The sequence below is a fragment of the Njordella calcicola genome (assembly GCF_056494125.1).
The window spans coordinates 7,092,599-7,150,269 of record NZ_CM151396.1; the positions used below are offsets into that span (position 1 = coordinate 7,092,599).

General features: G+C 52.1%; 45 protein-coding genes and 1 pseudogene. 30 read left to right on the forward strand and 16 right to left on the reverse strand.

Annotated features, from left to right (window positions below; all coding sequences use genetic code 11):
• Nucleotides 1-116: 116 nt before the first annotated feature.
• From SH302x_RS27415 to SH302x_RS27440, 6 genes are all read right to left on the reverse strand, one after another.
• Nucleotides 117-1,097 carry a hypothetical protein gene (locus tag SH302x_RS27415; protein ID WP_479366336.1) on the reverse strand — a complete coding sequence of 327 codons (981 nt, stop codon included), beginning with the start codon at nucleotides 1,095-1,097 and terminating at the stop codon, nucleotides 117-119.
• A 67-nt stretch (nucleotides 1,098-1,164) separates the two neighbouring features.
• The gene (locus SH302x_RS27420; protein WP_479366337.1) at nucleotides 1,165-1,677 is read right to left on the reverse strand and encodes a hypothetical protein; all 513 of its coding nucleotides are present in this window, start codon (nucleotides 1,675-1,677) and stop codon (nucleotides 1,165-1,167) included.
• 56 nt (nucleotides 1,678-1,733) lie between these two features.
• Nucleotides 1,734-2,786 carry a DUF1573 domain-containing protein gene (locus SH302x_RS27425; RefSeq protein WP_479366338.1) on the reverse strand — a complete coding sequence of 351 codons (1,053 nt, stop codon included), beginning with the start codon at nucleotides 2,784-2,786 and terminating at the stop codon, nucleotides 1,734-1,736.
• Between the two features lie 391 nt (nucleotides 2,787-3,177).
• Complete coding sequence (locus SH302x_RS27430; RefSeq protein WP_479366340.1) at nucleotides 3,178-3,738, reverse strand: class I SAM-dependent methyltransferase; 561 nt, start codon at nucleotides 3,736-3,738, stop codon at nucleotides 3,178-3,180.
• A 2-nt stretch (nucleotides 3,739-3,740) separates the two neighbouring features.
• Nucleotides 3,741-5,057 (reverse strand): glycosyltransferase family 4 protein, encoded by a 1,317-nt coding sequence (locus tag SH302x_RS27435; protein WP_479366341.1) that lies wholly within the window; start codon nucleotides 5,055-5,057, stop codon nucleotides 3,741-3,743.
• A gap of 36 nt (nucleotides 5,058-5,093) precedes the next feature.
• Nucleotides 5,094-7,322: a serine/threonine-protein kinase gene (locus SH302x_RS27440; protein ID WP_479366342.1), complete on the reverse strand. Its 2,229-nt coding sequence runs from the start codon at nucleotides 7,320-7,322 to the stop codon at nucleotides 5,094-5,096.
• Nucleotides 7,323-7,705: 383 nt separating this feature from the next.
• Between SH302x_RS27440 and SH302x_RS27445 the strand changes: the two genes are divergently transcribed.
• Nucleotides 7,706-10,873 carry a GDSL-type esterase/lipase family protein gene (locus SH302x_RS27445; RefSeq protein ID WP_479366344.1) on the forward strand — a complete coding sequence of 1,056 codons (3,168 nt, stop codon included), beginning with the start codon at nucleotides 7,706-7,708 and terminating at the stop codon, nucleotides 10,871-10,873.
• 115 nt (nucleotides 10,874-10,988) lie between these two features.
• On the opposite strand, the gene SH302x_RS27450 is transcribed toward SH302x_RS27445, so the two are convergent.
• Both SH302x_RS27450 and SH302x_RS27455 read right to left on the reverse strand, forming a co-directional pair.
• Entirely contained in the window at nucleotides 10,989-11,570 is a 582-nt protein-coding gene (locus SH302x_RS27450) for a hypothetical protein (RefSeq protein ID WP_479366345.1), read from the reverse strand.
• Between the two features lie 170 nt (nucleotides 11,571-11,740).
• On the reverse strand, nucleotides 11,741-12,328 hold the full coding sequence (locus tag SH302x_RS27455) for a Uma2 family endonuclease (protein WP_479366346.1): 588 nt from the start codon (nucleotides 12,326-12,328) through the stop codon (nucleotides 11,741-11,743).
• 101 nt (nucleotides 12,329-12,429) lie between these two features.
• On the opposite strand from SH302x_RS27455, the gene SH302x_RS27460 reads away from it, so the two are divergent.
• Both SH302x_RS27460 and SH302x_RS27465 read left to right on the forward strand, forming a co-directional pair.
• Nucleotides 12,430-13,047, forward strand: coding sequence for a hypothetical protein (locus tag SH302x_RS27460; RefSeq protein WP_479366347.1), 618 nt, complete (start codon nucleotides 12,430-12,432; stop codon nucleotides 13,045-13,047).
• 545 nt (nucleotides 13,048-13,592) lie between these two features.
• A complete protein-coding gene (locus SH302x_RS27465) occupies nucleotides 13,593-13,751 on the forward strand; it encodes a hypothetical protein (RefSeq protein ID WP_479366348.1) in 159 nt (52 codons plus the stop codon).
• Here the strand turns inward: SH302x_RS27465 and SH302x_RS27470 are convergent.
• A complete protein-coding gene (locus SH302x_RS27470) occupies nucleotides 13,746-13,955 on the reverse strand; it encodes a zinc-ribbon domain-containing protein (RefSeq protein ID WP_479366349.1) in 210 nt (69 codons plus the stop codon). The two genes, SH302x_RS27465 and SH302x_RS27470, sit on opposite strands and share 6 nt — an antisense overlap.
• Before the next feature lie 14 nt (nucleotides 13,956-13,969).
• The gene (locus SH302x_RS27475; protein ID WP_479366350.1) at nucleotides 13,970-14,899 is read right to left on the reverse strand and encodes a lipocalin-like domain-containing protein; all 930 of its coding nucleotides are present in this window, start codon (nucleotides 14,897-14,899) and stop codon (nucleotides 13,970-13,972) included.
• A gap of 264 nt (nucleotides 14,900-15,163) precedes the next feature.
• Here SH302x_RS27475 and SH302x_RS27480 point away from each other — a divergent pair, with 264 nt between their 5' ends.
• The 12 genes from SH302x_RS27480 (at nucleotide 15,164) to SH302x_RS27535 (ending at nucleotide 33,284) form a co-directional block, all read left to right on the forward strand.
• Nucleotides 15,164-20,674, forward strand: coding sequence for a CHAT domain-containing protein (locus SH302x_RS27480; RefSeq protein WP_479366351.1), 5,511 nt, complete (start codon nucleotides 15,164-15,166; stop codon nucleotides 20,672-20,674).
• Between the two features lie 312 nt (nucleotides 20,675-20,986).
• Nucleotides 20,987-21,478, forward strand: coding sequence for a hypothetical protein (locus tag SH302x_RS27485; RefSeq protein WP_479366352.1), 492 nt, complete (start codon nucleotides 20,987-20,989; stop codon nucleotides 21,476-21,478).
• A 31-nt stretch (nucleotides 21,479-21,509) separates the two neighbouring features.
• On the forward strand, nucleotides 21,510-23,414 hold the full coding sequence (locus SH302x_RS27490) for a M48 family metalloprotease (RefSeq protein ID WP_479366354.1): 1,905 nt from the start codon (nucleotides 21,510-21,512) through the stop codon (nucleotides 23,412-23,414).
• A 62-nt stretch (nucleotides 23,415-23,476) separates the two neighbouring features.
• Nucleotides 23,477-24,028 (forward strand): hypothetical protein, encoded by a 552-nt coding sequence (locus tag SH302x_RS27495; RefSeq protein WP_479366355.1) that lies wholly within the window; start codon nucleotides 23,477-23,479, stop codon nucleotides 24,026-24,028.
• 51 nt (nucleotides 24,029-24,079) lie between these two features.
• Complete coding sequence (locus SH302x_RS27500) at nucleotides 24,080-26,680, forward strand: serine/threonine-protein kinase (protein WP_479366356.1); 2,601 nt, start codon at nucleotides 24,080-24,082, stop codon at nucleotides 26,678-26,680.
• A gap of 11 nt (nucleotides 26,681-26,691) precedes the next feature.
• A complete protein-coding gene (locus SH302x_RS27505) occupies nucleotides 26,692-27,447 on the forward strand; it encodes an RNA polymerase sigma factor (RefSeq protein ID WP_479366358.1) in 756 nt (251 codons plus the stop codon).
• 295 nt (nucleotides 27,448-27,742) lie between these two features.
• Complete coding sequence (locus SH302x_RS27510; protein WP_479366359.1) at nucleotides 27,743-28,582, forward strand: YciI family protein; 840 nt, start codon at nucleotides 27,743-27,745, stop codon at nucleotides 28,580-28,582.
• 2 nt (nucleotides 28,583-28,584) lie between these two features.
• Nucleotides 28,585-28,938, forward strand: coding sequence for a YciI family protein (locus SH302x_RS27515; RefSeq protein WP_479366360.1), 354 nt, complete (start codon nucleotides 28,585-28,587; stop codon nucleotides 28,936-28,938).
• A gap of 62 nt (nucleotides 28,939-29,000) precedes the next feature.
• Nucleotides 29,001-29,378 carry a VOC family protein gene (locus tag SH302x_RS27520; protein ID WP_479366361.1) on the forward strand — a complete coding sequence of 126 codons (378 nt, stop codon included), beginning with the start codon at nucleotides 29,001-29,003 and terminating at the stop codon, nucleotides 29,376-29,378.
• 1,180 nt (nucleotides 29,379-30,558) lie between these two features.
• Nucleotides 30,559-31,452: an RHS repeat domain-containing protein gene (locus SH302x_RS27525; RefSeq protein ID WP_479366362.1), complete on the forward strand. Its 894-nt coding sequence runs from the start codon at nucleotides 30,559-30,561 to the stop codon at nucleotides 31,450-31,452.
• A 35-nt stretch (nucleotides 31,453-31,487) separates the two neighbouring features.
• On the forward strand, nucleotides 31,488-32,720 hold the full coding sequence (locus SH302x_RS27530; RefSeq protein ID WP_479366363.1) for an ISL3 family transposase: 1,233 nt from the start codon (nucleotides 31,488-31,490) through the stop codon (nucleotides 32,718-32,720).
• Between the two features lie 198 nt (nucleotides 32,721-32,918).
• Nucleotides 32,919-33,284, forward strand: a complete 366-nt coding sequence (locus SH302x_RS27535) for a hypothetical protein (RefSeq protein ID WP_479366364.1) — start codon at nucleotides 32,919-32,921, stop codon at nucleotides 33,282-33,284.
• Between the two features lie 286 nt (nucleotides 33,285-33,570).
• On the opposite strand, the gene xdhC is transcribed toward SH302x_RS27535, so the two are convergent.
• Genes xdhC through SH302x_RS27550 form a run of 3 tightly spaced genes read right to left on the reverse strand, consistent with a single transcriptional unit; the run spans nucleotide 33,571 to nucleotide 38,187 of the window.
• Complete coding sequence (gene xdhC / locus SH302x_RS27540; protein WP_479366365.1) at nucleotides 33,571-34,362, reverse strand: xanthine dehydrogenase accessory protein XdhC; 792 nt, start codon at nucleotides 34,360-34,362, stop codon at nucleotides 33,571-33,573.
• 4 nt (nucleotides 34,363-34,366) lie between these two features.
• Nucleotides 34,367-36,754 carry a xanthine dehydrogenase molybdopterin binding subunit gene (gene xdhB / locus SH302x_RS27545; RefSeq protein ID WP_479366366.1) on the reverse strand — a complete coding sequence of 796 codons (2,388 nt, stop codon included), beginning with the start codon at nucleotides 36,752-36,754 and terminating at the stop codon, nucleotides 34,367-34,369.
• On the reverse strand, nucleotides 36,751-38,187 hold the full coding sequence (locus SH302x_RS27550; protein ID WP_479366367.1) for a xanthine dehydrogenase small subunit: 1,437 nt from the start codon (nucleotides 38,185-38,187) through the stop codon (nucleotides 36,751-36,753). The genes xdhB and SH302x_RS27550 overlap by 4 nt, the downstream gene beginning before the upstream one ends.
• Before the next feature lie 143 nt (nucleotides 38,188-38,330).
• Here SH302x_RS27550 and SH302x_RS27555 point away from each other — a divergent pair, with 143 nt between their 5' ends.
• From SH302x_RS27555 to uraH, 7 genes are read left to right on the forward strand one after another with little or no spacing between them, the layout of a single operon-like run.
• Nucleotides 38,331-39,575 (forward strand): allantoate amidohydrolase, encoded by a 1,245-nt coding sequence (locus SH302x_RS27555; RefSeq protein WP_479366368.1) that lies wholly within the window; start codon nucleotides 38,331-38,333, stop codon nucleotides 39,573-39,575.
• Between the two features lie 32 nt (nucleotides 39,576-39,607).
• Nucleotides 39,608-40,366, forward strand: a complete 759-nt coding sequence (allE, locus tag SH302x_RS27560) for a (S)-ureidoglycine aminohydrolase (RefSeq protein ID WP_479366370.1) — start codon at nucleotides 39,608-39,610, stop codon at nucleotides 40,364-40,366.
• Entirely contained in the window at nucleotides 40,363-41,613 is a 1,251-nt protein-coding gene (locus SH302x_RS27565) for a M20 family metallo-hydrolase (RefSeq protein WP_479366371.1), read from the forward strand. Before allE ends, SH302x_RS27565 begins: the two co-directional genes overlap by 4 nt.
• Nucleotides 41,614-41,624: 11 nt before the next feature.
• Nucleotides 41,625-42,470, forward strand: coding sequence for a factor-independent urate hydroxylase (gene pucL, locus SH302x_RS27570; RefSeq protein ID WP_479366372.1), 846 nt, complete (start codon nucleotides 41,625-41,627; stop codon nucleotides 42,468-42,470).
• A 27-nt stretch (nucleotides 42,471-42,497) separates the two neighbouring features.
• Nucleotides 42,498-43,841, forward strand: a complete 1,344-nt coding sequence (allB, locus tag SH302x_RS27575) for an allantoinase AllB (protein ID WP_479366373.1) — start codon at nucleotides 42,498-42,500, stop codon at nucleotides 43,839-43,841.
• The gene (gene uraD, locus SH302x_RS27580; protein ID WP_479366375.1) at nucleotides 43,838-44,344 is read left to right on the forward strand and encodes a 2-oxo-4-hydroxy-4-carboxy-5-ureidoimidazoline decarboxylase; all 507 of its coding nucleotides are present in this window, start codon (nucleotides 43,838-43,840) and stop codon (nucleotides 44,342-44,344) included. Before allB ends, uraD begins: the two co-directional genes overlap by 4 nt.
• Entirely contained in the window at nucleotides 44,341-44,688 is a 348-nt protein-coding gene (gene uraH / locus SH302x_RS27585) for a hydroxyisourate hydrolase (protein ID WP_479366376.1), read from the forward strand. Before uraD ends, uraH begins: the two co-directional genes overlap by 4 nt.
• A gap of 455 nt (nucleotides 44,689-45,143) precedes the next feature.
• On the opposite strand, the gene ade is transcribed toward uraH, so the two are convergent.
• Nucleotides 45,144-46,772 carry an adenine deaminase gene (ade, locus tag SH302x_RS27590; RefSeq protein ID WP_479366377.1) on the reverse strand — a complete coding sequence of 543 codons (1,629 nt, stop codon included), beginning with the start codon at nucleotides 46,770-46,772 and terminating at the stop codon, nucleotides 45,144-45,146.
• Nucleotides 46,773-46,884: 112 nt separating this feature from the next.
• Between ade and SH302x_RS27595 the strand changes: the two genes are divergently transcribed.
• Complete coding sequence (locus SH302x_RS27595) at nucleotides 46,885-48,066, forward strand: pyridoxal-phosphate-dependent aminotransferase family protein (protein ID WP_479366378.1); 1,182 nt, start codon at nucleotides 46,885-46,887, stop codon at nucleotides 48,064-48,066.
• A gap of 504 nt (nucleotides 48,067-48,570) precedes the next feature.
• On the opposite strand, the gene SH302x_RS27600 is transcribed toward SH302x_RS27595, so the two are convergent.
• Nucleotides 48,571-49,617: a protein-tyrosine phosphatase family protein gene (locus tag SH302x_RS27600; protein WP_479366380.1), complete on the reverse strand. Its 1,047-nt coding sequence runs from the start codon at nucleotides 49,615-49,617 to the stop codon at nucleotides 48,571-48,573.
• A 127-nt stretch (nucleotides 49,618-49,744) separates the two neighbouring features.
• Between SH302x_RS27600 and SH302x_RS27605 the strand changes: the two genes are divergently transcribed.
• The 7 genes and pseudogenes from SH302x_RS27605 to SH302x_RS27635 all read left to right on the forward strand — a co-directional run bounded on the left by SH302x_RS27605 (nucleotide 49,745) and on the right by SH302x_RS27635 (nucleotide 55,491).
• The gene (locus tag SH302x_RS27605; protein ID WP_479366382.1) at nucleotides 49,745-50,731 is read left to right on the forward strand and encodes an aldo/keto reductase; all 987 of its coding nucleotides are present in this window, start codon (nucleotides 49,745-49,747) and stop codon (nucleotides 50,729-50,731) included.
• A gap of 332 nt (nucleotides 50,732-51,063) precedes the next feature.
• On the forward strand, nucleotides 51,064-51,993 hold the full coding sequence (locus tag SH302x_RS27610) for an alpha/beta hydrolase (protein ID WP_479366384.1): 930 nt from the start codon (nucleotides 51,064-51,066) through the stop codon (nucleotides 51,991-51,993).
• Between the two features lie 11 nt (nucleotides 51,994-52,004).
• Nucleotides 52,005-53,327 (forward strand): glycoside hydrolase family 99 protein, encoded by a 1,323-nt coding sequence (locus SH302x_RS27615; protein WP_479366386.1) that lies wholly within the window; start codon nucleotides 52,005-52,007, stop codon nucleotides 53,325-53,327.
• 78 nt (nucleotides 53,328-53,405) lie between these two features.
• A pseudogene (locus tag SH302x_RS27620) lies at nucleotides 53,406-53,555 on the forward strand (RHS repeat-associated core domain-containing protein); the annotation flags it as partial.
• Nucleotides 53,556-53,564: 9 nt separating this feature from the next.
• Entirely contained in the window at nucleotides 53,565-54,311 is a 747-nt protein-coding gene (locus tag SH302x_RS27625; RefSeq protein ID WP_479366387.1) for a hypothetical protein, read from the forward strand.
• Nucleotides 54,312-54,313: 2 nt separating this feature from the next.
• Entirely contained in the window at nucleotides 54,314-55,306 is a 993-nt protein-coding gene (locus SH302x_RS27630) for a WG repeat-containing protein (RefSeq protein WP_479366389.1), read from the forward strand.
• Entirely contained in the window at nucleotides 55,291-55,491 is a 201-nt protein-coding gene (locus SH302x_RS27635; protein WP_479366390.1) for a hypothetical protein, read from the forward strand. Before SH302x_RS27630 ends, SH302x_RS27635 begins: the two co-directional genes overlap by 16 nt.
• A gap of 1,696 nt (nucleotides 55,492-57,187) precedes the next feature.
• Here the strand turns inward: SH302x_RS27635 and SH302x_RS27640 are convergent.
• Nucleotides 57,188-57,487 carry an endonuclease domain-containing protein gene (locus SH302x_RS27640; protein WP_479366391.1) on the reverse strand — a complete coding sequence of 100 codons (300 nt, stop codon included), beginning with the start codon at nucleotides 57,485-57,487 and terminating at the stop codon, nucleotides 57,188-57,190.
• Nucleotides 57,488-57,671: the final 184 nt, after the last annotated feature.

The following is a 57,671-nucleotide window of genomic DNA, read 5'->3' on the forward strand; positions in this document are numbered from 1 at the left end:
TGGCGAGCTTTGCGCCTCTGCGTGAACAGCTTCAGTCCCAGGATTTACCTTGAAGCTAGCGCTGCCCTAAGCTTTCCGGTGGTGGCGATGGGCGAGAAGTATATTTAAATCCGCGATTACTTCTGCTCCAAGAACTTACGCATGCTGGTTTCGCTTTCGAGCACGGCGGCTTCATCGGGCCACTGAAGTTCTTCGGCGTTGAATTGAAGCCACTGGAATTCGGTGACATGCAACTCGTGGCCAGGCTCTTCGATTCCTGTGTCACGGTCTATGATTCGAGCCATTGTTTCGGTCTCCATTTTTCGGGTTCGGCAGAAGCCAGCAACCTTCTCAAGCGTATTTCTATGCGTCAGATAGACTCTGTTTTCGCCATTTTTTCGTTGGAATATGTTGGACTTTGTAGGTAACACAAAACCGGGGCTATAAAAGATAGTGCCGAACATCCCGTCCTCTACCTGCGATCCGGACAAAACACGGATGGTTCCATCCGGGAAGGTCTGCAAGGTAGGCTGCTCCTTGGACCGCGTCTTTAATCGCCGGTGTAGGTCGATCTGCTCATTGCAAAAATCAATGGGCGACGAGTGTGAATACTCTCCCAGTGCATGAGCCAGTCCGTAGTATTCAATACGAGGAATCATGCTCTCGGCTAGAACCTCCCAAAAGACGCCAGGACGGTGCGAATCCGTATACGGAGTCGGATCCATCACTCCTTTGCCATCGCGAAACAAGCAGTAGGTTAGGTAGCTTGATTGCTTACGTTCCACGCCCACATACTTTTCTTCCAGTTTAACCATCAAGCATCGCTCTGTTTCGTAATTGATCAACAACCGCATGGTAGAAGTGTATTCTTCTTCAAGATCAGTTCGTTTTGGATCGTCTGGTGCTGCGATAATTCTCACGTTGCAGATGACTTCGGCGTTCTTAAACTCCAGTCGACTGAGCAGGGCGGCTTCCGTCAAGCTGAAGGCATCTTGGCCGCGACAGTGCGAGGCAGACGCTTGCAACAAGGAAAGCAAATAGATAGAGTAAGCTAGGATCTTTTTCGTCATGTTAACGCCCCCCTTAGAGAGCAGTTCCTTGTTTGTGAAGTCGTTCATGTCCCGTTGCTCTGCGAAGTAGTAAATCTCGTCTGGGAGACCTCGCTAGTCGAACCGCATTGTGACACTAGCCACCATAGCCGTCACCGTAGATGCCGCCATAACCATTGCCGTAGCCACCGCCATTATCACCACCGCCGTTGTAGTCCCCGCACCAGGGATGCCCTTGCGGGATATGCTCATCAATGTTTGCCGGTTCGACAGCAAGTGGGACTGGCCGGCAATGAAGAATTTGAGGATGATTGTTACCGAACGGTTCGCACCGGCAACGTTGCTTTAAGCCACAATAAATCGGAGGAGTGTCGGCCTTGTCGCGTTCATTCAATCCGCCTAAATCGCTATTTGCTTGCTGAGCGTCACGGACCTCGTTAGTCGTTTTAGATTTGTATAACCAGCCGCAGGTGTATCCAGGGTCAATTCCTGAGCATCGTTCTAATCTCATGTCATCCGGCTCGCTGGTTGCACACGTCGGAGCAATGTCCTGACAATTGAAAGGCACGTTAATATAGCACCAGTCAGCCTTTGAGGTGCTGCACATAGCTGACGCTGCCAGAAGCGATAACCCAATGAAAGTACGCATAGCGGTCTCCTTCGAGAAGTTTAGGGCCGAGACCCACGGTTAGAACAAACAGTCGACTACAAATCCAAATCCAAAGTGTGTTCAAAGACGCGATCCGAAGTCTCGATGATGATGTCGATTGAACGGGAAGTTATCGCCGCTTTCGGATCACGTGCCGATATTTCCAATCGATAGATCCCGCTGGTAATGCGTTTGGTCTCAATCTGGAATGTTTTCGATTCGTCGTAGATCTGGAGCAATTGGATCTCTGCCGAGTCGTCCGCTTTGGATTTGCCGTGGTTGAGTCGTAGGAAAGCGGTTGCGTACTTTTTTCCAGTCTCTGGATCGGTAGCAAAAGATAGCAGGCTAGGGGAAACGGAAAATGGCCGCTTCCTAGCCAGAATAACCGTCAGTTTCTCTTTGCGCGGATTGTCTTTGGTAAAGAGTCGCATCTCGCCAAGGATCGGTTCGTTCTGGATCAGTTGCTGGTTGACCCACAGACGCGCCACAGGCTGTTGATCCGAGAGTAAAATCTTAGAATCAACAATGGGCAAGGTCGCATCATATTCCAATTGAACTGTCCGCAGGTCGACATCATCCGTAATCTTCAAGGGGATTTCGAAGTCGAAGGCTCGCGACGCATCGGGCTGCTCTTGTGCTTCCAAAGTTACCGATCGCGACTTGAACGCAACGACATTCAATAGTTTTCCGCTAAAGATGAATTCCAGCCGTGTGACCTTGCCTTCGCAATGGATAGTGGTCGAAATCCCACTTCCATCACGGAAACGCTCTGCTGGGAATTTGATCAATGCATAGCTGAATCCGCCGTCAGGTACCACTTCTTTTGGCACTTGGATGTCGGTGCACTTGCAACTGGCGCTGACTTCTTTCAGCGATAGTGGTTGTCCCGATGTATTCTTGATTTTGATAAAGCATTTCGCATCGGCTTTGAAATCAACTTTGCCGAGAAAAAAGGGACTCATGACGACTTCGCTATTGGACTGCGAGACTTCGCAGTCAAACGTGAAATCAACAGTCGGCGTTTTCGGCGGCTGAGGGATCTCTTGGCCGCTGGACGGTAACGCCTGGACCAATACCAGTAATCCGAGGAGAAGGATGCTCTTTGCCATGCGTTCTACCCTGCACAAGCGAAGCTTTTTAGAAGATTTTTGTCATTGTACAGAGAGAGAGAGAGAGAGAGAGAGAGAGAGAGAAGGGGGGAGCGGAAAATTGCGTAAAATTTGTTGAAGGTTTCGTTAAACCGCGTTGGGCATCGCCCCGCGTTTGTTCTTGCCGGAACTTCGTAAAGCCAATCATTCAATGTCTGACAGGGTTAGTGATGTTGGCTGGTTTCATGCGGACGCAGTTCCGGCTGGGTAGGCTTTACTTGTTCCGGCCTACGTCGGTAGGTCGTGACGCGGCCCGATGGGCACGCGGTTAAACGAAATAGGCGACAGATTAAGCGAAGGCAGGTGAAGTGATGTAGCGCATGCTGTCCGTGGACTGGATGTCAATGAGTACTTAATTGCAAGTCGGTTTCCAGAGGGCAACCACGGTGGGAACTGCTGGCGGAAGTTGTGTGTCCTGTTCGCTGAGCAAGATCCGGAAGCCTAAACTGGATAGCCGCTGGGCACTCCATACAGAGCGATGCGTCTCGTAAGGATTGCCGTGTGCGGGGCCTTGAGCCATTGTCATCGCAGGGGTTATGACCACACAACATCCATCGCATGCGACCAATGGTTGGACCGCCTGCAGTACAAAACTTGCCGTGTCGTCGTCAAAGTGTTCAATCACATCTCCTAACAAAACCATGTCATATGTTTCTTGATGATGAGCCACAAACTGTTCGATGGTTTGGTTGAAGATCATGTCATACAATTGCCACGTCGGGTTGCGATATTCGCTCCACACTTCGACGCCCACGATAAAAGTCTTCCAGGGTTGAACACCCAGATCGATCCATTGTCGCGCGGTGGCACCCAGCATGCCAAAACCCATGCCTAGGTCCAGGATCCGTCGAGGCTTTCTCGCGATCATTTCCGCAGCGATTGTTGGAATTGCCGCATAGCTTCCAATGGGCATGGTTAACTGGCCCTTTCTGCCAGCGCGTTGCGTTGCTCGGACCACAACTTATGCAGCAAGTCTTCATACTGTTTGGCCATCGTGCTTGCGTAGCCACTTTGTTCTGCAAGCAGATGACCGTGATTCACAAGGCTGCGGCGAAGGCTGGGTGACATTTGAAGTTTGTGGATGGCTTGAGCGATCGAATTCGCAGTAGGCTGGACGATCAAGCCATGCACAGCATCTTCCACAAGGTCAGCGATCATGCCATAGTTAGTGGCAATGACCGGTACGCCACACAGCATCGCTTCCATTGCGACTAGCCCGTAGCCTTCGAGAGCCGATGGCATGACGAGAGTATCCATCGCGGCATAGAGATCGCCGAGGTGGTCGCGGTCGTCAACGAAGCTGAAGCGGCCCGGTAGCTTTTGAATCGCATGTTCAATCAGTTGAGTTCGCAGATGGCCATGTCCGACGAAGAGCACTTTGACATTCGGCGGTAAACTGGCGACGGCATCGAGGATCAACTGCGGATTCTTTTCATCGCTGAATCTACCGACGAAACCAACTACGAAATCTTGGCTAGTAAATCCAACTTCGCTGCGACATCGCTGGCGCGGTTTGGTGCGTACCAATCGTTGAGGGTCGACGCCATTGAGGATCACGCTGACAGGCCAGCCTTTACAGACGGTTTTGCGAACGTGATCGGTGACTGCAACCACATGATCGACCGCTGGTCCGATGCCAGCCATGCGGGAGGCGGTGTAATGGCCGTCACCATGGGCAACAAAAACGGTCAATGTCGGCTTGGCCGAATTGATCCATTCGGCAATCATCGACGACTGCAGGCCTGGGTCGGAGATCAGCAGTACGTCACATTCCTTGGCCACGGCAATCACGCTTTCCTTGCCGCCAACTTCGATCGGCATACCCAGTCGTTCGACTTGGCGATGATCGACCCAATCGGTGAGTACCACGGTGCGAATGAACTGCAGCTTTTTCGGGTCTGCGTATTTACACAGCGCGGCGAGCCAGTTTTCAATACCTGCAGGAATCAATGCGGCGTTGATATGAGCAATCTTCAAGGGGCGATCAGCTTGTTGGAGACGGTCGCAGGTTGCCGTGGGAACTAAGTTCGTTGGATCGGCATAGGCGGATTGCTTGGTATACATCATTTGGGACATATACATCGCTTGAGCGATAAGCATCTGTTGCGGAGAGTACATGGCAGCGTGGGCGTACATCGCATTCTGGGCGTACATGGCTGGTGCCATATTCAATGATTTTTCAGGACTGGCGAGTTGAGCCGCGTACATCGCGTGCAGAGAATATTGACTCATCGTGGTGCTGTTCGTGGTGATGGTTTGAGCTGGTTGTTAATTAGAGTTGAAGGGCTTTCCACGCAGGAATTTTGCGGACATGGGGCTGGGCTTCATGAAGTCTGCGGAGTCCGCGTCGGTCGATAGAACGCTGGTCAGTGGTAACTGTTCAAAGGTGCGAAGAATCATCGGGTCCGACGGAGTGATATTCGCTAGCCATTGGTTGCCAGCGAACCAAGCTTGGTAACGATCGGTCGAACCGGATATGGTGCTCGTCGAATTAGATAAAGCTACGACATTGTTTTCGACTCGGATATCTTGAAGAGTAGGGGAGTCGTTAAAGAAAAAGGCGTTAGCGACTTGGCACAAGGAGTTTGCGCGAAATCGAACTCGTTCTATTTGGTTTGCGATGTCAAATCTTAAGCTTAGCCCGCCCAGGCCACGATACAGCAAATTGTTTTCGACCTCAACGTCACGGACTGGTCCTTGTATTACAAAAGGGATACCGTAATCGATACTGCAGGCAGCGATGCGACAGTCGTTAACACGGACAAAACGAACTGGTGGCTCTTGTGCGTCGTGTGAGCCGATGACGATGCCCACGCCGCCGCCGCTGATCTGGCAGTCGGTGGTCGTGATCGGAGCCTCAGCAGTTCCGCTGGCTCCTAAATCGAATCGTATGCATTCCACTGACGTTTGCTGCGGAGAGATCGCAATCAATTCGAGTCGTTCGAGTTGAGTGCCGGGGCAATGGCCTGAGATATTGATACCGATTTGCCTGGGACCAGTCTCAAAACGCAAGTTCGAGATCTTTACATGAGCGACATTTGAAATCCGAAGGACTGGTGCGTCGCCAGAGCCATGGAGGATGGCACCGGGCTGTCCGATAATGGTCAGTCCCGATAGTCGCTGGCCGTCGAATACTTCAAAGGGGCCTGTGTAGATGCCAGGGCCGAGTTCGATCGTGATGTTGGGTTTGGCGATGGCCAGCGCAGTTCGTAGCGAAGATGCTTCGCCATTATCGGAGCTGACATAGATCGTTCCATCGGCCATGGGATCGGCGGCTAAGTCGATGGGCAGGCCGATGGCAGATTGAATGCGAGACGGACGCGAGATTGCAAAGTATGCAATGACAGCCACCGCAGATAATCCGATCAAGGAACTGGCGAGCCATGAGACCGTCTTTGTTTTTTTCTTCTGTGTTCCGGTAAGCTTCTTCTTGATCCGATGGCTGTTGGAAAAGTTGGAGTTGGCTGCCCAATCAATCAAGAGTTGGGCCACTTCGTTGGCGGAGTCGGGGCGATCACCGGGTGATTTCGCTAGAAGTTGAAAGACTAGTTGCTCGAGTTCGTCTGGAATGGTGGGATCGATTTGATGCAGCGCAGTGGGGGTCAGTTCTTTGACACGTTGGGCGCATACTAGCGAAGTTGGTCCATAGAATGGGCTGCGTCCAGCGATCATGGCATAGAGTACACATCCCAAACTAAACAAGTCGCTTTTAGGCGTCAGTTCGCGTCCGTCGACCTGCTCGGGCGACATATAAGCTGGAGTGCCGACAACGTCATCAATGCTTGTGATGTCGGAATTTTCGACGATGACTCGCGCCAGTCCAAAGTCGGTAAGTTTGACGCGTTCTACGCTGTTCTCTAGCAGTACATTTCCCGGTTTGACATCGCGATGGATGATGCCGCAGCGGTGAGCGGCCGCGAGACCTTCCGCGATTTGGGCACCGATTCGCAGTACATCTTCGATCGCCATCGGAGCGGAATTTCGAATCCGATCATGCAGCGTTTTGCCTTCGACATATTCCATGACCAGATAAGGTACATCGTTTCGATCGTTGACCGCGTGAATGGTAACGACATTGGGATGATTGATGCTTGCGGCCGTACGAGCTTCGCGGAGAAAACGTTTGCGCGAGCGTTCGTTACGAGCCAATCGGTCGGACATGACCTTGATCGCCACGTTACGGTGAAGCGACTTGTCAAAGGCGCGAGCGACGATGCCCATGCCGCCAGCACCCACAATGTTCAGCAGCGTGTAGCTATCCATGCAGCCGAGTTTGTCGCTTGAATTGGTATCTGGGTCAAGATTCAGCAGTCGCGTAAGTTCCTCTTCTTGTCGGCGTCGCGGCGGATCTGGCTGGCGGTGCGGCGAAGGCGAAGGGGTGGGGGCAGCAGGGCCATGCATGGGGCTTTGATAGTGAGCCGTCGCCGATTGGTTGACCGCAGTTGGTTCGGAAGGCGAGTTGCGTTCCGGTTGCGAAGGATGTTTTGGGTCGCTCATGGAAGAAGCTGTTCTGGAGGGATGCCGTTGGGCTGCAAAACATCGTGAGGAAATATTTGACGGTTCGATTATAGGTCAACCCGGTCGGAAGTGCTACGAGCTGCCTTGATTGGTTAGGGCAGGTCATTTTTTGAATCCAGGTCAATCAGCCGTTGAGCGTTAGCTCACGGTTTCCACGAGAACCGATGCTAACGCATTCCGGCTAATCGTGCAGACTGAAAAACTGACTTGCCCTGCCTTGATTGGTTAGGGAAAACGAGGGCTGGGTTCGCACCGGCCAAATTTTTCAAAGCGGAACACATCGCTTGAGCCATTGTTTATAGAATAACGCGGTGAGTTCGCTTCTAGTACGGATCCTCTTCCATAGGCAAAAGTTGTCCAGCATGTCTCTCTTAATTTCAAAACGTTTATTGTTGATTGGGTTGTTCCAGGCTTGTCTTACGGTTCCGATTGCTTTGGGACAAGAGTCTGCAGTGGCGGGAGCAGACACGTTGGCCGGTGCAGGAGCGGAGCCCGTTGTTTTTACAACTCAGCAAGACCACCAAAATATGCGTGAGCAATTAGGCATCGAAAAGTTGCGACCCGGGCGCAGCAGTGATGAAAGTTCGCCGAACGTAGCCAACTATGACGAGGCCAAAGCGAATCCTTATCCAGATTTGCCCGAGTTAATGAAGATGTCCGACGGTCAGCGGGTGACGACGTCGCAGCAATGGTTGCAGCAGCGTCGGCCTGAAATTGTGGAGCTATTGGAAAGGGAAGTTTATGGTCGTGTGCCTGAGAATGTTCCGGTTGTGAAATGGGAAGTTCGGCAAACGCGTGAGATTGATGCAGGAGGGCAGAAGGCTATTCAACAGCACATCGTGGGCGTAGTAGATAACTCCGCTTGCCCAGAGATTATGGTGAATATCTCGATGTCGTTAACATTGCCCAAAGAGACTAATGGACCAGTGCCGGTATTGATGTCGTTTGGCAGGACTCCATTCGAACCTTCCACGTTCAATTTTGGGGGGCGTGGTGGGCCAGGTGGTCGCGGTGGGCAGGCTGGACCTCGGCCAGCATCGCGCGAGGACAAATTGATCGCGGCCGGTTGGGGCTTGGCGACGATCAACCCATCTTCGATTCAGGACGATGCTGGCGGGTTTGGACGAGGCGGATTTGGACGGAATACGAATGCGAATGAAGAAGTCAAACCGACAGGGGCAGGCTTAACGCGTGGCATTATTGGTTTGACCAACAAAGGGCAACCACGCCAGCCAGATCAATGGGGTTCCTTGCGAGCGTGGGGGTGGGGAGCATCGCGGGCCTTGGATTACTTCGAAACGTTGCCTGCAGTGGATGCCAAGAAAGTTGGTATCGCCGGTGTATCACGCTATGGCAAAGCTGCCTTGGTGGCGATGGCGTTTGATGAACGATTCGGAATGGGTTTGATTGCTTCGTCGGGAGCTGGTGGAACGAAGTTGTATCGACGCAACTTTGGAGAGAGTTTGGAGAACCTGGCGGGCTCGGGCTCTTACCATTGGATGGCGGGCAACTACATCAAGTATTCGGCGGAAGAGTCGAGTTTTGGCAGCCGGACAGCCAATGATCTGCCAGTTGATTCTCACATGACATTGGCATTGTGCGCGCCGCGATTGACGTTTATTAGCCATGGCATCCCAGAACGCGGCGATGCCCATTGGCTGGATCATCAAGGCAGCTTCATGGCGGCTATTGCAGCTCAGCCAGTATTCCGATTGTTGGGTGCCAAGGATCTTGGACGCAGCGACGATTACAAGACGGAAAAGATGCCAGGAGTGAATGTTGATATGCTTGATGGACATCTTGCCTGGCGTCAACATGACGGAGGGCACACCGACGAACCAAATGTCGTTCACTTTATTCGCTGGGCCGATCGGATGTACGGTCGACCCGCCGCAAACTACGACGACACGCCTCCTCAAACTGAACCTCCGGCTCCAGCAGAGCCAGCTCGGGAGAATGCTGCACCGACGAGTGCGATCCCGCGAAACGACCCCAATTCAATTTTGGCTCATCAACAGTTGATCGAAAAAGCCAAGCAAGGCAAGATCGATGTTTACTTTGTCGGTGATTCGATCACGCGTCGCTGGGGTGCAACGGACTATCCGCAGTTCTTAAGCAATTGGAAGCAGAACTTCTTTGGTTGGAACGCTGCCAATTTTGGTTGGGGTGGGGACACGACGCAGAACATTCTATGGCGGATGCAAAACGGTGAGTTGGAAGGCGTATCGCCGAAAGTGTTTGTGCTGCAAGCGGGAACCAATAATCTGCCTTGGAATGGTCGAGCGGATAAAGCGAAGGAGCAGGAAGTTGTCGCGGGGATTGCGTCGTTGATCCAGTTATTTCAAGAGAAGTCGCCCGCATCGAAGATCGTGTTGACGGGTGTGTTCCCTCGCAGCCAGAATCGAGAATTGGCGGCAAGCATCAAAGCGATCAACGAAGAACTTGCCAAGCTAGCGGCTGAGAAGCAAGTGCGCTTTATCAATATCAATGATCGATTAGCGGACGAGGCAGGCGTGTTGCTGCCTGGTATGTCGGAAGATGGTTTACATTTTACGGAGAAGTCTTATCAAGTTTGGGCCGATGCGCTCAAGCCTGTGTTGAACGAGTTTATCGGCGCGCCGGCAACACAAGATCAGGCTCCTCCACCAACGGGCGATCCAAGTGCTCAGAAATCGCCACTCGCAGAACCTGCTCAGTCGCAACCGCGATGGACAACGCCCGGTGGAGCAGATGTCCCGGAGGCAGTTCGTATCAAGCGACCTACGCTAGCGGAAATCAAGGTCGTAGAAGAAGCGATGAACCGCTTTATCGAATCGGCAGATGCCCAGACCAAGGCGATCGTAGCTGAGTACCCTGCTTTGGTGGGAGTCCAACCTCCCAAACCCAATCCGGCGATTGTTCCGAGCTTGGCTCCGTTCTTTCGTCAGAAACATCAGGCGAACGTGGCGGTAGCCAAGCAAGGTGATGCAGAGCTGCTGTTCATGGGCGACTCGATTACCGATTTTTGGCGCAATACCGATGGGCCGTTCGCAGGCAAGCCAGTTTTCGATAAGCACTTTGGACATTGGAAAGTCGCTAACTTCGGAATCTCTGGGGATACAACGCAAGGCGTGTTATACCGTTTGCAGAACGGGGAAGGCGAAGGTTTCGAGCCTCGAGCGGTCATGCTCATGATTGGCACGAATAACACAGGTGGTCATACGGCTGCGGAAATCTCCGAAGGGGTGGGAGCCGTGGTGCTTGAACTGCAGAAGCGTTTTCCAAAAGCCAAGATTCTGCTGCTCGCGATTTTCCCTCGCGGTGCTGCTGGTGACGGAGTGCGAACGAAGATAGCAGAAATCAATCAAACGATTGCCAAGTTGCATGATGGTCAGAAAGTTCACTATATGGATATCAGCCAGGTGTTCTTGGATTCAGAAGGTAACATCCCCAGGGATGTGATGAGCGATGCTTTGCATCCATCGGCCAAGGGCTATGAAATCTGGGCCGAAGCGGTGAAGGACAAGCTCGCTGCCTTGATGGCCGAGTGATAGCTCGCGCAGCTTTCAGTCAGACGCCTATTCTAAGCTGCTGTAAAACGAAAAATCGCATTCCTTCGCAGCGGAGGAATGCGATTCTTGCTTGTTGGGTTTGGGTTCGACTAGCTTAGTAGCCTCCGAATCCGTAGATCTGCCCACCCCATCCGGCGTTATCATATTGATAGTAGTTGCCCCAGCCATCTTGGTAGAACTGGGAGCCATCGTTGGCTTCGTAGGATTGGTAAGGTTGGTAGTAGGGCAGTTCGTAGGTGCTGCCGTCGTTGCCGGTGTACAAGCCACGTTCCCAAATGTTTTCACGGATGTAGTCTTGATGGCCTTGGTATTGCCACTGCGAGCGTTGCATGTATCCGTTGAACATACCATCGAGAATGGAGTTGCTGTTGGCGACGTATTGGCTTTGTTGTTGTTGGAAGTTCGCTTCGCGTTGTTGCAGGTCGGCGTACCAGGCTGGGTTTTGTTGACGTGATTGATAGATCAGGTAATCGAGTACTTGTTGGTCGGGTGTGGACCAGTCGCCAGTTTGTTGGCGATAGCTGTTGATGGCGTCTTGACCTGCGGCGTTGGCTTGTTGCTGATAGTAGTTAGCGATTTGTTCGACATAGGCGATGGGGGCCATTTGAGCGTAGCTGGACTGATGAGCGGCGAATCCAAGAGCAAGAGCGAAGAAGCAGTTTTTGACGAACGACATGATTTGGTTTCCTTGTGGAAGCTGGTTATTGACTGTTTGGCTTAACTAGCCACCTTCCATACAGCCCAATTCGCGGACTGTGACAGCGCTTTTGAAAAAAGCTTAGAAAAACCGTTTATGCCAAGAAAAGCCGGGGTTTTAGAGGGCTTGAGCACCCCAGACTGCATGAGTTACGAAAAAATTAGCCGCAGATCCAATGCTAGTTCCGCGTCCGAAAGGCGGATCGGCATTTGCGAATCTAAGAAAAAGACCGTTGGGGGCTTTAATTCTGGTGATTCGGAAAAACGATACTGCTCGATGCTTTGCGAGCCGACGTTGACAACCCAATATTCTTCGACTCCCGCCGAGTGATAGATGGCCGCCTTGGCGCGGTCTTTTTCAAGGGAGGTATCTGCAACTTCGATAATCAATCGGCAGTCCTTGCCCGTTGGATGTGAATCACGAAAGTCTTGATGGGTACCCGTCACGATGGCAATGTCGGGTTCAGGTTCACTCCGCGGGGTAGTGATTGGTAGTTGACACCTTACGATAAAGCCCTGAGGTAATCTGCTCTGAAACCATTCGGACAAAAGTCCAACCAAGAATCCATGTATCGGTCGCTGGTTCATTTTTTCAACGATCCATCCTTCCAGTAGCTCTACTTTATCCTCGGGGGTAAGGACCCCCAGTTCTCCCAATAGATGATATTGTTCCACTGAAAACCGGTGTATCGGCAGCGGTGGAGCTAAAGGGGAACCAAATTCTAATTGCGTGGTCATACTGTCTTCCAGGTCTAGATTCGATACGCTTATTCTAGTCAAGTCGTTTCCGGCTGGCAAACAACGACCAGCTCTGCCAAGCATCGGGTGAACCGTGAGCCATGGAAATTTTAAAGCATTTACTTCGGACAATACTGCTGGTCGCCGGGGCTGCCGCCGTGCTGGGCCTAGCCATTGCTTTGGCCATTTGGTTAGGAGTTCGGAGTCCCTATGTATTCATTGGGATCATTGGCGTTTGGATCTGGGCTCTAGTTTATGGGACGGCCCGCTGGCATCCTTATTGGGCACCGATTGCCAAGCGAGTTCAGCGGTTTCCATGGAAACGCGAAGATGGGACCGCGATGGAGACCGTCATTGAAAACGCAGTGGTTCAGGGCGGAGCCACTCAGTACCAATATCTACGGGTTTCGGTCAATGAAGTTGCTTCTGGGAAATGTGTCCATCGCAGGGTTCTGGGAGACAGCGTCACTTTTCTAGGTGCCTTCCCTACTGGCCTGTGGTTCTATATTCATGACAAATTTTATGCGCGTCGTGATGGGTTGGTATGCCTTGATCGATGCAATGGCGAGTGGACGTTTCATCAGCCGCAGAGCCGCGTACGGTTGGTTGATGAAGAAGATCATAAACGTGGGCAGTTGTTAGTCGAATGGGATGGCGTTCCTTTGCAGATTGATCTAGCGAATGATCCTCCCGCCAGCAATATAGGAACGAATTTATAACAGCACATTAACTCGATCGTGTCGTATTGGTTCTCAAGAAAGTATAGAGAATGAGTAGGCCGAAGCCGACAACCATGAAAGCTTGGAGGGAATCTATGGCCACGTAAAGCAGGAACGAATTTGGCTCGTCTGCGCGAACGAAGTCGCCTGCTCGTTGTGAAGTAACGCCGTTCTTTAATGTCAGCCACAGCCGATCGTACAAAAGATAACAACCAAAAGCGATGGTTGGGATGCCGATGCCTAGTCCGAGTTTTCGATTGGCGCTTCTGGTTTTCAATTCTAGATCAGTGTCCTCCACCTTTAGTAGCTCCGACATGATGGGAAATCAATTTGCTCAAACTGGTTCATGGGTGTATTTTTTGTATGGACATGAGCCTAATGGTCACACATAGCGTAACCGTTCGCACCTCGATCCGCCGCAGGGCGATAGCCCCGGTTTTTGTGGCGTCTCTCCGGACAACCGGGGCTATCGCCCAGCGGCTAAATGGCTCGTGTTTTTGTGGCTTGCATGATCGAGGCGTGAACGGTTACCACATATCAAACCGATGCGTCATCGCTGGAACTGGTATCAATGGAAGTTGAGCTGGATGATGATGTATCGACTGCGGATGAAGTCGAACTTATACTCGATGTTGTTGAAGTGGATGAGTACGTATCCAAATGATGCGAGTCAATATGGGATGCAGGGTCGACGGCGGCTATAGGACCACCAATCCCGCTTTCTCATGCCACTGTTCATTGGATGTGGAGTTGGCGTTGATCGTCTGCCCTAGGCCGCCGCTGCTGACGTTGGTCGCGGTCTGAGCGCCAGCGGCTTTGACTGGAATCAGCGATGCGCCACAGTTGCCGCAGAACTGAGCGGTGTTAATATTTTGAGAATTGCAAGCAGGGCAGTGGGTGACAGACATGGTCATGATTTCGTCTAAGCACGTTGGAACCAGAAAGTGACATTGTTGGATGCCAGTGTCACGCAGAGGAAACCTTTCTCGAATACGAACTCAGCTTGCTGCGGGCCTTCATTGGTTTGCATCAAAAGCTTGTTGCCCTGGATCTTGTAGTTGCCGACCCAAGCTTCTTGCTCGCGATTACCGGCCGCATCGATGCTGGTCATACTCATCTGGAATTGTCCATTGGCGTCGAATCTTACTTGGATCGCCACTTGGTATCCGTTGATGGCATCGTTGAGGAACCAATTGCCGACTAGGGGATTGGCTACTGGAACTGGTTTTTGTGATTGGTGTTCGTAGCTTTTTTCTGCCGCTACGGGTGCGGGGCGATCTACGGCGACGTGCAGAGCAGGCAGCGAGGCAGGGATTGGATTCTCAACTTGAAGGTAAGCGATATCCATTTTGGTTTGGTACTGCATCAGGACTGCCGGTGAGCCTGTCATCGTGCCTTCCTTGCCCTCTCTGGGGAGTTGTGGATATCCGACAAAGATGAGCTTGGCTTTGTCCAGCAGGTGTCCGTGCGTCATCACGATGCCGCGTTCTTTGTCGACGATCCAACCGAGGGTGACCAGTTCTGTATCGTCGTCCATCACAATCAGGATGAGGACGGAAGCTTGAGCGAAGGGTTCGGCCAGGGCTGCTGGCACTTGCGGGTTTTGCGTGGTTGGTTGAGTCTGTGGCTTGGGAAGTGGTTTGCCTTGTTCGGCTCGTCCGTCCGACTTGTTGGAGTTCGTCGGCGGTTCCAGGCCCCACTCTTCGTACTCAGCGGCTAAACTAGAGGGAGCGGCCAGGGCAGCGCTTGGTCCGGTGAAGGAGTTGGCGATGAAGCATTCTGCGGCGACTAGTAAGCTTAATACTTTGAAGAAACGGTTAAGAGGAAAGCGGCTGAAAGCTGATTTGGTCATTGGAAAGTTCCTGTTTGGGAAGTGTTTGAACTGCGAGGACACTTCAGGTACCGGTGAGCAGCGGGATTGTGACACTCTGATGAAATCTTTTTTTAGAAACAATGATTGCCCGTCTGCCGCAACTAAGTTAGCTTTAGGGGACAGCGCTCAAACTGAGTGTCCGCGACCAGAGGGGCATGCTTTGACTTTGTTTGCCGCCCATGTTTTCTTTGGGACTGGAGTTAATCTGGAACAGGCATCTGTTTCTTTAAGGGCGACGTCAAGATGCGAAGATCAGCAGCCGCCGTACATGGCTTCAAGCGTGTTTTGAGACGCAAGACGATTACCCGTCGTTGGTTGCAGATTGCGTTTAGCCGCAGGCTGCTGTTTTGCTGCTTGATTTGTTTTGCAAGTTCAACATTCGCCCAGCAGGATTCTTCCAGCGGTTTGGCCGCGTCTGGGGCAGTGGCTTCAGCAACAGACTTGCGTTCCGACGAGCGGGCGAAATTGCAGACCAGAGCAAATCGCCAATGGCTCAACGGGGAGTTGGAAGCCGCGACGAGGACATTGGTGCGGCTTGTGGAAGTTGAGTCGGAGTTATTCGGCGAGTTCCATCCCCGGATGGCACAGCGATATGATGCACTATCTGGTATGTACATTGAGTTGGGGGATTTTGAGCAAGCAGAACAGCAGCTAGAGCTGACTTGCAAGGCACTACTACATAGTTCGGCGGAAAACAGTTGGCAAGCAGTGGAAGCAGACCGCAAGCGGGCTGTTTTTGAAGTTTGGAAGTCTTTGTCGAACGATGATCGTCAGGTGTTGTTTGACTACAGTCGCGAGCAAAATCAGCAACTCCAAGCACTTAGATTTAATGATGCGCTGGTTGCTGCTGAGCAGTTCGCACGCTTAGTTGGCAAATATCTGGGCGAACGCCACCCCCTATCGATCGATGCGATCGTTGCTATTGAGACCATTCATATGGCTCAGCGTAACTTGGGCAACACCGCCTCGCAATTAGCAAAATTGTATGGTGTTCTTGAACAAGTCGAACACCCCGATCATCCAAACATCGGGAAGCTGTTATGGCTGATGGCGACACTTGCATCCTTTGAGGGAAATCCCCAGGCGACATTGCGATACAGTCTAGCAGCTATCGATCAGTATGAGCGAGGGAAGGCCACTTATGACGTGAATTACGTTCGATCATTAAGTCAGTATGGGACCGCTCTCTACGGGCAAGGCGAGACCGAGGAGTCTATTCCTGTCTTTCGTAAGGCATATGAAATCTGGACATTTGATTTGGCCGTCGACGACGAGCAGGAAACCATCATCGCCAGCGACTTGTGTTTTGCGCTGAGTTGGTCTGGTCAAGCTAAGGTCAATTTGCACCGATGGGACGAGGCTGAAACACTGTTTCATGAAGCTCAACAAATCGCAGAGCGAACTTGGGGGGCGGATCACTACCGATCTCGCGAACTTGTTGACCAGTTAAAGCTGGTGGCCCAGATTCGTGGGCTGGATGAGAGTGAGCTGCAGGAATTTGATCGATTTGTTGCGGCCCGAGCGAAGATTGAAGAACTAACCGATGACGAGAGTTATCCTGAGGCGATCGAGGCGATGCAAGAGCTTGGGGGGCTCGCCAAACGTCTATTTGGCAGCAATGCGCCATTGACGCTTCGTTTGCAGAGCGATTTTTATGTATTGCGGATGAAGCATGGCCAATTCTCAATCGCTGGCCGAGCGAGCTTTATGCAGGAGTTGGTTGAGTTTGTCGATCGCCATGAACTGGCGTTTGGGCTGCAGCATCCAAACCATGCCGAGCTTTGCTTTTTTGCCGCAGAATTCGTCGCAGGGAAGCATCCGAATGCAATCGAACTCGCCAGGAAAGCTCGTGCGGCGTATGGCTTGGCGTTTACGCAAACCTCGGAAGAGTACTTCGTTGCTAGTACTCTCTTAGGGACATTGTTGGCCATTCAGGGCGACGAGGATTGCGTTTCAGTTTTGACGGATACGATCAAATTATGGGAGACAAGTCCATCGAGGGGGTGTTACCGCCATTGTATGGCCGCTTTGTGGCTGGGCAGATACTATTACGAGGCTGGCTATAGTTACGAGGCACGGATTCAATTGGCAAATGCAGTCAGTTTGATTCGTGAAAATGATGTCGTACCACTTAGTGATCTAGGTGATGCGTTGAACAACTTGGCGAACATCTATTCGGACCGAGGTTCATACCAAGAGTCGATCATTTTCTATCGCGAAGCGATTGGGATTTATCGCAGGCTAGAAGATGGTACCGGTTCGCCACCGGACTGGTTGCTCTATAACACCGCCAGGAATTGCTATTACATCGAGGAGTATGATGAGGCTGAGCGATTGCTGTCCGAATTGCTTGAACGGTTTCCGAAAACGTCGTTGAGTTCTCAGGACGCATTCCGCAGCGCTTGCTATTACTTAACGCGGGTGTTGTTGAAGTCGAATAAAGTGGAACAAGCGAGGCGCTCGCTGCAGCGGGCCAGCGAATCAGTCAGGATTCACTTTCCAAAAGAGCCGCTGGTGTTTGCTGAAATGCTACTGGAAAACGCGGAATACCATTCGACCTTGAAGGAGGTCGAGCTAGCGAGCGATTTTCTTGATCAGGCGTTTGCTGTTTTGAGAGATCAAGCCGATGTGTCTACTATGTCCGAAGGTGATGCCTCTATTTTTTTCAAATTATCCGATCGTCTGATCAGCGACTGTGAGTCGATTGGATCGTGGGGGCGTTCAGCAACAGTTCGCGAATATGCCGCTCCGCTGGTTGAGATGCATTATTTAGAGGATTGGGAATGGATCGTTATCTTGGAACGCCGCCAATTGGAGGAGGCTAAATTACTAGCGAATGCGACCGAGCAGCAGCGCCAGCTTATTGACCAGTTGAAGGCGCGAACAAGCTACTTGGAGGAATGTGCCAAGCAAGATTTTCGAACCATAGAGCTTGCGGATAGCAATCGCCTCAGTACCGCATTCGAAACCTGTTTGGAGGTGTTAGGTGAGTATAACTTGATTGCAGCCGACTACCGAAGTGTTGTCGCGCAATACTTTGAAAGTCAGCAAGCGTACCAAACGGCTCTTGTGTCTCAGCAGTACGTCATACAGGCTTACCTTACGTTGTTTGGCGAGACCCATCCTTACACAGCACAGGCACTGACTCAGTGCGCACGCATAGGCCGCAGGGTCGGAGCATATAAAGAGAGTAGAGGCTTACTCGAAATCGCTATTAGCACTCTTACAGATGTCCAGGGCGAGATGAATGACGATACCTTGGAAGCAACTCTGGAATTGGCCAAATTGTTGTTGGATGTGAAGGACTACGCCGCATGTCTTCCTTTGGCGAGAACTGCGGAAGCGAACATTGGTTCGGTGTGGGGCCGGAATACCGTGCAGTACGGAGAGGCTTTGGGCGTTCTTGGCCAAGTCTATTACGGCATGAACGAGGCGGATGTTGCGGCGGATTATCTTGCCAGATCGCATGCTGTTCTTGGTGCACGTCTTGAGATATCAGATCGCAGGCTTTTGCGAAGCGCGGCGCTTGACGCCATTGCGCAGGCCTGGCGAACGAATGCCAGTGAACTGTCCATCGTCGCGATCGAAGAAGTGATTTCCAAGTATCAAAATGCAAAGCTTACGCATTTGACTGAGTATATCGAGTTATTGATCGAGTATGGCGACGTGCTTTTGCAATCCCAGGAACTAGAAAAGGCCGTCGCAGCATTTGAACTGGCTGGTCAGTCGGTGATCGAGTTGGACGGTATGGGCGACGACATTCAGCGAGCAGCAATCAACAACCGTTTGGGTTTGGCGCAACGAAAGCTAGGCAGATTGAATGAAGCTGGCAGCCACTTGGCACAAGCTGCCGATATTCAGCGGCGCGTCTTCGGTGAGGAGTCCCAGGCTTTATGCGACACGCTGTTCCAGCAAGCAATCGTGTTGTATTTGATGGGTGATACTCAGCAATCCGCAGCGTCTGTCGAGGAAAGTTTGAAGATAGAGCAAAGGCTTCTAAGCGATATCGGATATTTGTTATCCGATCAATCGTTAAGCTCGCGGCTGGCTACTGAAGAGAATCGACTTGGCTTGCTGTTGGGCAGCTTGCTGGGGGAAAAAGCGAGCACAGATGCAGCCAATTTAGGTTTGTATTGGACATTGCAGCGTAAGGGCTTGGCCCTAGACCTGACCTGTCGAGTGCGAAGTCTTCAGCAGTCTCGATTGTACGATTCGAATTTGGTTCGACTTGCAAGTCGAGTGCGAATGCTGAATCAAGAGTTCGCGGATCTCGCGTTGCTGTCGACTGGCACCCAGACTCTTTCAGACATTCGAAAAAAGCAAGCGGAGATTGCGCGTGAGATCGCTACGACCAATAGCGAGTTATCATTACGGCTGCAGGGCGAGAGGATTCAATTGATCCAGGCGAATGATGATGTAAATGCTGTTCGCAAGCTGCTGCCTGCGGGCACTGTTTTCATAGAGTACATTCGCGTCAAAGGTTTTGCGGAATCGGCCGCTGATTCAACTTCGCAGGCACGATATGTTGGGTTTCTAGTGAGTGGAGATCCTCAAGTGCCGGTGCAGATGAAGGACTTGGGAGATGCGCAGGAGATCGATGCTCTGATTGAACAGCTCCGCGAGAAAACTCGAGATCTTGTGGACGAACTCAATATTTCCACAGAAGAACTGCTTGAATTGAAGTATCGCGACGCGGCGAAATTGTTGTACGCAAGCTTGCTGGGACCCTTCAATGAATCGTTGCAGAGTTGCAGTTCCTTGGTCATCGGTCCTGATGCGAGTATTTCCGTTGTTCCATTTGCAGCGCTCGTCAATGATGCCGGTCGTTATCTGGTCGAAGACATGGACATCAGCTATGTCGCTTCCTCGCGAGACTTGCTGCGTCGGCCTGCAAGTGTTGGCAAAGGGACTCTCATCCTTGCCAATCCGAATTATGACGCAGATGTCCAACGTCGAAGTGAAGCGATAAAAGTAATCGACCAGCAAGCCGATATGCGGACCTTGCTAGTGAAGCGTGGAGTCGAAGAGATTTCGACGCGAGCCCTGCGTTGGAAGAAGCTGCCCGGTGCCGAAGAAGAAGCGAATGAAGTAGCCAATCTGTTGACGGGTACCGCGTTCGGTCCTGTCCGAAAGTACATTGGCAATGAAGCGGTCGAAGAAGTCTTGAAGGCCGCTCAATCGCCACGCATTGTCCACTTGGCCACACATGGCTTTTACGTTGCGCTGGCGGATGAACCGCGAATGGATACTGAGGATGTTCGGTCAGCCAACTTTGTTTCTGGGCTGGCCAGACTTCGAACTGACAGTAACCCATTGCTGCGATCGGGAATTGTTTTAGCTGGTGCCAATCGCGTCTCGCAGTCGCGGGCGGACGATCAGAGCATGGAAGATGGTTGGGTTACCGCTCAAGAGATCGCTGGCATGGATTTTCGCAACACCGAATTAATCGTGCTGAGTGCTTGTGAGAGCGGCCTGGGCGATATGACCAATGGCCAAGGCTTGCAGGGAATTCGTCGCGCTTTCACCAACGCCGGTGCGCACGCGGTGCTGACTAGCTTGTTCGAAGTACCGGACGTTGAAACACGCGATCTCATGAATGCGTTTTATAAAAATTTCTCGGTCACGCAGCGTCGGGTGTCCGCAATAAATACTGCGCAGCGTCTGCAGATCGCTGCGCGTCGAGCGGAACATCAAGCAGCTCATCCGTTCTACTGGGCCAGCTTTATTATGCTCAGTGGGATGGATGGTGATTAGCAGCAGTCGAAGATGCGTTTGGCAACTGATTTTAAAATTGTTCTGAATTTTTGTGTCACAAGTTGGCTTTCCATTGGTAGGTGATGAGCAGGTTAGAAAGCCCGTAACCGTTTGCAGTTACGAAAACGCGTTGAGACGCAGCACGACGACGCGAGCACATGGCTCGATGCTCAGTGGCGTTGGTCTCTATTTGTTTTTTGGAAGTTCTTGCCGCAAAAGTTTGATTTATGTTGAGTCGACTGATAGAATCCGGCTGCCCTCGACGCGGATGTTCTTTAGTCGACAGAGTCCCTTACTATGTGGAGAATTGTGATGAAGAAGGTAAGTAAAGCGTCGGCTGCATCGGCCATGTTGGGTTGCGTGGCAGGTTTCAGTTCTATCGCTAGCGGGCAACAGGTGAATCGTCCAGAACGAGTGGAATTATCGATTCCCGTTACAGATGATCTGCAAAGCTCGAAAGCGGCCAATTTGGGGTCTATTACCAGCCAGATCCAATTGGATCCAGCAACGATGGCGTTGGCCAAAGAGTTATCCGCTGTGAAGGGGACACTCACAAATTCGAGTAGGACGAGCGCGACGGGAGCGATGGTTGGTACTGTGGATAAAGTCGGCCAGTTGAGTCCTGCGGGGCGAACAAAGATAAGCAAGGTTGACGATGCTCCAACGCAGGCCAGCAAGATCGCTTCGCAAGGCTCTGTTAGAAAGTCATCTGTCTCCGTTGCAAAGATGGCCATGGGCGGCGACAAGTCTGCGGGGAACTCCGTTCGTCCAGGCTCTTTCGGTATCGAGTCCGTTACAAAATAGTTCCTATCGAAAGAGCATTGGAGTCCCAATCATGCGTGTTTTTAATCTCTTCGTAGCGCTCTGCGCCTTAATTACTGTGATGTCCGTCTCACAAGGGCAGCTTCACGCGGAAGTTACCCAGCGCCACCGCGATGTGGTGCAACAAGTCCTTGAACGGCTGCTGGCGGTTATGGATAAACCGGACGGTTGGGAAGTTTGGCCGCCCGAAATCGAAGTGATCGATCCTGGCTTTGCGAATGCATTTGCCAGCTTCCGAACCGAAAATGGTGTTGAAATTCCTGTGATTGAAGTGACTGTCACTACCATTGAAAAGATTGCGAATTTTGATCCCGATGTGTTGGCGTTTACGATCGGGCATGAGCTTGGTCATTTGCACCATCGACATGGGCATAAGCGGATTGATTTCGTTCGGCGGCACGGTGACAAGCTGGCAACTTTACGCACGGCCTGTGGTCGCGAAGAGGAATTGGAAGCGGATCTGTTCGGAATGCAATTGGCATTGAAAGCCGGCTACTCCAAGCAAGGCTTGGTCAAGGATCTGCAAGCGTGGCGGCAGATCACGCCTCCTTATTGCAACTTCGAGGGGTTAGCGTTTGTGCATCCACCGTGGGAGGAACGAGCGGCCCACTTGCTGCGTGGCGATCAACAAGAAAGCTTATGGAGGTCGCTCAGCTCTTTTCAAACGGGAGTAATGTTTCTTGAGAACCAGCACTACAAGCTTGCTCAGCTATGCTTTCGCAATGTGACCAAAGAGTTTCCCGAATGCTATGAAGCTTGGGCAAATTTGGGTTACGCTTACTTGATGCAATATTGCGATGCCTTAGAGGCCGAAGACTTGCAAAACATGGATGTTGGGCATTTGGTTGTCGGCGGATTCTATCGTCGCCCCGAATCGCTTGAACCCGAAGGACGCGGTATTCAACTAGACCTGTGGTTCGAAGCGGTCGGTTCATTTCGAGAGGCGCTGCGTTTGCGAGATCGTTTGAACTTGCAAGATGAACTGCTAATGGTGAAAGCCAATCTCGCAGTCGCTTATCTGGTGCATCCAAATGGTAAGGATGTGGGTCAAGCGGAACAATGGTTTGATCAGGTCTTCACAGCGCTTCGAGATCCTGAAAAGGCAAAGAAGTTAGATCCTTTGGTGCACGCATCGATCTTGATCAATTCAGGCTCTGCCCGCGGTTTTGATCCGACGTTGATTGCATCGACTTTAGAGTTGATTGCCAAGGCTCGTACTATCAAAGCCAACGCACCGGCGGTGGCCGCAATGGAGTCGGCCCTTAGCTTTAACCAGGCCAGAACTCTTTTGACCACCGAGGGGGGCGAGAAAGAAACGGCGCTGTCCTTTTATGAGAAGTATTTGGATCAGTCGGTAGCGTCCAGTTCGTGGTGGCCGATCGCTTATCAGGAGTACGTGCAGTTGGCTCACTCCATCGGCGTGACGCCAAAGGAAGCTGACAAATTTCGACAGCCTGCGATTACGGATTGGCGTCGCTTGACAGGGGTAACGCTGGCCGACGGTACGATCATCGGGCTGAGTGAAAAGCTGTCGGATGTCCTGGCCAAGTTGGGGCCCGCTGATGTCGAGGTCCCCGTGATCGAAGGATCGAGTTTAAAGTTCTACAAATTCAAGAAGCTGGGGATCTCAATTCTTGCAACACGCGAAGTGTTGGCGGTGATTCTCGAATCCAACGCGGCTCCTAAGGTCAGTCTGCGACGTCCAGGTTTGGGCGGCGAAGAGGCCGAAGTCGCCGTTGGGATGAGTCGCGAAGATCTCGAAGCCCTTGTTGGCGGCGACTGGGATGTCGAGCTGACTCAATTGTTTGAGCTGGACGAGCGCCATCAACTGTATCGCAACCTGGGCTTGGCTGCCAAGTTCAAGGACGGCTTGGTAAGTGAACTAGTGATCGCCGTTGTTCCCTTGTCTGATTCCTAATATTTAACCCCCTTTTTTCCGACACCTTTTACTCACGTTCGTTTCTATAAGAGAGTTTGAAAATGAATTTAATTACGAAATGGTTTCATGTTGTTTCATTGACCTGCGTTTTGCTAATGGCAGCCACCACTTGCAGGGCTCAGGAGAGTGACGAAGCTGAAGCCGCACAGTCTTTGGCGGAAGCACACAAGCGTTTTGCGGAAGTGCTCGACAATACAGAAGACTTGTTCTACAAAGTGGTCAAGCGTGGAGACAAGGTTTCCTACACGATTAAGTGGGAACAAGATGGTGAGGTAACCAACATCATGATGACGCTGAGGTCTCTTGGGACCTACAAAGGCAAAGAGGTCTTTGGGTTGCTTGCTTTCACCGTGATTGCCGAATCGGAAAAGGCATTTCCGCCTGCGGTGATCAAACTGGTGACGGTTAAAACAGATACGTGCGGCTTGGGTGGTTATACAATGCCCGAGTTGTTCGACACGGTGTATCTGTCGACAACGATGCCCTCTGATACGTTAACCCCAGCTCAGATTTGGATGACTTGTGCCTACATGCATCTGAATCGGCAGGAAATTCGAGCTGAAATTGCTCAGATTCTGGGTGCGTCTAAGTAGCTCATGCAAGATGCCAATCTAAGTAATCGAAAAGCTTACGAAGACTCTGTCATGAATGGCGACTCCTTAGTCAATCAGGTGGAGACGCCAAACGATAGGGAGCTGACTGAGAGGCTAGGCACGATTGCTGGGTTAGATGGAATCGATGCGACAGAGGTTGCAGGAACCGCGATGCCAGAGATTCCTGGCTATCTCCTACTGTCGCAACTTGGCCGTGGCGGTATGGGTGTGGTATATCTTGCAGAGCATGTGGCTTTGAAACGCCCTGTCGCGATTAAATTAATCGCGGCGGGAGTTGCTACTTCTGCCAAGGCTGTGGCCAGGTTTCATGCGGAATCTCGAGCGATTGCTGCGGTGGCTCACTCAGGTATTTGTCAAATCTACGAAGTGGGTGCGGTCGGGACAACTCCTTATCTGGTAATGGAGTTTATTCAGGGGCGTACTCTTTCCCAAGTCATCCGCGAAGGCGCACCAACAGCTCAGGATGCGGCACGAATCGCAAAATCCATTGCAGAAGCGGTGCATGCGTGCCATCAGGCAAACATCCTGCATCGCGACTTGAAGCCCGCCAATGTGATGTTGAGCGACGCTCATGCAATCAAGGTCATGGACTTTGGTTTGGCCAAGCAGATTGGTGAGACCGATTCGGCGAACACTCGCACCGGTGAGATCTTGGGGACGCCCAACTATATGTCGCCTGAACAAGCCGGCGGCGTGGTGAAACAGTTCGGCCCTGCGTGCGATGTCTATGGCATCGGGGCCATTCTTTACGAGATGTTGGTTGGCAGGCCGCCTCATTATGGTTCAGACCCGATGCAGACGGTAATGCAAGTTCTTACGACCGATCCAATAACGCCGCGGAAGCTTCAGCCCAAAATCCCGCCGGACTTAGAGACGATTTGCCTGAAGTGTTTGGAAAAACAACCCAAGAGACGTTATGCATCGGCCGCTGAACTCGCGGATGACATTGATCGATACTTGACGGGTCGCCCGATATTGGCTCGTCCAGCCACCACTGCGGAACGTGCGATAAAGTGGTCCAAGCGACATCCGGTGACGTGTGCATGGATTGCTACGGGGATCGTGTTCGCAATTTCGCTTGGGCTTGGTGTCATGTTTCATTTGAATCGTCTGCAGCGTGAATTGGATCGAAACACGCGGCTGTTTTCACAGAGCCAGGACTGGGGAAGCTGGCTGGTGGATCAGCATATTCCCGCTGTCGCTCGGCTGCGCGGTGGTGGACAGTTGCAATCCTCTTTGGTCGGTAAAACATTGGACCACCTGCGTCAGTTGGAGTCGGATGTGGCGGCCGACTCCCAGTTGGCTGATTATATAGCCCAAGCCTACGTCCATATCGCTGATGTGCAGGCTGATCCGGCTTTCGTAACTCCCGCTCGGCTTGTGCAAGCGTTGGAGAGTTATCAGCAGGCTGTTGAACTCTATCGAAAGAATATTCGACCACGCGAGACTACCGAACTGAGCGACTCGCGTAAGCTGAAGCTAGCAGGGCTGTTGGTCAAATTGGGGGATGTGCAAGAAGACTCAGGTATGCCGCGAGAGGCCCACACATCAATCTACCAAGCCATTGAGTTGCTAACGGAATTGCAAAACTCGAATGCCACCAAGGGGCATCAGTTAGAACTCGCGATTGTAGAGGCCCATGCCGCGAAGAATCGCTTGAACGAACGCGTGCTGCCTCCGAAAGATACACTGGCTATCTATCGACAGCTATATCAGCAATGTCAGTCGGTCTCGCAAGGTGGCGATCTTGCAAAACTGGCAGAAGTGCAAGCGACCCTGGCCATGCGGATCGGTGACTGTTTGGAACGGCAGCAGGACACAAGTCCCGAATCTGTGGAGTCCAGCGAAATGCCAGAAGTCTATTACCAAGCCGCATTCGATTTGCTAAAGAGTGAAACTTCCGAGGACGAACGACTGCGACTGCTTATCATTGAGGCTGCGAAACGTTTAAGTGGTGCTTTGAAAAATGACCAACGTGTTGCTGAGGCGAGAATTGTAATGAGCCAAGCCCTAGAGCAGCAGCAGCGTTTGGTGCAAACCGTCCCGGAAAGCGACCGCTTTCGGCTAGGGCTGCTCGAAATCCTACACGAGCAGTTCGAGATGGCGCAGTTGCAAGATGACACGATCGCCAAGCTCGCCATAGCAGATGCACTTCTAAGCGAACTCCAGCCGCTGCATCAATTGAATTCGGATGTTTACGCTCGCCACCTGCGGCGAGCTTATGCGGTCGCCACTTTAGCTTACGGCGATAGTGGGGATGTCGACCTGTCACTTGAGTACAGCGAGAAAGCTACACGGCTAGCCCGCGATGTCGTGTTGCAGAGCAATCAACGCGATGACCAATTGGAGTTGGCAAAGCGATTGAAAGAGCAAGTGGAAGCGATGTTGAAGCAAGTCAACAAGCGTTCGGTTTTTGCAAGGAAGCTACAGGCAATGCAAGCCGCACTACCTCTTGTGCAAGAGAGTCTTGATATCTATGAAGGACTGGATGAAGCAACTACGACCAAACTCGGTTCGCCTTACTGGCAAACGATCGATTTGAAGCATCGAATTGAAATAGAATTAGACTCGCTTAAACGCAGCAACCAAGAATTTGGTCGAGCGAGTGATTTACTTTCAGATCCAAATTAGGTGAAGGAATTATGTCGTTGTCTGAAGATCAGTTTGTCTCTCGATTCGATGCTCAACCAACACGATGGAGCATGGTTCAAAAGGCGCACAGCAATGCTGCTGACGATGGCGTGCAGGCGATGCGATACTTGGTCATGCGATATTCTCCCGCTATTCGCAATTATGTGCGAGCGATTACCCGTAATGAAGACCAAGCTGATGACATAACACAGGATGTGATTGTCCGATTGCTGAGCGGCGATTTTGCTGGCGCTGATCCAAAGAAAGGCAGGTTTCGCGATCTTTTAAAAACATCTGTCCGTAATATGACTCGCAATGTCTGGGCTAAGCAGAAGGTTCGAAAGTCGATCGACTTTGACGTGGCGGAAGCAGAACAGCAGTTAGTCCAAGAGAACGACTTGATTTGGGATGAAGGCTGGCAGCAACATGTTTTTTCGTTAGCTTGGCGACGATTGCAAGAGTATCAAGATAGCCATCCAGGAAGTATCGCCTACACCCTGTTAAAGCTGCGAAGCGATTATCCCGAGGATAGTTCGGAGCAAATTGCGGAACGGCTTGGCAATATCTTACAAAAAGCGATCAGGGCAGACCAAGCCAGGCAGCAGTTGCGTCGAGCGCGTGTGCGCTTTGCAGAGTTCATCGTAGAAGAGGTCGCTGACATGTTGCAAGCCCCAACACCGCAGCGCATCGAAGACGAACTAAGTTCCCTTGGAATCCTTGACCAGATTCGCGACGTTTTGCCGGAGGGGTGGGCGAGCTCGAACTGAAAACGGAGGACGGTCGGCCCGTGCAGTTCAAGACCGCTGGAACTCCGCAGCAGTTTACTTCCGGTCCTCGGTGCATTCCATGCGGGGGGATCGGGTTGAATTTTCGAGATGCTTGTGGCGGAGCGTTTTTCGACATTCCGCTAAAAATGGTTAGTAATTGTCGAGATCTGAATACGCTGGCCGACTAATTCCAAAAGCGGAGGGCTAGTGCTGGCGGAAATGGTCTTTCCGAGCCATGCGGGTCACCACGAGTTCACTTTGTTTAAAAGACTAAACTTCCTTTCAGGAGCGATTGATGCGAGTCATGGTGTTGGTTAAAGCGTCCGAGAGCAGTGAAGCGGGACGGTTGCCTAGCGAGCAACTGATGAAAGAGATGGGGGATTTTAACCAGCAACTTGTGGAGGCTGGCATCATGAAGGCCGGCGAGGGGCTGAAACCCAGCTCTGCAGGGGCCCGCGTTCTGTTCTCGAAAGCGGATCGATCCGTCGTGGATGGGCCTTTTGTCGAGACGAAAGAATTGGTGGCGGGCTTCTGGCTGTGGGAAGTGGAGTCGATGGAGCAAGCAGTCCAATGGGTGAAGCGATGTCCTAACCCAATGCCTGAAGATTCTGTTATCGAGATTCGACCGCTGTACGAGATGGCTGATTTTGCAGAAAGTGATCCGGATGGCAGTGTTGCCGCCCAAGAAGATCGGATGATTGCCACGATGGCTGCACAGTCAAGCTCGATTAATCCATACCTGTTCTTCGCGGGGCGTTGTGAGGAGGCTTTAGAATTTTATAAGCAAGCTCTGGGTGCCAAGATCGGCATGGTGATGCGATTTGACCAAAGTCCAGATCCCGTACCCGATGGGATGCTGGAGTCTGGCTTTGAAAAGAAAATCATGCATGCGGATTTCACAGTCGGCCAGCAAATGATTATGGCATCCGATGGTTGCGACAGTTCTTCCAAGTTTGATGGATTTCGGTTGGCTTTGACGGTTGGTTCGGTGGCTGATGCAGAGCGAATGTTTCAGAACCTTGCGAAAGAGGGCAGGGTGGATATGCCGCTGGGGCCAACGTTTTGGTCGCCTTGTTATGGCATGGTGACAGATAAGTTTAATGTGGGGTGGATGGTCATGGTGCGAGGAGAATAAGTATGAAGTACATGTTACTAATTTACGGCGCGGAAGAATGTTGGACTGAAGAAGAACGCATGGCCTGCATGATTGAATCAATGGCCATCAGCAAGGAACTCGCGGATCGTGGTCAGCTAATTGCAGCATCGCCGCTGCACTCGGTGCAAACTGCGACCAGTGTTCGAGTTCGTGATGGGCGTCGGCAGATTACCGATGGCCCCTTTGCGGAGACCACCGAGCAGCTTGGCGGCTATTACATCGTCGATGTTGAAAACCTTGATGACGCGATCGCGATTGCAAGTCGTTTGCCTCCAGCAAAGAAGGGTACGGTGGAAGTGCGTCCAGTTCAGAAGTTGCCAGAGATTGCCGAGTAAATAGTGGGTAGTTTTTCGGCAGCCATACATTGTTTTGTGTTGAGTATAGACGGAGAATCATTATGAAAAATAATCCGGTCGCTTGGTTTGAAATCTACGTGGCGGATATGGATCGCGCCAGGGCATTCTACGAGGCGGTATTTGCGACGGAGTTAACCAAACTCGATTCGCCCGATAGTGAAATTGAGATGTTTGCCTTTCCGATGGATATGGAGTCCAGTGGCGCATCAGGAGCTTTGGCGAAGATGGAAGGGTGCTTGCCACAAGGCAACGGAACCTTGGTCTACTTTGCTTGTGAAGATTGCGAAGTGGAAGCGGCTCGAGTGGAACCGGCTGGCGGTAAGCTGCAAAAGTCGAAATTCTCGATTGGCCAATATGGCTTTATTGCTTTGGCAGTCGATACTGAGGGCAATGTGTTTGGTATGCATTCCTTGAAGTAACGCACCAATCTTATTGCGAAGACTGGGCACACGGCCCAGCTTCGCTTTCCCAATGCAGCGCCATTTGTTGTGTGAAGGTGATCCCTGAGCGACCGTTGGGCTTGCCCCAACGCGTCGCAATAGGATTGGTGTGCTAAATTCGTCCGCGTCCCCGCCCACCCTTGCTAGAGCCAGTCGCCGAAGGCGACTGGCTCTAGCAGGAGAAGGGTCCATTGGGCACGCTATCTAGAACTCCAAAGCGGTGTCCGATGGGGGCAAGCCCCAATCGGACATGCACGCACGTCATGCTTTAGGGCACCAATCCCATGGCAAAGACTGGGCAAAAGAATGGGGGCAGGAGAATGGTCATGGAGGCTATTCTACTGCCCTGATTCTACTGCCATAAAAAGTTCGGTCGCTCTTAGCGCACCAATTCATTGCGAAGACTGGGCACACGGCCCAGCTTCGCGTCGCTGCTCACACCGCAACGTGATCCCAATCCCACTGGCTTGTCCAGTGGATCGTTGGGTTTCTCGCTACAGCAAAGAGCCCGCCATAACGGGAATCCCACCGGCTCGTCCGGTGGATTGTTCGGCTTCTTGCTTTGCCGCAGCGCCCTCCAGCAAGAAACGGAAGGATCTCCCGGGCAAGCCGGGAGCATTGGAAAGACAGAAGGCCAAGGCACATCGTTCTGAGATCGCGAGTTCTGAGCGACCGTTGGGCTAGCCCCAACGTGTCGCAACAGGATTGGTGTGCTAAGTTCGTTCGTCATACGACCGTGACGTTGATGCTTGAGAACAACGCGGAGATGCGGAGTTTACAAACATTGCTGGTCCATGCGATTTTGAATACGACTCCGCTTGCTGAGTAGTATGTGGCTCAGCGAGTCCGTTCGCTGCGTTATACTCTCACAATCTTCCGACGAGTCTGCCTCTTCAAGCCAACGGCTTGTCACAATTGCTCCCGTGGCCGATTCGGCCACGGTTTGCAACTGCAGTTGTTCCCTCAGGCCCGGAGGGCCAAGATAATTGATTTGTGCCAGCCCTTCGGGCTTATCGGTTTCAAGGAACCTCGAAGTCCGGTGGCCTGCGGCACACCGGCAATAATTGCTACGGCCCTTCAGGCCGCCACCTCAAAATTCTGCCAATTATCCGACCCATCTCGCACCACCGCTGAACTGTCGCTCTCTATAATGGCAAGCATGCAGTCTCAAGCCACGCTACTTCCGGTTAATCCCACATCGCATCGAGAGCCCTCGACTAGCGATTCGGCTTTGGCGTGCGCTCAGGATGTAACCTATTGGAACGACACTGTTTCATTCAATGCTTCTTTTTCTTTCCAGGCAAAGTCATCTGACGCGTCAGTCTCAAATAGCAAGTCATCACAACACGAGTCCGCAGCCGCCTGCTTCACCTGCACAGCCTCATCGCTCATCGGCTTCAGTGATTGGCCTTCAGAAGTTGCACTAGCGCAGCATCGCAACCAGCAGTACTCGATCTACGCTATGACTGGCTCCAGCGGCATCGTTGTAGAGCGTTACGCTTACACCGCTTACGGCCAGCCAACGGTACTTAACGCGTCAGCTTCAGTCATAGCTACAAGTGCTTATGATAACAGATACACCTATACCGCTCGCGAATGGGATCATACCGTTGGCCTGCATTACTTCCGAGCAAGATGGATGAGTGGGCATAGTGGTAGGTTTACGGGGAGGTATCCCATAGGGTTTGATGGGAGTCCAGATAATTTATCTGAGTATGTTGGATCAAACCCAGCCCGCTACTTGGATCCGATGGGATTATTACAAATAGATTGGGGAAGCGGTGGGAATTCAAAAGGAAACTGTTATCGATATGCTTGCAACGTCCCGCGGAAACTTGGCGAACCGCATTCTCCGTTTCCTGGTGGTAAAGACCCCGGTGGAGTGATCGATTGCAAAATACTCATAAAGGGTGCCGAGAAGGATGGAGCGAAACCGGTCGGTCCCACCGGAGATTGTTCGAAGAATGACTGCAAAATACTTGGCGTGTTGACCCCAGGGGTAAATGGATTTAATGATTTCCATTGGTGGTTCTTCGTGGAATTTAGTGGGTAGGTGCGTAGATTTGGCCGTTAGCGTATTCTTTGTCTATGAAAGAAGCAACTACTACTCACTATCATGCGTTACTTGGTTTGGACGACAACTGGAGCGTGCAATCGGTTGATTTTCGCCCTGCTGAGAAGGCCGTAGACATTCACATCAATCATACCGGAACAACTCTGCGTTGTCCTCGCTGTGATGCCGCCTGCTCACAAGCCGATCTTGCCCCTGAGCGAACTTGGAGGCATTTGGATACGATGCAATTTGTGACTCGCATCCACGCCTTGGTTCCCAGAAGCAAATGCTCTCAGTGCGGCGTGTTGACCATAGCGATTCCATGGGCCCAAAGGCACGGACGTTTTACGCTTATGTTTGAACAAGTTGCCATTGAAGTCATTCAAGCTTGCTCATCGCTTTCAGCGGCCGCTAAGCTACTGGGAATAGATTGGGCGGCAACTAATGGCATCATGCAGCGTGCGGTGGAGCGTGGGCTCCAACGCCGAAACATGGACGAAATTGAGCATGTTGGTATCGATGAAAAGAACTTTGGTAAAGGGCAGGATTACGTTTCGGTCTTGACCGACTTGGATCAGCACCGCGTGCTAGAAGTTGTTCCTCAGCGGACGCAGCAGTCTGCAGAAAAGCTATTAAAAACCTTGCCCGAAACACAAAGAGCGAAGATCAAAGCGGTTGCCGCTGATATGTGGAAGGCATTCCTAGCTGCCATCAGGGAAGTGTATCCAAACGCTGCTATTGTGCACGACAAATTCCACGTCAGTAAGTACCTTGGAGAAGCAGTTGATCTTGTCCGCCGCCAGGAGAGTCGATTGCTTGCCGAGAGAGGTGATGAGCGACTCAAGGGCACTAGGCAACTACTGCTATTTGCACGTGAGAAATTGTCGGAGGCGGATCGAAACTATCTCTACCAGTTGCAGCATTCGGACATCAAAACAGGTCGAGCATGGTCGCTTAAGGAGAATTTCAGGCACTTCTGGGAATGTACCGATCGAGACACTGCTGAGATGACGTTCGCTGGCTGGTACGGGCGGGCCACACGCTGCCAAATCAAACCGATGGTGAAAGTCGCCAAGATGCTCAAGAGGCACTATGAGGGTCTTATGGCCTACATAGACCATCGAATAACCAACGCGATCAGCGAAGGCTTCAACAGTCGTATCCAATCCATCAAAAGTTCAGCTCGCGGATTTCGCAACTTCGACAACTACCGTACTCGGATCCTGTTCTTTTGCGGTAAACTCAACCTCGACTTGGAAATCCCTTAAACACTAAATTCCACGAAGAACCCCATTGGTATAGAAAGTGTCCTGGGGACTTAGGTTGGAGCCATAAACCTGGTACTACTCCGGTGCAGCCTTCCGTGAAAGATCCTGAGGCAGACGCAAAGAAACGAGGGTATACAATTATCTGCGACTACTTGTGTGTTCCCCAAAAAGGTACATTGACTGCGACAGAAAAATCCCATGAAATCACTAACACTACTTGCGATTGTACTAATGACTTCGGTGGGCTGTATTTCACAGCATGAAAGACCGCTGGCCGAGACGGAGGTGATAAATATTTCTAATTTTTCAGCCAAGGGCGCGGCAGTGTTGAGGTTAACTGGTGGAGGATTCATCGTCTTCCCGCAGTCAAATCGGGTTCAACCCGCTGAACTTGTCCACCAGATAGGGACGAAGTTTGAAACACTTGAGTCTCTTCGTGACGCTATTGATGCAATTGGACAATCCAAGGTCTCTGAGTTTGATGTTGCGTCCATAAGTGATGGGCAAGGAAGTTTCGAGCCACTGCGTGCAAGTGACAGGGAATATCTGGGGTTCACCAAGTAAGAGATAGTAACGAGTGAGCGAAGTAGTCGCGAGATGTGGACGGCCAGAAGAAGTTTGAATTGTAAAATTCGAAATTTGAAAGAAAAAGCCAATAAAGCCAATGGAATAACCGGAAACGTGGCGGCGTGTTCACTTAATGGGTTACAGCCGGATCAATAGATTTTTCTTAACCCGAAATGTAAGTGAGGAACCAGGACTCCCTCGCTTACACAGCGGGTTGTCATTAAAGCAACAAGCACACGGATCCAACCACTGGGTGATGTTGCGAGAGCATCCTGTTCGACTGTCACCGCGTCTGGTCGCGAACCTGCAACAATTCAGCCGTGACACTAATCGCAATCTCGTTGGGCTCGTTGCTGCCAAGCGGCAGTCCAATCGGGCATCGAAACGCTTCCGACAATTCATGACTCAATCCAGCAGCAAGCAACTCCTTCTTGAGCGCGCCGCGCTTACCACGACTGCCGATAACGCCCAAATAAGGCAACTGTAAACCGCGTTTCAAGATCGCTTCCAAGATCGGGCGATCCGTGCGATGCCCCATCGTCATCAGCAACACAAACGCATGCGGCGATAACTGCTCGACGTAATCCTCGGGCGCAGCCATTTGTACCACAGACAATCGATCTGCATTGGGTAGCTTTCCTAACCATTCGCCTCGCGAGTCAATCACGGTCAATCGACAATCAAGATTCAACAAGCAGCGAGTCAAGGCATTGGACACATGCCCAGCACCGAAGATGACAACATCCCAAACCCGATGATTGATCGCTTCAAAGAACAACGTTACCGTGCCGCCGCAAGTCATTCCGACATCGCGTTTCAAATTCCACTGCACCAATCTCGTGGTTGATGAAGTGGGCGGCAAGCCCAGCAGTTCCTGGGCAAACGCAATGGCTTGATTCTCAACGCGGCCTCCTCCTACCGTTCCGAACATCAAACCGTTCCGATCGACAAGCATCTTGCTGCCGGCTTCTTGAGGCACACTGCCCTGAGCATCCACCATGGTGACACTAACAAATGGCTTGCCTTCCTGGGCTGCTTGAGCGAGCCTTTCGATAAAACCGTGCGGGGCGACCATCGGACTACACCAAACTCGACTTACCAACCTGCGTCTTGTCGGAATGCTGGGCTGATACGCTGCCGTTTGGCAACTCGGTAAACGGTACATTAGCCAGCTCGATGCAGCGTAGAATTTCTTCACATGTTGCTGGCAAGGTCAATGCTCGAGCGGAAGCCTGAGAATGTCGACGCAAAGCATCCTTGATCGCGGCCCACACGCAGACACCCAGCAACAGCGGCGGTTCTCCAACTGCTTTACTGCGACGCACGGTCAGCACGTTGTCCGAGTTCTCAAAGAAATGGCAGCGGAACACTTTAGGAATATCGGTGATAGCGGGAATCTTGTACGTCGTTGGTGAATGCGAAAGTAACCTCCCCGCATCGTCATAAACCAACGCTTCGGCCGTTACCCAACCCATGCCCTGGACAAAACCACCTATGATCTGGCCTTGATCAATGCCAGGGTTAATCGATTCCCCGATGTCCATCAAGATATCAAGCTGTTCGACTTTCATTTGTCCGGTAAAACGATCGACGGTCACCTCGGCCACCGCCGCTCCCTGCGTAAAGTACAAGAACGGGTTGCCTTTACCGGTATCCCGATTGAAATCGACGCCGGGCGTCTTGTAGAAACCGCGAGCACCCAAATCGATGCGGTCAAACCGAGCGAGCTTGGTGAGTTCAGCAAAGCTGATACGTGAATCCTTGGGACAACGATCGTCATAAACCCATCCATCTTCAAAGATGACGTTGCTAGGTGACTCGCACAGTCCAAGCTCGGGTTTGGTGAAGCGCCGAGCAACAAAGTTTGCGAGTCGTTCTCGAATCGTGCGACAGGCGTCCACGGCTGCCGCGCCGTTCAAATCGGTGCCAGCCGAAGCCGCTGTTGGCGATGTGTTATTGTTCTTTTCCGTCGACGTTGGCATCAAGATAACGTTATGCCAGTGAATCCCAAACTCGTCAGCGACAATTTGCCGGATCTTGGTGTTCAGTCCTTGGCCCATCTCTGTCCCGCCCGTGCTGACTTGCACCGTCCCATCGGTATAGACATTCACTAGCGCGTTGGCTTGGTTCAAGAACTTAGAAGTAAACGAGATTCCAAACTTCACCGGTGTCATCGCGATCCCGCGCAGCACGCAAGGATCATTCATCGCATTTTCGATCGCTTCACGCCGCTGCAGATACTGCGAACTGGCTGCCAGCGTTGGCAAAATCTCAGGCAGATGGTTTCGCACGTAGATCTGACCGTATGGCGTTTGATTCCGCTCGTCGACGCCGTATAGGTTACGCGAGCGGACCTCGTACGAATCGATGTTCAGCTTGCCGGCAATCTCTTCGATCACATTCTCGATAATCGCGATTCCCTGCGGTCCACCAAACCCGCGGAACGCAGTGTTGGGTGGGATATTGGTAAAGCACACGCGGCCAATGATTTCGACGTCGCTTAGATAATAAGCGTTGTCGATATGCATCATCGTGCGCTCTAGCACCGAAGTCGACAAGTCCGCTGCCGCGCCGCCATTGGAATAAATGCGAACTTGCAAAGCACCGATGCGTCCGGCATCATCAAAGCCAACTTTCCAACACGTCTGATAAGCGTGTCGTTTGCCAGTAATCTGCATGTCCTGGTCTTTGCCATAAATCAATCGCGCTGGCCGCCCGGTCTTCGTTGCGACCAACGCTGCGTAAGCAGCAGGCAAAGCCGCTTGGGTTTCTTTACCGCCGAAAGCCCCCCCCATGCGCTTGCAGATCGCGACGACTTGATGATTCCCTACACCCAAGACTTCTGCGACGACGTTCTGTATCTCGGTCGTATTCTGCGTCGAGGAGTGCAAAGTCATCTGCCCATCTTCGCCGGGAATCGCAATCGCCGCTTGCGACTCTAGATAAAACTGTTCTTGGCCACCGCTGATAAAGCAGCCTGACAGCACATGTTGGCAGCGAGCCATCGCTTGGAAGGCATCGCCTTGAACAATTTTCCGTTCAACACCGATATAGCGGTTCGCGTTGATGGCTTCATCGATCGAAAGGATCGGCGGGTGGCTTTCAATCGACAATTTGACGGCCGCTTTGCCTTGCAGCAGCGCCGCCTTGCTAACAGCAGCCACCAATACCACTGGTTGCCCAACATAGATGACTTCGTCGATCGCCAGCACCGGTTCGTCTTGAAACAGCGGCCCAAAGATTTTGTGCCCAGGGACGTCCGCATGAGTCAACACTGCGATCACACCGGGCACTTTTCGCGCAGCATCGATATCGATCGAGTGAATCTTGCCAGCCGCCACAGGACTGCCCACTACGCCGACGATCAACTCATTCTCGTAGCGGGGTAAATCGTCCAGGTAGTCCGCTTTGCCCGTTACATGCCCACGCGCTGAATCGTGCGGAATTGTTTTTCCAACGTAGCTCATCTCGATTCCTCACAATAGAACTTCATTAGCACGTTTTTGGCTAGTTGATAGCGGTAGTCAGCGGTTCCGCGAACATCGCTGATCGGCGTAATTTCTTCGACCACAATCTCGCCCGCTGCAGCCATTGTCTCCATGGTAAATGGCTTGCCGGCCAAGTAGCCCTCCGTCTGTGGCAATCGCAATACAATTGGCCCGACTGCGCCGAAGGCCAACGAGGCTTGCTGAATGAAACCCGATTCCACTCGCATGCGAATCGCGGCGGTGAATGTCGAAATATCCATATCGCGGCGACGTGAAACCTTGTAAAGCCGCAATCGATCGCGCGAATCGAGTTTAGGCATTTTTACTTTAGCGATCAGTTCGTAAGGCTTCAGATCATATTGCTTGTAGTCCGTGTAGAATCGATTGATGTTGACCCAACGACTGCCCGCACTGCTGGCCAGTTCCAATTCGCATTCCAGAACATGCAGCAGTGGCAGCGAGTCTGCGATGGGCGAAGCATTCGCAAGATTTCCGCCGATCGTACCCATGTTACGAATCTGCGGCGATCCAAAAATGCTGATGATCTCGGCAAACTGAGGTAGGTGTTCTTCGCAATGGGGCAACATTTGGGTCCACGACACTGCCGCTCCAAACGTGATTGCATCCGGTGCGTTCTCGATGGTCTTCAATTCGTCGATTTTGCGCAAAACGATTGCTTGATCGGGAGTCGTATGGCGTTTGTTCGATTGAACACCAACATCGGTCGCTCCAGCCACCCAGCGTGCGGCGGGCAAATCTTGCTTGATCTGCAAACATTCGCTTAACAAGCGAGGGACAAAAATCTGTCGGTCCCCAAGCCGGACACAAACGCTTTCTTCTTCATAGGGGGCGTACATCGCTTGAATCGCTTGCATTGGATAGCGACCATCCAGACGTTGATAGTTTGTCGCGCTGATTTGCTCGCAAGCGTTTAAGATCGGTTGATAACCAGTGCAACGGCAGAGGTTGCCTGATAATTCCACGGGCCAGTCGCACGGCGGAGCACTAGACGTCGTACTCGCCATAGCGACTTGCCGTTCCATGGCACCCGTCATTGCCATCACAAAGCCAGGCGTGCAAAATCCGCACTGCGAGCCGTGGCAATCGATCATCGCTTGCTGGACACAGGTCAGCTCTTTAGGATCGCTTAATCCTTCCACGGTCACAATGTGAGTGCCGTCCAACTGAAACAAAAATGCGATGCAGGAATCGATAGGATAGTACGTTGGATGGGGCTGGTGGAGGTCTGCGATTAAGACGCTGCACGAGCCGCAGTCTCCTTCTTCGCAGACGATCTTTGTGCCAGTAAGACGCAAACGTTGGCGAAGATACTCGCTGAGCGTTAGCCAAGCGTCCGCGCCGCAGACTTCGTGTGCTTGGCCATTGATAAAAAGTAAAAGGTAGTCGCGCATGGGCGGCCGTGCATCCGATCATCGATGGAATTCGCGAAGCCAAATCGTATTGACGACTGGCGTGAACAATCTACCCAATGATACTATACTGTCCTGGCTAGTTTTTTCGAGCAGCGATTCCACACCAATTTAGGTAAATTCCCTTGGAGCCAAACTTTTCCGATTTAGCCGCTGAAATCATGCTCCGTTGCGATCTGATCGCTGCACAAAGCGAACTGCCGAGCAAGGTTTGTCGCACGTTCTGCTCGCCCGCCACCGCCGCCGCCGTCAAACTTGTTAAGCAATGGATGCTGGACGCAGGCCTGACCGTCCAACTGGACGCCGCTTGTAATTTAATCGGCCGTTCGGGAACCGACGAGCGTCCTTGGTTACTCATTGGGTCCCATATCGATTCGGTGCCCAATGGAGGGAAGTACGACGGTGCGTTAGGCGTAGTGTTCGCTATTGCGGCAGCTCAGATGTTCCAAGCAAGATTCGCCGAGCTACCATTCGCGATTCATGCCATCGCATTTTCGGAAGAGGAAGGCGTCCGCTTTCGATCGCCCTATATTGGTTCGCGAGCGATGGCAGGCTGCTTCGATCCGACTCTGCTTGATCGCATCGACGACCAAGGAATCTCCTGCAGCCAAGCGATCGAGGCATTTGGCGGCCATCCCGATCAAATTGCCTCGGCAGCTTTACCGAAAGATCGCATCTTGGCGTTTTTCGAACCGCACATCGAACAAGGACCGGTCTTAGAGAACTCACAGTTGGCGGTCGGCATCGTCGATGGCATTGCGGGGCAAACACGGGCGACAGCAAGGTTTGTTGGCCGAGCCTCGCATGCAGGGACCACGCCCATGACGATGCGAAAGGACGCTATGGCCGCCGCAGCCCAGTGGGTGTTGGCGGTGGAAAGCTATGCCCAGGCGACTCCAGGTCTGGTGGCCACCGTGGGTTATGTTCAAGTTACCCCCAATGTACCCAACGTGATCGCGGGCGACGTTGCCGTCCGTTTGGATACCCGTCATTTGAAAGATACGGTCCGTCGTGCGGCTGCCCAGCACTTACACACTATCGGCCAGCAGATCGCGGACGCTCGGGGACTACAGTTTCATTGGGAAAGATGCGAAGAACAAGCGGCCCTGGACATGGCTCCGGGCTTGGTAAACGCTTTGGAAACTGCATGTCAAAAGGCGGCCCAGCCCATCCATCACATGCCCAGCGGAGCTGGTCATGACGCGGTGATTATGTCGCAAATCGCGCCAACGTCCATGTTGTTTTTGCGTTGCCAAGGAGGAATCAGTCATCACCCAGATGAATCAATTGAGGTGAAAGATGTTGAAGTTGCTCTGCAAGTAATGTATCACTTTATAGAAGAGCTGGCGGGCAAACTAATAACTTCGTAACCAATCCACACTTCAACGAGACGAGAACTCCTTTGAATATTTTTGGATCCACACGTTCAAGCATCCAGCGCAATCACGCTCTGATTACTCCCGATACACACGTCAAAGCGCCGCTGGTCGGCTGGCTGAACTCCGAAGCCATCATTCACATCTCGCCCGCTATGGGAGCTCGCTTTCTTCAATACACCGCTCTCCTGGGCGATAATTCACGAAGCGATCTGTTGCGCGAGACCGTCGAGCGTTTTGTGTATGTTTTAGAAGGTTCCATCAAGCTCCAATCGAAAGCGAACAAACAAACACATGCGTTAAAAGCTGGGCATTACGCGTTCCTGCCAGCGGGTTCTGATTGGATTATCGAAAGCAAGAAACCTGCCAAGCTAGAAATCTTCGAAAAGCAATATACGCCACTCAAAAGCACTGAGAGCACGCCTCAAGCCATCATTGGTGATGCGTCGAACGTTCCTTCGGAAGCGTTCATGGGAGATCCTGACGCTCAATTAAAAACGCTGCTGCCAAAAGAACCTGCGTTTGATATGGCCGTGAACTTGTTCACTTTTCAACCCGGCGCGACATTGCCAATGGTCGAAATCCATGTCATGGAACATGGGTTCTTGCTGCTGGAAGGTGCTGGCGTTTATCGATTGGGAGATAGCTATTATCCGATCACAGCGGGCGATGTGATTTGGATGGCGTCTTACTGTCCTCAATGGTGGGTCGCGATGGGTAAAACTCCGTCGACTTATCTTTACTACAAAGATGTCTATCGTGATTCGTTAGAGGACTGGAAATGAGTACGGTCCAAGGGAAAGTCGATGGTCAACGCGTCCATCGTGAACTAGAGCAGCTTGCAACCTTCAGCGATGTTCCCGCTCCTGCGGTTACGCGGGTGGTCTTTTCAGAAGCTGATCAAGTTGCTCGCAACTACTTGATCCAACTGTTTCGCCAAAGCGACCTTCAAGTCCGCGTTGATGCCGTCGGCAATATATTTGCGCGATGGGTCGGCAGCCAACCGGACTTACCCGCCGTTGGCACGGGCTCTCATTGCGATGCGATTCCCCACTCAGGTCGCTTTGATGGCACCGTTGGAGTTTTAGGCGGGCTCGAAGCGATTCGAGCTCTCAAATCGGCAGGCTTTCAACCTCGGCGATCGATCGAACTGGTAATGTTTACTTCGGAAGAGCCGACTCGGTACGGCATCGGATGCTTGGGGGCGCGTTTGATGGCAGGAGTCTTGTCGCCGACCCGTGCGGACAGCTTCACGGATAAAGAAGGCACAACGCTAGACCAGACGCGCGCCTCGTTCGGTTTGAGTGGCTCTTTGGCCGACGTTAAATTGCCTACAGATTATTATGCCCATTGGGTTGAACTGCATATCGAACAAGGCCCACTGCTCGAACAGCAGCAAATCCCGATTGGCATCGTGCACGCGATTGCCGCTCCCGCATCGCTGCGTTGCACGTTTACCGGTGAAGGCGGCCATGCGGGCAGTGTGCTGATGGCCGGCCGCAAAGACGCATTCTTGGGGGCGGCGGCCTTAGCCCTGGACGTCGAACGTCATGCATTAGAACTGGGGACTACCGACACGGTAGCCACCACGGGCTATGTGAAAGTTCATCCCTGTGCCGTCAATAGCATTCCTTCGCAAGTCGACCTCGAAATCGATGTCCGCGATGTTGACGCCGAGCGACGCAACATCGTTTTCGAAGCGATTCAGACCTCAGCCAAATCCATCGCGGCCCAGCGAGGTTTGCTGGTCAAACTGGAGGTCGTCAATGCGGACCCGCCCGCCAAGTCCTCGGAAACAATTACTGCGGCAATTCGGCACGCATGCCAGGAACTGAGCTTGCCTTACCTGGACATGGTTAGTCGCGCCTATCACGATACACTCTTCATGGCGGTCATCGCGCCTGTCGCGATGGTATTTATTCCTTGTTATCGTGGCTACAGCCATCGTCCCGACGAATTTGCTTCCACTGAAGCGATCGAAAACGGAGTCAAAGTCTTAGCCCATACCCTCGCATCTCTGGCATCGGCCTAGGAAGTCACCGCATGAACGTCCAACTGAAATCACAAAGCTACGGTAAATCGAAAGTTCGCTTCACCAAAGTTACGCGTCAAGACAACCTCCATCAACTCGTGGAATGTACTGCTTACGTACAACTGGATGGGGAATTCGAGAAAACCTATTTGACCGGCGATAACAGCCAAGTCATACCGACCGACACCATTAAAAATACCGTCTACGCGATTGCTCGTAAGCATGATTGGGTCGATATCGAAACCTACGGGATGCAATTGACCAAGCACTTCTTGGATCAGTTCAGCCACGTCACCTACGCCACGGCTAGGATTGAGCAGGTTTGCTGGCAACGCGCCGTAGTCGATGGCCAACCGCATGAGCACGCGTTTGTACGTGGCCCTATGGAGATCGCCAAATGTGAGGTCAAGCAAACGGGCGAATCTTGCTTTGTAGAATCCGGCATGTCCGGTTTACAAGTCTTGAAGACCACCGCGTCGGGCTTCGTCGGCTATGTTGTCGATCCATACACAACATTGCAGCCAACCGAGGATCGTATCTTCGCTACGACCGTCGATTCGACATGGCGTTGGAATGATGGTCCAGCGAATTGCGATGCGGTCCGCGACCAAGTTCGCGCTGCTATCGTGAAGATGTTTGCCACCGAATACAGCCCCTCAGTTCAGTACACTATTTATCGTATTGGGCAGAAAGTTTTGGCCGATGTGCCCTCGATCAAAGACATCTCATTTGCCATGCCAAATCAGCATCGATTGCTGGTCGATCTGTCGAAGATGGGGATGGATAATGCCAACGTCATCTTCTGTCCAACCGATGAACCCTATGGTGACATCTCTGCTACCATTGGTCGCGCATAGGGCATGGTTCAAGCCAAGGATACGCAGATGAATCATCGTTTTGCCATTGCCAGTCAGTATGTTGTCACACCCGACGGAGTCCAACCGGCCGCTATTGTCATCGTCAACGGCAAGATTGAGCGGGTAACGTCGATTGCTGATGCGGCCAGCACAATCGAGGTAAAGGACTATGGCGATCTCGTTATCGGCCCGGGCCTGATCGACTCGCACATTCACATCAATGAACCGGGGCGAGCCGACTGGGAAGGGTTCGTGACCGCAACTCAAGCAGCCGCTGCCGGTGGCATAACGACTTTGATCGACATGCCCCTTAATAGCAGCCCCGTTACCATCGACGCAGATTCTCTTGCCCAGAAAATTGACGCTGCACAAGGCAAGTGCTGGGTTGATGTTGGATTTTATGGAGGGCTGGTCCCAGGTAACGCTTCGCAAATCCCGGCCCTGATTCAAGCTGGTGTATTCGGTATCAAAGCCTTCTTGTGCGACTCAGGGCTAGATGAATTTCCGGCAACCACGCCTGTGGAACTGAATATAGCGATGCCGATCTTGGCCCAAGCGAACTTGCCGCTGTTGGTACACGCCGAATTGACCGATGACCAAGCCCCTGCGATGACACTGCCCGACTCATTTGCTCAGTTCGTGCATTCTCGGCCAAGTCGCTGGGAAATCAATGCCATTCGCATGACGTTGGAGTTCGCTCAAGCCCATCGTTGCCCGGTTCACATCGTGCATTTAGCGACGGCCGATGAAGCAATCCTCCGCGAATTAGCTTCTGCCAAACAGCATGGCGTTGCCGTGACCGTTGAAACGTGTCCACATTATCTGCACTTTGCCATGGAGGAGACCCCGGATGCTCAACCAATCTTTAAATGCGCACCACCGATTCGATCGGCAGCAAATCGCGAAGGATTGCGTCAAGCTTTACTAACGGGAGTTATCGACACGATTGGTTCAGACCACAGTCCTTGTCCCGCCGACATGAAATATCTTGACTCTGGCAACATCCAGCGAGCGTGGGGGGGGATCGCTGGCGTGCAGTTCATGTTGCCAGCGGTCTGGCAATCAATGCATGCCTATGGCGTTACACTCAGCCAGCTTTTTCAATGGTTGTCAGCTCGTCCCGCCAAACTATTGAACCTTTGCAACTCAAAAGGCAGCATCCAACCGGGACGTGACGCGGACCTTGTGATTTGGGATCCGAACAAAACTTGGGAAGTTCAACCAAACGAGGTGTTGCATCGAAACCGAATCTCGCCTTATGTCCAACAAACGCTGCGCGGCAAAGTCCACTGTACGATGGTCCGTGGTCAGGTGGTATTTGAAAACGGGGTACTTGCTAGCAGTCCTCTCGGAAAGACCTTGAGCCGATGAACACTGCTGAGTATCTAAACCAATTGGATGACGAGCAAGCGAGATTAAAGCTGGAGCATTGCTGCGCCTCAAAGAGTTGGGTGGAGCGAATGTTGAGCGCTCGACCGTTTGCGGACGTTGCGGCACTCGAGCGCGCAGCCGAACAAGCCGCGGATTCTTTACAAGCGGACGATTGGATGGAAGCGTTCGCTGGGCATCCTCGCATCGGCGATGTCGATTCCCTGCGAGCGAAGTATGCTAGCACGAAAGCCTGGGCATCATCCGAGCAAGCTGGCGTCAACAGCGCGAACGAAGCCACGCTTCAGGATTTGGCTCGGTGCAACGATTTGTACTTCGACAAGTTTGGATATATCTTTATCGTATGTGCGACTGGAAAAACAGCCGCAGAAATGCTCTTCATTCTGCAGCAGCGACTGCCAAACCAGCCCGGTGCGGAGCTAAAGATCGCAGCAGACGAACAACGAAAAATCACTCGACTGCGACTGCAGAAACTGAGTCAATGAAAATGAAAAGTCCGATCACTACTCATGTCCTCGACACTTCCACTGGCAAGCCTGCGGCCGGCGTGGCTGTTTGCCTTGAAAAGCAAACGCAGGATGGCTGGCAATCGATTGCCAACCAATCCACCAACGACGATGGTCGCATACCAGACCTGATGGTCGACCTGCCTTTGACTCCAGGCATCTATCGATTGACCTTTAGCACCAAAGAGTACTTTGCGACGACGGCTCGCGAATCATTCTTTCCGAAGGTAACGATCGAGTTTGAGATCACCAACCTGCAGCAGCACTATCACGTCCCGCTGCTTTTGAGCCCTTATGGCTATTCGACCTATCGCGGTAGTTGAGCATCATCTTCTTCGTTTAACCGTCAGCCGCAGGCGTACGCTTGCTTCACCCTCCCGTTTCGGGAGGGTCGGCCGCGAGTTCCACGAGCGACCGGGGAGGGAGCGCCGTCTCAACGCCCACTTGCCCGTTGATTCATCATCGATTGCGTTTAACCGTCAGCCGCAGGCGGACGCGAGACAAGAGCAACGACGGGCGAGACGCCCGGGCACCAGCGTAGGCCGGAACAAGGAAAGCCATATTCGCGCCGGAACTTCGGTCGCTAAAACCGTTCAACTTCACTAACTCAAACAACCATTGCTCTGAAGGCTTTACGCAGTTCCGGCAAGAACGAAAGCGACCTTGTTACCGGCCTACGGCTTCTACGGCTTCTTCGTTTAACCGCGTGCCCAGCGGGCCGCGTCCACCACGCCGAACACTGCCAACGCGGTTCAACAAAACACGGCAGTCAATCGTCTCAAACGAACATTTGTGTGAATCGAAAATGTTGGCCATCGAATAAACCTTGGTCGCTAAGCTTTAGGTCGGGTATCACCAATAGCGCCATGAACGATAACGTCATGAATGGAGCTCGCAGATGGCTGCCCATTTCCTTAACTTCCGCATCCAGTTTAGCATACCGCTGGCTGACCCACTCGATCGGTTCAATCGACATTAGGCCAGCTACTGGCAATGGCAGGTCCAGCATGGTATCGCCGTGACAAACCGCCAAACCGCCTTGCATTGCGATCACTTGATTGATGGCCTGGCATAATGATTCGTCGTCGACTCCCACCGCGATAATATTGTGCGAGTCGTGGGCAACCGAAGAAGCAAACGCACCTCGCTTCAGCCCAAAACCTTGAATGAATGCGATTGCGGGTTTGGCTGGCTGGTAACGATTCAGCACCACCAGCTTCAAGACATCGGCGCGTGGGTCGGCCACGGCATGACCGTGATGTTTGTCCACTGGCACAGTGACCCGCTGTGTGACCAATTGGCCGTCCAATGCTCGAATGATCTCCATGTTATCGGTGGGCGCGGGTACCAACAGGCTTTCAGCCGTGCAAGGGATTGCATCAAAATGGTTGATTGGGTGGACGCGGTGGGTTTCGATAAAGCTCTGGCCGCGTTCAGCGACTAGACGTCCGTCGATGAACGTCCTTAGCACGCGAAAATTCGTGAGATCCGACAGCTCGACAAAGTCAGCAGGGTCGCCGATGCGTAAACGTCCCATTGGCAAGCGATAATGCTCGATCGCGTTGAGACTCGAAGCTTTGATCACGTTGTAGATATTCATCCCATGCTTGACAGCGCGAGAGGCAAGACGATTGATATGCCCAAAAATTAACTCGTCAGGATGTTTGTCGTCGCTGCACAGCATGACTTCATCCGGATACTCATCGATCAATTCGTACAAAGCTTCGAAGTTTCGCGCAGCACTGCCTTCGCGAATGGCGATCTTGCAACCGACAGCTAGTTTGTCCAAGGCTTCTGGCTTAGAAAAACATTCGTGGTCGGTCGTGATACCAGCGGCGAAATAATTCTTGGCCAGTTCCCCGTGCAGCCCCGGCGCGTGGCCATCGACAGGCTTACCAAGTTCCAACGCTGCTGCAATTTTCGCCAGTACTTCGGGATCGCCGTTGAGGACACCTGGGAAATTCATGACCTCGCTCAGATATCCAATGCGGGGGTCAGCCAGCAGATCGCGAACATCCGCTACCGTAATTTCAGCGCCCGAAGTTTCGTACTTGGTAGCTGGAACACAGGAAGGGGCTCCGAAGCAGAACTTGAACGGGACCGTCGCCGCGTTGTGCAGCATAAAATCGACGCCCGCGATGCCCAGCACGTTTCCAATCTCATGTGGGTCCGAAACCGTGCTTACCGTACCATGGATCACGGCGGCCCGCGCAAACTCCGAAGGGACAAGCATCGAGCTTTCCACGTGCACATGGGCGTCAACAAAGCCCGGAACCAGAAAGGTCGAAGTCGCTTGTGTTGTCGGACGAATCTCCGCGATCACTCCGGCTTCTACAATCACCTCGCACGGCGAGATCGATTGACGATACGCGTCCACGACGTTGGCGACGATACTTTTGATTTCCATGCAGTTGATTTTACTTTAACTTTGTTGATTTAAACCTCAGCGAAGCTTTTCGAACTTGCTATATTGCATTATCGAAAATTATTACATTCAGACCGATTTAACGGGAGAGAAAATGTCGACAGTTGTTGTGCCTCCATCGATTTGCCCACCGATCCGAATTCTATTGGGACCTGGCCCCAGCGATATCCACCCACGTGTGCTGGAAGCGTTGGGCCGTCCAACGGTGGGACATCTTGATCCATATTACCTTAAGATCATGGATGAGACACAGCAAATGTTGAGGGAAGTTTTTCAAACCAAGAATCCCCTGACGATGGCTGTCAGCGCCACCGGCTCAGCGGGCATGGAATCGGTCATTGTCAATTTGATCGAACCAGGCGATTCCATCGTGGTTTGTGTCAACGGTGTGTTCGGTGCACGGATGGTCGATGTAGCCGAGCGAGCTGGAGCAAAGGTAACAAAAGTTGAACGGCCTTGGGGTGAAGTCTTTACGCCAGAGGATCTCAAGCAAGCGATCGCAACGGCGAAACCCAAAGCGGTCGGTATCGTCATGGCCGAAACTTCTACAGGTGCAGCTCAGCCCATCCCCGAGATCAGCGATTTGGTTCGCAACTCTGGAGCGATGCTTTTGGTCGACACCGTGACGGCGCTGGGCGGTATGCCCGTCAAGGTCGATGAATGGGGCATCGACGCGATTTACTCGGGGACACAGAAATGCTTAAGCTGCCCACCGGGCCTTGCTCCGGTCTCGTTCAGCCCTCGCGCCGTCGAGACGATTATGGCACGCAAGAACAAAGTGCAAAGCTGGTATCTGGATATGTCGATGCTTGCCAGCTACTGGGGTAAAGACCGCGTTTACCACCATACCGCACCGATCAACATGAGTTATGCGTTGCATGAAGCGCTGCGGCTGGTATTGGATGAAGGCCTGGAAGCGTGCTTTGCTCGTCACACCTTGAATCACCGCGCATTGAAAGCGGGGCTTGCTGCGTTAGGAATCAAGTATGCCGCTCAAGAAGGACACCAGTTGCCGATGCTCAATGCGGTCCATATCCCCGAGGGAATCGATGACGTAGCAGTCCGCAAAGCGTTGCTTGAACGCTTCGGAATCGAGATCGGCGGTGGCTTAGGTGCATTTAAAGGCAAGGTCTGGCGCATCGGATTGATGGGTTATGGTTCACGCAAAAATAATGTTCTTCTGTTGCTGTCGGCGCTTGAGCAATTGCTGTTCGAACAAGGCATGAAGTTCGACCACGGCGCGAGCGTGGCTGCGGCAAACGAAGTCTACGCTTGAAGGTAGGCCGTAGGCCGGTAACAAGCAAAGCCATACCCGAACCGAAACTTCGGTCGCTATGAGTCGTTAAGGCTGGCAGACACATCGGTCCGTTACTGATTGGCTTTGCGCAGTTCCGGCGCTTGCCTGTCTTCGTTTAACCGTCAGCCGTCAGCCGTTAGGCGTACGAGTTCTTCTTCACCCACCCGTTTCGGGAGGGTCGGCCGCGAGTTCCACGAGCGACCGGGGAGGGCGCACCGTTTTCACGTTCACTTGCCCATTGATCCATCATCGAGCTCGTTTAACCGTCAGCCGAAGGCGTACGCGTGACAAGAGCAACTTCAGGCGCGACGCCCGGGCACCTACGTAGGCCGGAACAAGCGAAGCCATGTTCGCGCCGGAACTTCGGTCGCTTAAGCCTGTTGACGTTGAAAGGCACATCGGTCGTTGCTGATTGGCTCTGCGCAGTTCCGGCAATAGCAATCGCGACCTTGTTACCGGCCTACGGAACACCAACCCCGCCAGCTAACGATTATCGCGATAAACCTCATGACACGCTTTGCAATTGGACCGCAAACTTGCGAGTTTGGATTGCAGACCAACTCGTTGCTCGCTCGGACTTACCGCTTGATCCCTCATCGCAACCAACTCATCTTCCAGCCCTTGAGCGATCGCTTCCCCCTCACGCAACAACTGCTGAAAGCCTTCGCTCTCTTGGTGCACATAATCCGCTCGTAGCAGTTCCGAGTATAACTCGCGCAGCAGCAATGCCTCATGCGCGGCCGTGGCATCCGGATGAGTGGGATCCGGCCGCCAATCACGTTGAGAGAAACTTGATACCGATTCAAAGGCGTGTTCAATTTTCACCATCGCTTCAGCCATCGGTGGCAGAGGTTCTACTTCACGAAATTCAACCTCCAATGCTTGCAGCACTTCCTCGGCCATTGGTGACGCTTTGCTCACCGATTGAAACAGTCCGCGATAGTTTGGACTGGTTCCAGCAATGGCTAGCACCTGAGTGGCAGATTGAGAATCCAGCAACCCGCCAACCACACACGCGGCGGCGGCGGCCGCGGGACTACGATGCTTCCCATGATGGCAATGGATATAGACTGGTCCATCGGACGCTTGAACGGCTTTGGCGATCTCCAGCACTCGTCGCGGTGGCACCGTGTCATAGCCATGCGGTAGATGAATGTATCGCAAGCCATACTTCGAGGCAGTGGCCACATCAGGCGTCATCCCATCGACACTGACGATCGTCTTGATACCCAACTGTTGCAGCTCCGCAAACGCCGCCTCTCCTTCCGGTAGTCCGCCAGAAACGACACGATCGTGTACCCGCACTGCGTTAGGCAAGTGAGCGGCGTCGATTTTTCGTACTAGCTCGGCTGCTTCCTTTGCAGGTTGCGAGGCGGCCGCTTGAGGCTTGGATGACGGTATCTCTTGCGCTTCGGCGTGCAGCCCTATCAAACCAGCGCTGCTAAAGCCACAATGCAGCACGATCACGAGAACAGGGAAAGTTATTCTAGCTCGCATCGCCCGCCCATTCACCGACATTGGTTGCAGCATACTTCGTGGACTACCTGAAAAACAAAATTGAATTACGCTGTTGATTCTTACACGACAAATTTAACCCTGCCCCTATCCTACCACAAACTGCAGAACAGTTCTTTCTTCCTCGTTGAAAGCAAACATCATGAAAAGTTTTGATTCGATTCCGCTGAGCGACGGTAGCCACATGCCATCGGTCGGACTGGGACTTTGGAAAATCGAGAATGCCAAGGCGAGCGAGATGGTCGTGGCCGCCATCGAAGCCGGTTACCGGCACTTAGACGCCGCCTGCGATTACGGGAACGAAGCCGAAGCAGGCGAAGGGATCAGCAAAGCGATTAGTAAAGGGCTATGCAGTCGCGAAGACTTGTGGGTAACCAGCAAACTTTGGAACACTTACCATCGTGCTGAGCATGTACGACCTGCGATTGAACGCTCGCTGCGTGACTTACAAGTCGATTACCTCGATCTCTATTTGGTCCATTTCCCAATCTGCCTAAAGCATGTCCCGATGGAAGAACGTTATCCACCGGGCTGGTTCTATGATCCAAACGCTGCTCAGCCAAAAATGGAAATCGATGCAGTCCCGATTTATGAAACTTGGCAAGCCATGGAAGAAATCTACAAAGCGGGCTTAGTCCGGCACATCGGCATCAGTAACTTCGGCACATCCCTAATTCGCGATTTGTTGTCTTACTGCAATGTCCGCCCAAGTGTTCTGCAAGTCGAATCGCACCCCTATTTGACGCAACAGAAGCTGCTGCGATACTGCCAGCAAGAGAACATTGCGTATACGGCGTTTTCGCCGTTAGGAGCCGGTTCATATGTTCCGTTGGGGATGGCCACTGAATCCGATTCGGTATTAAATCAGCCTGTGATTACGCAGCTTGCTTCCAAGTACACCAAATCTCCTGCTCAGATTGTGCTGCGTTGGGGCGTTCAACGCGGAACTGCCGTGATACCTAAGACCAGTCGCCCAGTTCGATTGATTGAGAACATCAACATTTTTGATTTTGAACTATCCAGCGACGAGATGACCGCGATCAGTGCACTCAATCAAAACCGTCGCTTCAATGATCCTGGCGACTTCTGCGAACAAGCTTTCGGTTGCTTCTACCCCATTTATGAGTAACTTGGTGTAAACTAGCTCTGGATGTAAACTTTCAACTGGAAGTGGTGTGATTGATAGTCGTCGATCGCTCCGTGATCGAAACGGTCTTTGGCGTATCGTTTGCGGATAGCCTGTGAATTTATTCATTAAATAATCCGAGCACCATTAGCCGATGGGCGTTAGCCCCGGTTTTTGTAGGCGTAGAAACCGGGGCTAAAGCCCATCGGCTGATAAGTCCATAGCCTAGTAGCAAACGACGACCGTCACTTAACCAATGCCCTACTGCAGTTGACATTAAACACAGACAAACATTTCGCTGACTGCTTTTGCCCTCCTAACCCCACTTCCTTGCCATGAACCAGCGTTTCGCTTACTCCGCCGTCTTCCTCATGATGTTGACTTCGTTAACCAGCCTGTTTGCTCAATCGCCGCCGCAAGAAATGCCGCTGTGGCCAGACAAGGCGCCGCTGGCAATTGGAACCGAGGTTAATGACATCCCCACCCTCATCGTAAGCCTTCCCGAGGCAACCGATACCAAATCACCACGAGCGGCACTCGTCATTTGCCCTGGCGGTGGTTACGGCAATTTGGCGATGGATCATGAAGGCAAACAGATCGCACAGTGGGCTAATCAAATGGGGATGGTTGCCGCCATCTGCAATTACCGACACCGTGGCAAAGGCTACGGACATCCGGTACCACTGATGGATGCTCAGCGCGCGATCCGTTTGGTGCGAGCGCATGCAGAACAGTGGAATATCGATCCTAGCCGCGTTGGTATCCTGGGCTTCTCCGCTGGCGGGCATTTAACTTCAACCGTGCTGACTCATACACAAGCCATCCAAGAAGACGCTACTTTTGCCAGTGCAGAGCAAGTCGCCAACAGCGCCGATGCAATCGATAGGCTCAGCAGTCGCCCAGATTTTGGCGTCCTGTGTTACCCTGTGATCGGGATGGGAGTCGACTTCACACACAAAGGCAGCGAGCGAAACTTGTTTGGCCCCGATGCGCCCGCAGAACTGCTGGCTCAATACAACAACTATCAACAAGTCACATCCGATACGCCGCAAACTTTCTTGTTCCATACGCAAGAAGACACCGCTGTGCCTCCACGCAATAGCGTCGAATTTTATGCAGCCATGATCGCTCATGGCGTTCCGGGCGAACTTCATATCTTTGAACAAGGCCGACACGGCGTCGGGCTGGCACGAGACTTGGAAGGAGCCAAGCATTGGCCCACACTAGCCGAAGCATGGCTTCGCAATCGCAAGGTACTTCCATAAGCAGCCGAGTCATGCAGCCTGCCAAACTGATCCTAGCATTCTTACTTCTAGCTTGTTCAAGTATGATTCTTGGCCAAGAGCTTGAGGCAATCTACGATAAGACACAGGACTCCGAAGCTACCGAAATAGCGATTAGTCGCCGCGATATCCAAGTTGTCGATAACGCCTCGATGCAAGGCAAAGTTCTGTGCGGCTACCAAGGCTGGTTTAACGCCCAGGGGGATGGAGCGAACCGAGGCTGGGTCCACTGGAGCAGAGATTATCGCTCGTTGAGCGACGGTAAAGCGACATTCGACCTTTGGCCAGACGTCAGCGAACTGAGTCAAGCCGAACGCTTCGTGACTGACTTCCGTTTTGCCAATGGCCAGCCAGCGCATGTGTTCAGTTCTTATGTAAAACCAACGGTCGTTAGGCATTTTCAATGGATGCACCAATATGGAATCGATGGCGTATTTGTCCAGCGATTTGCCGTCGGCCTGCGTGATCCCCGCAGCTTGGACCATAACAACACGGTGCTCAGGCATTGTCGTGCGGGTGCTGCGGAGTTCGGTAGAACTTATGCACTGATGTATGACTTGTCCGGCTTGGCGGCCGGGGACACACAAATTGTGATCGATGACTGGACGAAGTTGCGCGAGAAAATGAAGCTGACAGCAGATGCGGCTTATCTGCATCACCGCGGCAAACCCGTGGTTGCGTTGTGGGGTATTGGGTTTAATGACAACCGTCGTTATACGTTGGAGGAATGCGATCAACTGATTGATTTTTTCAAAGGCCAGTCAGCCGCTGGGCAATGCACGTTGATGCTAGGCATACCCACTTACTGGCGAACGTTGGACCGCGATTGCTTGAGTGAACCGAAGTTGCACGAGATGTTTTCCAAAGCCGACGTGCTCAGCCCCTGGACTGTTGGGCGTTATGGAACACCCGAGGATGTGCAACGTTATGCCGATCAAACGGTCGCTCAAGATCTAGCGTGGTGCCAGCAACGAGACATCGAACTCATGCCGGTGGCTTTTCCTGGTTTCAGTTGGCATAACTTGCGAGGCGGGGAATCGCAACTGGACCAGATTCCGCGTCTAGAGGGTCGATTCCTGTGGTCTCACTTTCGTGAGTTCAAGCGCGTGGGTGCCAAGATGCTTTATGTTGCGATGTTTGATGAAGTCGATGAGGCCACTGCGATCTTCAAATGCGTGTCCGAGGTACCGCAATCCGAGGAATCCAAATTTATTGGTTACGGCGGTTTGCCCAGCGATCACTACTTACGTTTAACAGGTTCGGCCACGCGTTGGTTCCGTGACGAAGCTAATGCCCAGGTACCTCTTATGCCCTGAATTGATAAACGTCTAATCAACAGAGCGTCTCTGATCCGTTCGCGACAGACATAGCAGCAACCTGTTACCGGTCGCGACTGGGACACCGACAGTGAGCTACAATACAACCGCGCCCGCTGGTTCGATCCCAAGACCGAAAGATGGCTCAGCCAAGACCCCATCTCCTTCGCCGCCGGTGATGCGAATCTGTATCGGTATGTGGGGAATTCATCTACGTCATATGTAGATGCGGATGGTTTGGAAAGAACGTTTTTTGGTAATGTTCCAACTGGAAAAGGGCACCACCTGATTCCAGTTGAACTTTGGGAGCTATTTGGCTTCGCAAACGATCTCTTTAAAGATCTGGATAGCGAAATGAATTTGCTAGAAACACCAAACGGCCACAATTATACCAGACATGGCTCTGTAACCGGTTACACCGCATTTGTACGTGAAGATCTTAGCAAGCAGCTTCAGTGCTTTGCCGAATCCCACGGAATAAAAGACGGCAAGTTGAGTCTTGGCTTACAGCGAATGTTTTTGCAGCAGTATACCGAGCGCTTACGCAACGGCCCAGTTGATAGCTTTATTCGAGGATACTTGAATAGTGCCGCTGAAGGTCCAGAAGAGATTAACAAGTGGTGGAATGAGACAGGCAAACACATTCCTATTCCAGCACACCCTAAAGGGTGTTCATTCTTCAAGATTGAGGGGATTGGTAAGATGGCAGGTACATTTCTGGGAGTTTGGAGTGCAGTGGCTACGTACAACAATATGAGGGCAGACGGTGTTGGCGTGCCGCAGGCAGCAACTGCTGCCGGCTTAGAATACTGCAACCCTATACCTATAGGTCCGCAAGAATTCTATGAGACACAAAAGTCTTGGATGGAGTTCAACGATCGAGTAAGAAATAGAAACAGAAGCTGGAGCGAAATATTGTTTAATATTCTGAATGGAGGTGACATTCCCTCTATAGCTAATGGCGCGGTGCCACAGGAATGGTAATTATGACTTATTCGAATTTGTACCCTTATCGTAACAAGGATTTGTGGGGCTTTATTGATGAAAATCTAGATATCAGGATTGAATCGCGATACTTGTACGTATCGGAATTTTACAACGGTAGCGCGCTAGTGCAAATTGAGTTGAAATTGAACGCTCTAATCGACGAGCGTGGTAGAGTTCTTCGCAGATTTGAGTACGAGACCAACTCTCCGACGCATGCCGGTGGGCTATTTCGTTTTGAGAGCGAAAGTGGGAAAGTTGGTTGTTTTGACCAACGCGGTGTAACGTTGATTGAGCCTTCTTTCGCTTGGATAATGGATTTTTACGACGGTATCGCCTGTGCATCGGAGAAAACCGGCGCGAATTATGGCCTGATCGATCTAAATGGCCAATGGCTCTTTGAGCCAAAGTTCTCAGGACCACTTTATCGTTTATCAGGATCGAAGGTTTTCGGCGGTCTTGTTGGTGACCATAACAATCCACATCTACTTTACAATCTGGAAGGTGAGCCGGTAAGCAATCAGAATTTCCAATGGCTCGGCTATGACTCAGAAGGTAAGGTTCCCGTTCGATTTATGAATAATGAATTTGGTTGTATCGACCAGGAGGGGAAAGTGCTCTGGCGGAATACGGAACTTGATGATTTGGGAGGTCAATACGAGGACGGACTTATCCCGGCCTCGATCAAGCAAAAGTGGGGATTGCTAGATGGCAAAGGTAACTGGGCTTTGCAGCCAAGTTTTACGAATATCGGATACTTGGTTGAAGGGTTCCGCCGAGTTTACGTTGGTGGTGGTCGCGACTCTAACTATCAATTGATCGCTGGTAAGTTCTCGTTTCTCGATAAGCAATTTAGGCTTCTCTTCCCCCCTAGGTATGCTGAGGCAATGGACTTTCGCAATCGGCTAGCACGTGTGTACGAGGAGTTCGATGGCACTGATGGGAAATTTGCATACATAGATAGCAGTGGAAAGACAGTGTGGAAGGAGAAGTAGTCCAGTATTCAGATGTGGTTGACATGCTGCTCGCGGATGGACAGTTCTTGACCAACAATGGTCCGCTGTTGAGTGCCACGTCGGCAAGCGGTACTGCTGGCACGACGCTCTGGACGCTAACAGATCACTTGGGCAGCGTGCGAGATGTGGTCGATAACAGCAAAGTTGTTCGGCAGCATGTTTAGCACACCAATCCTATTGCGACACGTTGGGGCAAGCCCAACGGTCGCTCAGAGCTCGCGATCTCAGAACAATGTGCCTTGGTCTTCTGTCTTTCAAATGCTCCCGGCTTGTCCGGGAGATTGTTACGTTTCTCGCTACATCCCTACGAACAAACGACCCCTCTACCACTAATGCTCCCGGCTTGTCCGGGAGATGTTTGCGTTTCTTGCTAAAGAGCGATGTTGACTAGCGAGGAACCGAACGATCCACCGGACAAGCCGGTGGGATTCCCGTTCTGGCGGGCTCTTTGGTGTAGCGAGAAACCCAATGATCCACTGGGCAAGCCAGTGGGATTTGATCGCGCTGCGGTGCATGCATCGACGCGCATCTGGGCCTTGTACCCAGTCTTCGCAATAGGATTGGTGCGCGAAGAGCGACCGAATTTCTTATGGCAGGAGAATCAGGGCAGTAGAATAGATTCCATGAACATTCTCTTGCCCCCATTCTCTTGCCCCCATTCTCTTGCTCCTTTCGCCCCTGTCTTCAGGGGAGAAGGGCTGGGGATGAGGGGCCAACCGCAGCGTCCATCAAGCAACCAGTGGCCAGCGACATTACGGCCAATACTCTGGCATGTTTAGCACACCAATCCTATTGGGACACGTTGGGGCAAGCCCAACGGTCGCTCAGTTTTCGCGATCTCAGAGCAATGTGCCTTGGTCTTCTGTCTTTCAAATGCTCCCGGCTTGTCCGGGAGAGGTTTCCGTTTCTTGCTAAAGAGCGATGTTGACTAGCGAGGAACCGACCGATCCACCGGACGAGCCGGTGGGATTCCCGTTGTAGCGGGCTCTTTGGTGTAGCGAGAAACCCAACCATCCACTGGGCAAGCCAGTGGGATTTGGATCGCGCTGCGGTGCATGCATCGACGCGCATCTGGGCCTTGTGCCCAGTCTTCGCAATAGGATTGGTGCGCGAAGAGTGACCGAATTTCTTTTGGCAGCAGAATCAGGGCAGTAGAATAGATTCCATGACCATTCTCCTGCCCCCATTCTCTTGCCCAGACTTTGCAATTGGATTGGTGCGCTAAAGCATGACGTGCGGGCATGTGCGTTTGGGGCTTGCCCACGTAGGACACCGCTTTGGTGTTCTAGACAGCGTGCCCGATGTCGTCGCAGCGAAAACTGTTACGGGCCGAATTGTGATCGAAGTTTTGGCCTAATTGAGACGGTAGAGAATATGAGAAGTTTGAAGTGCGAAGTTTGAAGTTTGAAAGTGCGATAGGCCGAATTCGTGTCGTATTTACATGTTGGCCGTTAATCGCTGTGACGGTTGCAGCGACATCTTCCTCCGCGGGCTTTGCGCCATGGTGTGAAATTATTGCCTTTAATCTCACGCAAAGACGCTAAGGCACAAAGGACGATTCTAAGAACAACTGGGACTTATAATTATCTCTATGACAACGAAGGGAACACGATTCGTCGGACCAAGATCTCCAATGGTAGTGTCCGTTAGATGGCTTGGGATCATCGCAATCGCTTGGTGTCGGTGACCGATCGCGTGAGTTTTGGCGGGACGGATCCCCCATGACTCTGACTCCCTCCGCCCCTTTCTTCAGGGGAGAAGGGCTGGGGTTGAGGGGCCATGCTCTTGCTTTCAATCGCGACCTGCACAATCGCACGGATTCTCTCGATCACGCTACTACCATCGCGGATCACTTCGTAGCTAGAAATTCGCAGAACTTGGTAGGCCTAAGCTGGTTAAGTAACGATCATGCTCCTGATCTTTCCTCTTGCCTTCTTCTGTCAGGTGCGATTCACCGTCGACTTCGATCACCAATTTCAAATCTATGCAACAGAAGTCGACCGTGTATGGAGGTATGGGCACTTCGCGACGAAATTTGGCTTTGCAACATTTGCGATTGCGAATCCATCGCCAGACATGATCCGCAAACTCGTTAGCTGTCCGCCTTTGCGATATAGCGAATTGAATCGATTCTTCAGAACGAGCATGACTGCGTTTCATGTTTGGTGTCTCAGTTATAGGCCCCTCACCCCCAACCCCTCTCCCCGAAACGGGGCGAGGGGAGCAAGTGTGCTATATTGCTCCCTCTCCCCTTCGTTCCTCAGGGGCGAGGGGGAGAAGGGGCTCTCAGCGATACTGATTTATTCTAAGAATGGGAGCAACCCAACGCTACTGGCAAGCTTTT

Excerpts from the sequence above, each read along its gene's own strand:
- SH302x_RS27415 (WP_479366336.1), bottom strand. The coding sequence starts at position 1,097 with ATGAACGACTTCACAAACAAGGAACTGCTCTCTAAGGGGGGCGTTAAC.
- SH302x_RS27420 (WP_479366337.1), bottom strand. The coding sequence starts at position 1,677 with ATGCGTACTTTCATTGGGTTATCGCTTCTGGCAGCGTCAGCTATGTGC.
- SH302x_RS27425 (WP_479366338.1), bottom strand. The coding sequence starts at position 2,786 with ATGGCAAAGAGCATCCTTCTCCTCGGATTACTGGTATTGGTCCAGGCG.
- SH302x_RS27430 (WP_479366340.1), bottom strand. The coding sequence starts at position 3,738 with ATGCCCATTGGAAGCTATGCGGCAATTCCAACAATCGCTGCGGAAATG.
- SH302x_RS27435 (WP_479366341.1), bottom strand. The coding sequence starts at position 5,057 with ATGAGTCAATATTCTCTGCACGCGATGTACGCGGCTCAACTCGCCAGT.
- SH302x_RS27440 (WP_479366342.1), bottom strand. The coding sequence starts at position 7,322 with ATGAGCGACCCAAAACATCCTTCGCAACCGGAACGCAACTCGCCTTCC.
- SH302x_RS27445 (WP_479366344.1), top strand. The coding sequence starts at position 7,706 with ATGTCTCTCTTAATTTCAAAACGTTTATTGTTGATTGGGTTGTTCCAG.
- SH302x_RS27450 (WP_479366345.1), bottom strand. The coding sequence starts at position 11,570 with ATGTCGTTCGTCAAAAACTGCTTCTTCGCTCTTGCTCTTGGATTCGCC.
- SH302x_RS27455 (WP_479366346.1), bottom strand. The coding sequence starts at position 12,328 with ATGACCACGCAATTAGAATTTGGTTCCCCTTTAGCTCCACCGCTGCCG.
- SH302x_RS27460 (WP_479366347.1), top strand. The coding sequence starts at position 12,430 with ATGGAAATTTTAAAGCATTTACTTCGGACAATACTGCTGGTCGCCGGG.
- SH302x_RS27465 (WP_479366348.1), top strand. The coding sequence starts at position 13,593 with ATGCGTCATCGCTGGAACTGGTATCAATGGAAGTTGAGCTGGATGATG.
- SH302x_RS27470 (WP_479366349.1), bottom strand. The coding sequence starts at position 13,955 with ATGTCTGTCACCCACTGCCCTGCTTGCAATTCTCAAAATATTAACACC.
- SH302x_RS27475 (WP_479366350.1), bottom strand. The coding sequence starts at position 14,899 with ATGACCAAATCAGCTTTCAGCCGCTTTCCTCTTAACCGTTTCTTCAAA.
- SH302x_RS27480 (WP_479366351.1), top strand. The coding sequence starts at position 15,164 with ATGCGAAGATCAGCAGCCGCCGTACATGGCTTCAAGCGTGTTTTGAGA.
- SH302x_RS27485 (WP_479366352.1), top strand. The coding sequence starts at position 20,987 with ATGAAGAAGGTAAGTAAAGCGTCGGCTGCATCGGCCATGTTGGGTTGC.
- SH302x_RS27490 (WP_479366354.1), top strand. The coding sequence starts at position 21,510 with ATGCGTGTTTTTAATCTCTTCGTAGCGCTCTGCGCCTTAATTACTGTG.
- SH302x_RS27495 (WP_479366355.1), top strand. The coding sequence starts at position 23,477 with ATGAATTTAATTACGAAATGGTTTCATGTTGTTTCATTGACCTGCGTT.
- SH302x_RS27500 (WP_479366356.1), top strand. The coding sequence starts at position 24,080 with ATGAATGGCGACTCCTTAGTCAATCAGGTGGAGACGCCAAACGATAGG.
- SH302x_RS27505 (WP_479366358.1), top strand. The coding sequence starts at position 26,692 with ATGTCGTTGTCTGAAGATCAGTTTGTCTCTCGATTCGATGCTCAACCA.
- SH302x_RS27510 (WP_479366359.1), top strand. The coding sequence starts at position 27,743 with ATGCGAGTCATGGTGTTGGTTAAAGCGTCCGAGAGCAGTGAAGCGGGA.
- SH302x_RS27515 (WP_479366360.1), top strand. The coding sequence starts at position 28,585 with ATGAAGTACATGTTACTAATTTACGGCGCGGAAGAATGTTGGACTGAA.
- SH302x_RS27520 (WP_479366361.1), top strand. The coding sequence starts at position 29,001 with ATGAAAAATAATCCGGTCGCTTGGTTTGAAATCTACGTGGCGGATATG.
- SH302x_RS27525 (WP_479366362.1), top strand. The coding sequence starts at position 30,559 with ATGCAGTCTCAAGCCACGCTACTTCCGGTTAATCCCACATCGCATCGA.
- SH302x_RS27530 (WP_479366363.1), top strand. The coding sequence starts at position 31,488 with ATGAAAGAAGCAACTACTACTCACTATCATGCGTTACTTGGTTTGGAC.
- SH302x_RS27535 (WP_479366364.1), top strand. The coding sequence starts at position 32,919 with ATGAAATCACTAACACTACTTGCGATTGTACTAATGACTTCGGTGGGC.
- xdhC (WP_479366365.1), bottom strand. The coding sequence starts at position 34,362 with ATGGTCGCCCCGCACGGTTTTATCGAAAGGCTCGCTCAAGCAGCCCAG.
- xdhB (WP_479366366.1), bottom strand. The coding sequence starts at position 36,754 with ATGAGCTACGTTGGAAAAACAATTCCGCACGATTCAGCGCGTGGGCAT.
- SH302x_RS27550 (WP_479366367.1), bottom strand. The coding sequence starts at position 38,187 with ATGCGCGACTACCTTTTACTTTTTATCAATGGCCAAGCACACGAAGTC.
- SH302x_RS27565 (WP_479366371.1), top strand. The coding sequence starts at position 40,363 with ATGAGTACGGTCCAAGGGAAAGTCGATGGTCAACGCGTCCATCGTGAA.
- pucL (WP_479366372.1), top strand. The coding sequence starts at position 41,625 with ATGAACGTCCAACTGAAATCACAAAGCTACGGTAAATCGAAAGTTCGC.
- allB (WP_479366373.1), top strand. The coding sequence starts at position 42,498 with ATGAATCATCGTTTTGCCATTGCCAGTCAGTATGTTGTCACACCCGAC.
- uraD (WP_479366375.1), top strand. The coding sequence starts at position 43,838 with ATGAACACTGCTGAGTATCTAAACCAATTGGATGACGAGCAAGCGAGA.
- uraH (WP_479366376.1), top strand. The coding sequence starts at position 44,341 with ATGAAAATGAAAAGTCCGATCACTACTCATGTCCTCGACACTTCCACT.
- ade (WP_479366377.1), bottom strand. The coding sequence starts at position 46,772 with ATGGAAATCAAAAGTATCGTCGCCAACGTCGTGGACGCGTATCGTCAA.
- SH302x_RS27595 (WP_479366378.1), top strand. The coding sequence starts at position 46,885 with ATGTCGACAGTTGTTGTGCCTCCATCGATTTGCCCACCGATCCGAATT.
- SH302x_RS27600 (WP_479366380.1), bottom strand. The coding sequence starts at position 49,617 with ATGCTGCAACCAATGTCGGTGAATGGGCGGGCGATGCGAGCTAGAATA.
- SH302x_RS27605 (WP_479366382.1), top strand. The coding sequence starts at position 49,745 with ATGAAAAGTTTTGATTCGATTCCGCTGAGCGACGGTAGCCACATGCCA.
- SH302x_RS27610 (WP_479366384.1), top strand. The coding sequence starts at position 51,064 with ATGAACCAGCGTTTCGCTTACTCCGCCGTCTTCCTCATGATGTTGACT.
- SH302x_RS27615 (WP_479366386.1), top strand. The coding sequence starts at position 52,005 with ATGCAGCCTGCCAAACTGATCCTAGCATTCTTACTTCTAGCTTGTTCA.
- SH302x_RS27630 (WP_479366389.1), top strand. The coding sequence starts at position 54,314 with ATGACTTATTCGAATTTGTACCCTTATCGTAACAAGGATTTGTGGGGC.
- SH302x_RS27640 (WP_479366391.1), bottom strand. The coding sequence starts at position 57,487 with ATGAAACGCAGTCATGCTCGTTCTGAAGAATCGATTCAATTCGCTATA.